Source organism: Caballeronia calidae (genome assembly GCF_900044055.2).
In the GTDB taxonomy this organism is placed as follows: Bacteria; Pseudomonadota; Gammaproteobacteria; order Burkholderiales; family Burkholderiaceae; genus Caballeronia; species Caballeronia calidae.
This window is the reverse complement of sequence record NZ_FCOX02000002.1, coordinates 170890-227779: the sequence shown is the minus strand read 5'-3', so window position 1 is coordinate 227779 and position 56890 is coordinate 170890. Positions and strand designations below refer to the sequence as shown.

The following is a 56890-nucleotide window of genomic DNA, read 5'->3' as shown; positions in this document are numbered from 1 at the left end:
TGCATTACTACGATCCGGCCTGATCATGCTGCCCGCTCTCGAAACATTGCGCGCCCAGCTCGCCGATGGACGTCTCGATGCCACCTCGCTTCTCGCGTCGTGCATCGAACGAATCGGCGATGACGCGGGCGAAGGCCGGCGCGTCTTTCCCTACGGCGTGAGTGCCGCGGCGAAGGCCCAGGCAGCGGCAAGCGATGCATTGCGTCTTCATGGCGTCGCCGGTCCGCTCGCGGGCATTCCGATCTCGGTGAAGGATCTCTTCGACGTGCAGGGCGAAATCACGCGCGCCGGCAGCCGGATTCTGCCGGAGCAGGTCGCCACGCGCGACGCGCTCGCGATAGGCCGATTGCGTGCGGCGGGCGCCGTGTTCGTCGGCCGCACCAACATGACGGAGTTCGCGTACTCGGGCCTCGGCATCAATCCGCATTACGGCACGCCCGCGAATCCGTTCGACAGACACGCGGCGCGCATTCCGGGCGGCTCGTCGTCGGGCGCGGCGGTGTCGGTGACGGATGGCATGGCCGCCGCGGCGATCGGATCGGATACCGGCGGCTCGTGCCGCATTCCCGCTGCGCTGTGCGGACTCGCCGGTTTCAAGCCGACTGCCGCGCGCGTTCCGCTGGAAGGTGCGTTGCCGTTGTCGTCGAGCTATGACTCGATCGGTTCGATCGCATCCAGCGTGGCGTGCTGCGCCGCGCTCGATTCGATCATGGCCGGCGACACCGAACCGGCTGCGGTCATGCCGCTGCCGTTGAGCGGGCTGCGCTTCGCCATGCCGAAGCACATCGTGCTCGACGACATGGATGCCCACGTCGCCGCGACGTTCGAGCGTGCAATCGCACGTTTGACGGCGGCGGGCGCGATCGTGCATGAAGTCTCGTTCGAGAGCTGGAAGCATCTCGCGACGCTCGGCCAGCATGGCGGCCTCGTTGCGGCTGAAGCGTGGGCGTGGCACGTCGGGATGATCAAACGTCATGCCGACGATTACGACCCGCGCGTGATTTCCCGCATCAGGCTCGGCAGCGAGCACAGCACCGCGGAGTATCTGCGCAATCGCGCGCTGCGCGGGCAGCTATGCCGGCAAGCCGACGACGAACTGCGGCCCTTCGATGCCATCGTCTGCCCGACGGTGCCGATCGTCGCGCCGCGCATCGCCGATCTCGACGATGAACCTGCGTACACGGCGACGAATCGCCTGCTGCTGCGCAATCCGTCGATCGCCAACATGCTCGATCTGTGCTCGGTCTCGATCCCGTGTCACGCGAACGGCGACGCACCCGTGGGACTGATGTTGATGGGCCGGCACATGAGCGATCGCCCGTTGCTCGCGATGGGCGCCGGCGTCGAAGCAGTCGTGCGTTCGCATTGACGCGGCGCACTTCCGAATACATATCAAGGAGACTTCCATGTTCAGGCAACTCGCGTGCACTGCGTTGTCCGCCGCCGTCTCGATGACGGCCAGCGCGGCCGATATCAGCGACGGCGTGGTGAAGATCGGCGTGCTCACCGACATGTCGTCGATCTTTTCGGATATCGGCGGGAAAGGCTCGGTCGTCGCGGCGCAGATGGCCGTCGACGATTTCGGCGGCAAGGTGCTCGGCGCACCCGTCAAGGTGATCAGCGCGGATCATCAGAACAAGACCGATGTCGCCGCGACCGTCGCGCGCGAATGGTTCGACAACCAGCAGGTCGATATGGTGCAGGACCTGTTGCCGTCTTCGGTGGCGCTCGCGGTGTCGAACGTGGCGAAGGAGAAGCATCGCATTGCCATTGCGAGCGGCGCGGGCACGACCAAGCTGAGCAACGAAGCGTGCTCGCCGTACACGATCCAGTACTCGTACGACACCTTTGCGCTGACGACGAGCCTCGTGAAGGCGATGGCGCGCGCCGGCGACAACTCGTGGTACTTCCTGACCGTCGACTATGCGCTCGGCGCGTCGCTGAAGAACGATTCGGCGACGGCATTGAACGCGGCGGGCGGCAAGGTGCTCGGCGAATCGAAGCATCCGATGCACGCGGCGGATCTGTCGTCGAATCTGCTGCAGGCGCAGGCGTCGCACGCGAAGGTCATCGGCCTCGCCAACGCGGGCGCGGACACCGTCAACGCGATCAAGACGGCGCGCGAGTTCGGCATCAACGCGCCGGGCAAGCAGAAGATCGCAGGCCTGCAAATGTTCATCAGCGATGTCCACAGTCTCGGCCTCAAGTCCGCTCAGGCAATGATGCTGACGACGCCGTTCTACTGGGACCGCGACGACGCGAGCCGCGCCTGGTCGCAGCGCTTCCATGCGAAGACCGGCCGCATGCCGACGTTCATCCAGGCGGGCGTGTATTCGTCGACGCTGCATTACCTGAAGGCCGTGCAGGCGAGCGGCACCGATGCATCCGACGCCGTGCTCGCGCAGATGCGCAAGACGCCCGTGAACGATTTCTTCGCGACCAACGGCGTGATTCGCGCCGATGGCCTCATGGTGCACGACATGTACATCGCCGAGGTCAAGAGCCCGGAGCAATCGAAGAAGCCCTGGGATTACTACACGATCAAGCAGACGATTTCCGCGCAGGACGCGTATGCGCCGCTCAGCGCGAGCCATTGCCCGCTCGTCGCGGGGAAAGTCGTCGCCGGGAAATAAAGGAGCCACACATGAAAGCCATCACATTCAACATCGAAGACCGCGACGGCAGCATCGAGCGCGACATTTCAATCGACACGCTCGTCATCGCGGGCTGGACCGGACGCGACACCGAAGCGATGGAGAAGCACATCCGCGAGCTCGAAGAGCTGGGCATCAAACGGCCCGCTTATACGCCGGTGTTTTATCGCGTCGCAGCGGATCGCCTCGGTCCCGCGCCGATGATGCAGGTCACGGGCGAGGAGAGCAGCGGCGAAGCGGAGTTCGTGCTGGTGAAGGACGGCGGCGAGGTGTATGTCGGCGTGGCATCGGATCACACGGACCGGCAGGTCGAAGCCTATGGCATCACCGTGTCGAAGCAGATGTGCGACAAGCCCTGCTCGAACACGCTCTGGCGCCTGAGCGACGTGGCCGGTCACTGGGATCAGTTGCTGTTGCGTTCGTACGCGACGATCGACGGCGAGCGCGTGCTCTATCAGGAAGGCAAGGTGACCGCGATGCGCTCGCCGCAGGACCTGCTCGATCAGTTCGCGCAACGCGGCGGCGAGTTCGTCGATGGCACCGCGATGCTGTGCGGCACGCTCGCGGCCATCGGCGGGATTCGTCCGGCGCAGCGCTTCGAGACCGTGCTCGAAGACCCCGTTCTCGGGCGCACGCTGCGGCACGCATATGAGATCGAGACGCTGCCGGTGGCCGGCTGACGCCTTGCATCACCCTATCAGGAGAGCTGCGATGACGCATGCAGACATGATTCTGGAGACAAAGGGTTTGACCAGGCAGTTCAACGGCTTCACGGCCGTCAACGGTATCGACTTGCGCGTGCGGCGAGGCACGATCCACGCGCTGATCGGCCCGAACGGCGCGGGCAAGACCACCTGCTTCAACCTGCTGACGAAGTTCCTGACGCCCAGTTCGGGACACATTTTCTTCGACGGCCGCGAGATCACGAAGGCGGCACCCGCGACGATCGCGCGAAGCGGCGTGATCCGCTCGTTCCAGATCTCGGCGGTGTTCCCACATCTGACGCCCGTCGAGAATGTGACGATCGCTTTGCAACGGCCGCTCGGCGTATCGTTCCGCTTCTGGAAAAGCAGCGCGATGCTCACGCGCCTGCGCGAGCGCGCGCTCGAACTGCTCGTTGAAGTCGGCCTCGCCGCATACGCCGATGTGAAGACCGTCGAGCTGTCATACGGTCACAAGCGCGCGCTCGAAATCGCGACGACGCTCGCGATGGACCCCGTGCTCATGCTGCTCGACGAGCCGACGCAGGGCATGGGACACGAGGACGTCGATCGCGTGACGGCGCTCATCCGTAAGGTATCGAGCGGACGAACGATCCTGATGGTCGAGCACAACATGAAGATGGTGTCGAGCATCGCGGACACCATCACCGTGCTTCAGCGCGGCGAGATTCTGGCGGAAGGCGATTACGCGTCCGTCTCCGCGAACCCGCAAGTGAAGGATGCGTACATGGGGACCGAGAATGAATCGCTCGCACATTGAAGACCTGCATGACGATGGCAACGTCGCCGCGGCATGCGAAGACGCGCTTCGCGTGAGCGGCCTCGAAGCGTGGTACGGCGAATCGCACATCCTGCACGGCGTGGACCTTCGCGCGGCGCGCGGCGAAGTGGTCACGCTGCTCGGGCGCAACGGCTCGGGCCGCAGCACGACGCTGAAGGCGATCATGGGACTCACCGATACGCGCAGCGGCTCGGTTCGCATCGATGGCCGGGAGACGATCGGCAGGCAGCCGCAGGACGTGGCGCGCCTCGGTGTCGGCTATTGCCCGGAGGAGCGCGGCATCTTTGCAGGGCTGTCGTGCGAGGAGAACCTGCTGCTGCCGCCGCGTCTGCCCGGCGCGAAGGGCACGCCGATGTCGCTCGAAGAAATCTACGCGATGTTCCCGAATCTGGCCGAGCGTCGCGCGAGCCAGGGCACGCGCCTGTCGGGCGGCGAGCAGCAGATGCTGGCCATCGCGCGCATTCTTCGCACCGGCGCAAACGTGCTTCTGCTCGATGAAATCTCCGAAGGGCTCGCGCCCGTGATCGTGCAGACACTCGCGCGCGTCATCAGGCTGCTCAAGGCGCGCGGCTTCACGATTCTGCTCGTCGAGCAGAACTTCCGCTTCGCCGCGCCGCTCGCCGATCGCTTCTATGTGATGGAGCACGGACGCATCGTCGATGCCTTCGAGTCGGCGCGTCTTGCGGAAAAAACGGCCACGCTGCAAGCGCTGCTCAATATCTGATCGGAGCGAACGTCATGGAAATCTTCGGTATGCCGCTGCAGGCGGTATCGGGTCAGCTCGTCCTCGGGCTGATGAACGGCTGCTTCTATGCCGTGCTGAGTCTGGGCCTGTCGCTCATCTTCGGCCTGTTGAACGTGATCAATTTCACGCACGGCGCGTTCTTCATGCTCGGCGCGCTGTTCGCGTGGATGGGCACGAACTACTTCGGCCTCGACTACTGGCTGATGCTCGTCATCGCGCCGCTGGCCGTGGGCGCGGTGGGCGTGATGGTCGAGCGTTCGATGCTGCGCCGGCTCTACAAGCTCGATCACCTATATGGACTGTTGCTCACGCTCGGCGTCACGCTGATCTTCGAAGGCACGTCGCGTTCCGTCTACGGCGTCTCGGGCATGTCGTATGCCGCGCCCGACAGCCTCGCGCGCGCCGTCGATCTCGGCTTCATGATGCTGCCGGCGTATCGCGCATGGGTCGTCGTCGCATCGCTCGGGGTTTGCGCAGTGGCGTGGTGGGCGATCGAGCGCACGCAACTCGGCGCGTTGCTGCGCGCGGCGACCGAGAATCCGCGGCTCGTCGCGGCGTTCGGCGTCGATGTGCCGCGCATGGTGTCGCTGAGCTACGGCTTCGGCGTCGCGATCGCGGCGTTCGCGGGCGTGCTCGCCGCGCCGGTCATGCAGGTGTCGCCGCTGATGGGGCAGAGCGTGATCATCACCGTGTTCGCGATCGTCGTGATCGGCGGAATGGGATCCATCGCCGGATCGGTGCTGACGAGCCTCGCGCTCGGCGTCCTCGAAAGCCTGACGAAGCTGTTCTATCCGGAAGCGTCCGCGACGGTCGTGTTCGCCGTCATGGCGCTGGTGCTGCTCGTGCGTCCCGCCGGGCTGTTCGGTCAATCGAAGTGAGGTGTCTCATGCATAACCGTTTCGCATTCTTCGCCGTATTGGCCGTGCTCGCCGCCGCGCCGTGGCTCGGCGCGTATCCGGTCTTTCTGATGAAGCTGATGTGCTTCGCGCTCTTCGCCACATCGCTGAACCTGTTGCTCGGCTATGTCGGCCTGCTGTCGTTCGGTCATGCGGCGTTCTTCGGCGTCGCGGCCTATGTCGCGGGCAGCGCGTTGCGCGATCACGGCCTGCCGCCCGAAGCCGCGTTGCTGCTCGGCGCGGGCGTCGGCGCGGCGCTCGGCTTCGTGATGGGATTGCTCGCGATCCGCCGCAAGGGCATCTACTTCGCGATGGTCACGCTCGCGCTCGCGCAGATGGTCTATTTCCTTTGCGTGCAGACGCCGTTCACCGGTGGCGAGGACGGCATGCAGGGCGTGCCGCGCGGGCGGCTGTTCGGCGCGCTCGCGCTCGACGACGACCTCACGCTCTATTACGTCGTGCTCGCAATCAGTGCGATGGCGTTCGCGTTCATCGGCCGCGTGCTCGATTCGCCGTTCGGCCGCATTCTCGGCGCGTTGAAAGAGAACGAGGCGCGCACGGTTTCGCTCGGCTACGACGTCGATCGCTTCAAGCTGCTGGCGTTCGTCATATCGGCTGCGTGCGCGGGTCTCGCGGGCGCGATGAAGACGCTCGTGCTCGGCTTCGCCACCCTCTCCGACGTGCACTGGACGATGTCGGGCACCGTCATCCTCATGACCTTGCTCGGCGGTCTCGGCACGCGGCTCGGGCCGGCGGTCGGCGCGGTGATCGTCGTCGGGCTGGAGACGAAGCTCGCCGCGTTCGGCACGTGGCTCGCGGAGCTCACGCATATCGCGTGGTTTCAGGGGCTGGGCGAATCCGTCAGCATCGTGACCGGCGTGATGTTCGTCGCTTGCGTGCTGCTGTTCCGGCGCGGCATCGTCGGGGAAATGGCGCAATGGCTCGGGCGTCGGGAGCGCACGCGGGTGCGCGTCGCCGGGCGCATGATGCGAAGCGATGCCGCGTGATTCCCGAGGGATGAGGGATAAACGCTATTCGTCCGGCGCACCTGCGAGGCGATAATCGGGAACTTCGACCGTTCCATGATCCAAGATGCGCGACCGAATCGACGATGAGATCACCTTCCGCAAGCTCGAAGTGCTGCTTGCGTTCATGGAGACCGGCAACCTCGCGAAGGCGGCCGAGGCGCTGAACGTGAGCACCGTCAGCGTGCATCGCGCGTTGCATTCCCTGGAGCAGGGCGTGCGATGCGCGCTGTTCCGCCATGAGGGCCGCAATCTCAAGTCGACGGAAGCGGCGCAGATCCTCGCCGATGTCGCGCAGGAAGTGATGACGCTGCTGTCCGACGGCATTCGTGCGACGCGCGAGGCCGCGGGCTATTCGTCAGACCGCCTGAGAATCGGCTCGCTCTACTCGCTGACGATCAAGACCGTGCCCGGCATCGTCGTCGATATCAAGGTGCGCAGGCCCGCGCTTCATGTCGAGCTGGTGCTCGGTCCGAATGTCGAACTGCTCGACAAGCTGAAGCGAAGCGAAATCGATGCCGCGCTGATGGCGATGCCCGACGCCGAGCCCGAGATCGAATCCATTCCCCTTTTCGAAGACGATATTTTTTTCGCCGCGCCCGCCGGTTCGCCCTATGCAAAGCAGGAAGCCGTCGATCTTCGGGATTGCCGCGACGAGACTTTCGTTTCGCTCGGTGAAGGCTTCGCGACATATCACGGCTTCGTCGAGGCGTTTCGCGTCGCGGACTTCACGCCGAACGTGACGATGCGAACCGGCGACATCTTCTCGCTGATGAATCTGGTGAGCGGTGGAGTCGGCTATACGCTTTTGCCCGGGCGTGTGCGCGGCGTTTTCGGCGACAAGGTGCAGTTCATTCCGCTCAAGCCGCAATACCTGATGCGCCAGACCATCGGCGTCAGTTTCCTGCGCGCGCGCGAGCGCGATCCGAACCTGCTCGCGCTGATGGCCGTCTGTCGTCTGCGCACGAGAAGCGCTGACTGACGCTTCATCGCTCGTCGCTTGCGCATGCCCTGTCGATGAGCGCGCCGAGATCGGGCAACGAGGTCTCGCTGCAGGACACCGCGATGCCTTCGGAAAAAATCGAACCGGCCAGCCGCGTGAGGACATTGGCGGGCGGCATCTCGATCGCGAGGCGCGCGCCCCGTTCCCATGCGAGTCTCATCGTGTCGTGCCAGCGCACCTGCCGCGCCATGTTGCCGGCGAGGTCGGCGGCAATGCGCGCGCCGTCGAAAAGCGGCCGCGCGGCGCTGCTGCTCAGATAAACGATGCGCGGCGCACGCACATCGACCCGAGCGAAAGCGTCGGCGAGCTCGGCTGCGGGCGCGTCGAGCAGGGCGCAATGCGAAGGCACCGCGACATCGAGACGCTCGCAGCGTTGCGCGCCGTGGTCCGTTGCAAGTGCCGCGAGACGATCCATCGACGCGTCGCTGCCCGCGACGACCATCTGTGTTTCCGCGTTGATGTTTGCGAGGAAGACGGGCTCGGCGCCGCTGTTCACTTGCGCGATCAGCCGTTCGAGCGCGCGCTGCGTCAGGCCGATTATCGCCGTCATGCCATAGCCTCGCGGATAGGCGCGTTCCATCAACTGGCCGCGCAAGGCCACGAGCCTGAGCGCATCGGGGAAGGCGAGCGCGCCCGCGATCACCGCGGCGGGATACGCGCCGATCGAAAGCCCCGACACCATGTCGGGCACATGGCCGTGCGCCTGCATCACGCGCGCCTGACCGACGCCCGCGATCAGCAGACAAAGCTGCACGGCGACGGTGGAGCGCAGCGATGCGGCATCGTCGATGGACCGGACGTCATGGCCCAGCGTGTCGCTGGCTTCTTCGAGCGTGCGGGCCATGTCGATGTGATCCGGCAGCGCGTGCAGCATGCCGGCGCGCTGCGAGCCCTGGCCGGGAAACGTGAATAGCACGCTCATGATGCGTGCTCCGCCCAGGGATCGGCTACGAGCAAGGGTCCGCGTCCCGTCTTCAGCAACACGCGGTCCGATCGGCCCGCCCATTCCGCGAGCGCGAAGCCGCCGTGACCGGTGTCCACCTGCATATCGATGCGTGCTGGCATGCGCTTGAGCATCGACAGGAGCGAGTGCGCTTCATCGCGCGGCAATGGCTGCGTGGTACGTAGCAGCAGATCGAGGTCGCTGTCCTCTCTCAACGTGTGCAAGCCGCTCGCGAGCGCAAACCCGACGCTGCCGATAACGCCCCACGCCAGCCGAAGCCGGTCGAGTTCGGGCGCGATGCGGGCGAGTGCGCGCACGCAGGGCAGGCTCGCGATCGCGGTATCGAAACGCCACGCGCGCGCCCGAGCGAGCGCTTCGGGCGTCACGCGACGCGCGATCCGCTCGCGCGCCACGAAGCCCGCGAACCGCTCGCTGCGCGTGCGCCCTCGAAGCCCCACGGGCACGATGTCATGCGCGCCGACCGCTTCGCGCCGCACCACGGCCGGCGCGACCGACAGCCACTCGGGCGAAGCCCACGCAGGCAACTCCGATTCCGTGCGGATATCATGCGGCGCGGCGATCCACAGAAGATCGTGCGGGCGAATCACTTCATCGTCGATCGACACAGCGGTTCTCCCTTGGCATCACGCGCCCATCAGCGCCTTCGTCGCGAAGAACAGCAGCGACGGCCCGAGCAGGCAGCCGACGCCCGTATGGAACGTCGCGATCAGCGCGCCGTAGGGAACGAGCCGCCGGTCGGTCGCGGCGAGCCCCGCGCTGACGCCGCTCACCGTGCCGGCCAAGCCGCCGAAGATCATCGCGGAGCGCGGCGTCTTCAGCCCCATGAAGCCCGCTGCGAGCGGCGTGCCGATCATCACGATGATCGCCTTGATGAGACCCGTCGCGATACTGAGCGCGATCACATCCGAGCTTGCACCGATCGCCGCGCCCGTCACCGGTCCCACGATATACGTCACGGCACCCGCACCGATGGTGGTCATGCTCACGGCGTCGGTGTAGCCGAACGCATGCGCGATGCTCGCGCCGACGATGAACGGCAGCACGGTCCCGAGCAGCAGCGACACCACGCCGATGAGCCCGGCCTTGCGCGCCTCGTTGGCCTGCACTTCGAAGGCGGTCGCGACGATGGCGAAGTCCCGCAGCATCGCGCCGCCCATCAGGCCGACGCCCGTGAAAAGCGGCAAGTCCGCGAGACCCTTTTGTCCTCCGGTGAACGCGCCGCCGAAATAGGCGAGCACGAGGCCGATCACGATGGCGATCGCCGAGCCGTGCACGCGCCCGAAGGTCAGCTTGCGCGAGATCAGCGACGACACCCACATGATGAGCCCCACCAGCGCGAACGCGGTGACGAGGCCGTTGTGCATCAGAACCTTGTCGATCATTTGGAACATGGCGGACTCCTGCTTCAGATTTCTTCGAGATGCGGCGCGTTCACGAACGATGTGCTGTCGTGACCGGTGCGGGACAGCACGGCGATGCAGCCCGCGCAGACAGCCGCGGCGCCCAATGCCGACAGCAGCGCGACAGGGCCGCCCTTGAGCGCGGCGACGACGTTCTGGTTTGCCGCCATCGCGACGACGACCGGGATGTACATCGCGCCCCAGAAGCCGACGCCCGCTTCGGTTTCCTTCGGCAGGAGGCCCTTTCCGTGCAGATAGAGCCGCAGGAAGATCAGAAGCAGCATCGCGATGCCGACACCGCCGACATTCGTCTTGACGCCGATCGCGACCCCGAGCAGGTCGCCGAGAAACAGTCCCGCCAGATGGCAGAACGCGAGCAGCGCGGTTCCATAGATGATCATTTCGTGTCTCCTGTATTTGTCTGATTGGCTTTCGATGACTCAGCGCCACTGTTCCCGCAGCTTGCGGCGAACCGTCGACGAGGCCGCGCGGTGCTCGCTGCGAAGGCGGCTTTCGAGGCCGCGTGACGGGTCGGCGCGAATGTCGTCGAAGGCGGCTTGCAGCGCCTTTTCGACCGTCGACTGGTCCGCGCCGGTGGGGGCGTCGGCGTTGATCACGGAGAGCAGCTTCCAGAGCAATCCGAGCGACGCGTAGTTGTCGATGTCGTAGGCCATCGGCGGCACGCGCGCCGTGAACGCCTCCAGCTCGGTCACCGAGCGCAGCGTGACGCGCGCGGCCGATTCCTTGCCCATCGCGTGGACCATCACCTTCGGATCGGCGAGCGCGATCAGCCGGTTCGCCTGATAGCCGTGCGCGAGAAACGCGCCGGACATCGCGCGTGCCACGATCAGCCCGATCACCGGATGGCCGGCGAGCCGCGCGCTCGCGTAGGCATCGGCGGCGGCGGCGAGCGCCTGATGAATGCCATATGCTTCCTCGCGGCGTCCGTAGGCCTGGCTCGCCACGTCGATGACCGCGACGATCGGGCGTTTCTCATCGCGCTGTGCATCGGCATCGACGGCTTCGCGCACCGCCCGCGCGATCTCCCACGCTTCCACGAGGCCCACTTCGCCGCTGCGTGCGCGCGGAAACGGGTTGTCCGGGTCCGGCACCACCGCGATGAACCGCGCGGGTTGATTGCCGATACGCGCATCGGCGACCCGCACCGAAGGCGGATAGCCTGCCTGCAACGGCGCGCTGCCGGTGAGTGCATCCAGCCAGACCGCGCCGCGCTTCGAAAGCTCTTGTGTGCTCATGACCCGAACCCCTTGCCGTAGATGGCGGCCACGTGTTCCGGCGTGGCCTGCACGCGCGGATCGATTTCGGAAAGCCGCGCGAGAAAGCCCGTGACGCGTTCGCTGCGGCATGCTTCGGGACGTCCGGCGCGGAACCGGTCGATGACGGCGGCGCGGATCGCATCGGCGTCGTCGGCGGTGTAGACATCGACCAGTCCCGTGCGATGTCTTTGCTCGCAGCCCGTGAAACTCCAGATCATCGGGCGGTCGCGCGAATCGAATTCCGCGATGCCCGCTTCCTGCTCGATCACAGTCGGTCCGTTGAGCCCGAGCCGCGCCTCGCGCGTGCCGATCAGATAGCTGCACAGACCGGCCGCGATCGACATCCCGCCATAGCAGCCGATCGGCCCGGCCGTGACGCCGATCACGGGCTGATAGCGCCGCAGATCGACGATGCCCGCGTGGATTTCCGCGATCGCCGCCAGCCCGAGATTCGCTTCCTGCAAGCGCACGCCGCCCGTCTCGAAGAGGATGACGGCGCGCGTCGGAATGCCGCTGCGGTTGTCCTCGGCGGCGAGTTCGAGGCTGCCCGCGATCTTCGCCGCCGACACCTCGCCCATGCTGCCGCCCTGAAACCCGCCATCGATGGCGAGCACGACGGCAGGCTGACCGTCGATGGTTCCCTTCGCGACGACCGTGCCGTCGTCGGCCTGCGTCACGATGCCTTGGCGCTTGAGCCACGGCGAGCTCACACGCTCGAACGGATCGAGCAGTTCACTGAAGGTGCCTTCGTCCAGCAGCTTTTTCGCGCGGCTGCGCGCATCGAGTTCGATGAAGCTCTGGCGTTCGAGCAGTTGTTGCGCATCCATATGTTTCACGCTCCGCCGGTCGATTTCAGTTGTTCGAAGACTTGCCCGATGCGCATCTGCACGACACCGGGCGTCGCGCCCGAATCGTTGATTTCGAGCCTGGCGGCGGGCAGCGAGCCGTCGCCGAGAATGCGTTCCAGCACCGACTGCCAGATATGTTCCTTGCCGTCGACGGATGTCGTGATGTTCACCACGGTGCGGTGCGCCGCGTTCGCTTCGAGCAGGACTTCGAGGTCTCCCGATGCGACCACGCCCGCCAGCGCGCGGCGTTGCGCGGGCTGGCCCGCCGGGAATTCGAGGACGATGGTTTCCATATGCGTTCCTATGCCTTCGTCGGATGACCGGCTTCGCTTCCGAGCCGGTCGAGAAAGAGGGCGGCGGCGAGCAGATCGGCCGCGCCGCCGGGCGATACGTGCCGTTCGACGAGCCGCCGGTCCAGCGCCTTGAGCCGGCGGCGGCCGTCGATGTGCGCCGCGCCGCCATGTGCCAGCACGAGCCGCGCGCCGTCCTGCATCTCGGCGAGTGCGCTGCGTCCGCCGCGCGCGAGCACGCAGGTGTCGTCGAGGCTCGCCATCACCGCGAGCAGCGCGTTCAGGCGCGCGGCGGTTTCGCTGTCGCCGCGTTCGCGTGAACGCGCGAGCTCCGGCAGGGCGATGTCCACGACATGCGGAAAGCCTGCCTGCGCCTGACCGCGCGCACCGCCGACGTCGTAGTCGCGGCATGCCTGCTCGCCCTTGTTGCCGGTGACGGCGGGCGCGTGACGATCCTGCAGACGGGCGATCGATCCGGCGCGCCGGGCGACTGCCGCCGGAGCGAGGTCCGACGGCTCGCGCGCCGCGGCGGTGACGAGCAGTCCGAGCGCCCAGATCGCGCCGCGATGCGTATTCGCGCCGCCGGTCGCATCGAGCATGCGCGCTTCGCCTTCGCGGCCGATTGCGCCGATGCGCTCGCGCAGCGCAAGCATCGGCCTCGTTTCGATGCCCGCGCGCGCCAGCTCGGCGAAGGTCGGCTGCAGCGCCAGCGCCGATACGCACATCAGTTTCCAGTCGAGATCGTGATGCGCGCCGCGGCTGCGGATATCGACGAGTCCGGGCTTCGGCGCGAGCGTCACTTCGTCGATCAGCGCTTCGACCACCTGCGCGCCGAGGCGGTCGGCGAGGTCCGGCGCCTGGCGTAAAGGCCGCGCCGCGTTCATGGCGAGGTTCTCGTGCATCACCAGCTCCTGAATCGCGCGGGCGGGTCGTACAGCCCGTCCGACCAGTCGACGAGATCCGCCACGCTCTTCGCCGCGAGCAGCGACCGGCTCGCTTCGCTGCGATGGATGCCGAGGTCTTCGGGCAACGCGACGAAGCCGTCGCGGCGCAGTTCGGCGAGCTTGTCCGCGCTGTTCGAAAGACCGACCGGCGTCACGCCCGCGACCGCCGCGATCATCTGCTTGCGATGCTCGAGCGAGCGCGCCTTGTAGAGATACGCGATGCCTTCCTCGGTCAGCACGTGTGTGACATCGTCGCCGTAGATCATCACGGGCGCGAGCGGCATGCCCGAATCGCGCCCGACTTCGACCGCATCGATCGATTCGACGATGCTCGGCTGGCCACCCGCCTGGAATGTCTCGACCATCTGCACGACGAGCTTGCGGCCGCGTTCGAGCGGGTTGTCCGTCTGCAGCAGATCGAGCCATGCGGGTGTCGCGTGGCGCCGGCCGTGCGGATCGTGGCCCATGTTCGGCGCACCGCCGAAACCCGTCAGCCGGCCGTGCGTGACCGTCGACGAGTTGCCGAGGCCGTCCATCTGCAGCGTCGAGCCGATGAACATATCGACCGCGTATTGCCCCGCGAGCTGGCACATCGCGCGGTTGGAGCGCATCGACCCGTCGCGCCCGGTGAAGAAGATATCGGGCCGCTGCGCGACATAGGCTTCCATGCCCAGTTCGCCGCCGAAGCAATGCACGCTGTCGACCCAGCCGGTTTCGATCGCGGGGATCAGCGTCGGATGCGGGTTGAGCGTCCAGTGGCGGCAGATCTTGCCCTTCAGGCCGAGCTTTTCGCCGTAGGTCGGCAGGATCAGTTCGATCGCCGCCGTGTTGAAGCCGATGCCGTGATTGAGCGACTGCACCTGATGCCGCTCGTAGATGCCGCGGATCGCCATCATCGCCATGAGAATCTGGATCGGCGTGATGAGGCGCGGGTCGCGCGTGAAGAGCGGCTCGATGAAGAACGGCTTGTCCGCCTGCACGACGAAGTCGATCCACGAACCCGGAATGTCGACGCGCGGCAGGTCCTTCGGATCGCCCACGATCTCGTTGACCTGCGCGATCACGATGCCGTCGCGAAACGCGGCGGCTTCGACGAGCGCGGGCGTGTCTTCGGTGCTTGCGCCCGTATAGAGATTGCCGTCGCGATCCGCCTTGAAGCCGGCGATCAGCACGACGTTGGGCGTCAGGTCGACATAGAGCCGCGCATACAGCTCGATGTAGGTATGAATCGCGCCGATCTCGAGGATGCCGTCCTGCAGGAACTGCGAGATGCGCAGGCTTTGCGCGCCCGCATAGGCGAAGTCGAGCTTTCTTGCGATGCCGCGCTCGAAGAGATCGAGATGCTCGGCCCGGCTCACGCTCGGAATGATGAGGTGCAGGTCGTGGATGACTTCCGGATCGACTTTCGCGAGCGAACGCGACAGAAAATCCGCCTGCTTCTGATTGTTGCCCTCGACGACGACACGATCGCCCGCCGCGATCAGGTTTTGCAGGACATCGACGATGCGCCCGGCGGGCAGCACGTTGCCGTCCGCGATCGATGCGACCCGCGCAAGCCGGCGATGTTTTTCCGCGCGGCGCGTGGCCCAACGGGAGTGGGTGGGACTTTGACTGGACATGTGTGCTCTCGCTCAGGACTTGAGGCGAGTCTAGAGAGCGGGAGAGGGGCGTTCAATGACACTCGGGATGCGTTCGTTATCCTCAGGCTAACGATCCTTTCCGCCTTGCCCTGCCTGCCGCGCGGGGCGGCGTGCTTCGGTTATCGAGGGTTTTCCCTTGCTTCGCAGGCAGATGTGGTTCGGGCCTTTCCGCCGCATATGGAATGCTCAATCGTGGAGTCGAACGACAGGGATTTCGCCGGCGCGGCGCCACTTTTTGGCGGCTTGCAAATTCGGGGAATTAAATCTAGCCTGCATCAGCAATCGGCTGATCTCTTCAACGCACTACCTTCCTCACCGGGAGCAGCGATGACGATGAAGCGTATCTGGGCGGGCCGTGTCATTTCGATCTCCGCAGCGGCCGCACTGGCGGGGGGCGGCATCGGTCCGGCGTCGGCTGCGCCGCCCGACGCGCTCGTCGCCGCCGCGAAGCAGGAAGGTCAGCTGACGACGATCGCCTTGCCGCACGACTGGTGCGGGTACGGTGCACTGATCGCCGCGTTCCAGAAGAAGTACGGCATCCGCGTCAACGAGCTCAACCCCGATGCGGGCTCGGGCGACGAGATCGAAGCGATCAAGGCGAACAAAGGCAACAAGGGACCGCAGGCGCCCGATGTCATCGATGTCGGCCTGTCGTTCGGGCCGTCCGCCAAGAAGGAAGGCTTGTTGCAGCCTTACAAGGTATCGACGTGGGATTCGATTCCGGCTGCTTCCAAGGATGCGGACGGCTACTGGTACGGCGACTACTACGGCGTGCTTGCGTTCGAAGTCAACGCGGACATGATCGACAAGCCGCCGGCCGATTGGGGCGATCTGCTCAAGCCGGAGTACCGCAACGCAGTCTCCCTCGCCGGCGATCCGCGCTCGGCCAATCAGGCCATTCAGGCCGTTTATGCGGCCGGCCTCTCGCAGACCAAGGGCGATGCAGGCAAAGCCGACCAGGCGGGCCTCAAGTTTTTCGCCGATCTGAACAAGAGCGGCAACTTCGTGCCGGTTATCGGCAAGGCCGCGTCGCTGGCGCAGGGCACGACGCCGATCATCGTGCGCTGGGATTACAACGCGCTCGCCGATCGGGACACGCTCAAGGGCAATCCGAAAGTGCAGGTGATCGTGCCGAAGACGGGCGTGGTGGCGGGCGTCTATGTTCAGGCGATCAGCGCCTACGCGCCTCATCCGAACGCCGCGAAGCTATGGATGGAATTCCTCTACTCCGATGAAGGGCAACTCGGCTGGCTGGCCGGTTACTGTCACCCGATGCGCTACAACGAACTCGTCGCGCAGAAAAAGGTGCCGCAGGCGCTGCTCGCGAAGCTGCCGCCCGCATCGGCATATGGCAACGCGGTCTTTCCGACGCTCGAGCAGCAGAACGCCACGAAAGACGCCGTGACCAAAGGTTGGGATCAGGTCGTCGGGGCGAACGTGAAGTAGCCGCGTCCGAACTGCCGAGATGAGCGCATCGCCGCAGCCGGGCGCATCCGGGCCGGACTTGCTGACGCCGGCCGCGCCCGCGCCGAAGTCCGGACCCGTGCGCGCGGGCAGCGGGGCCGGCTGGCTGACCTATGCGGGCGTCGCGCCGTTCTTCGGGTTCGCACTACTGTTTCTGTTGCTGCCCACCGCATTCCTGATGATCGGCGCGTTTCAGGACGCGCAGGGCCACTTCACGCTGGCCAATCTCCGCGAGCTGTTTCAGCCAGGCGTGCTCGATGCCTACTGGATCAGCGTGAAGGTGAGCGTCGCATCCGCCGCGGGCGGGACGCTCTTCGGCGCGCTGCTCGCCTGGGCCGCGGTGCATGGCCGGCTCCCCGCATGGATCAGGCCGACGCTCATGACCTTCTCGGGCGTCGCATCCAACTTCGCGGGCGTGCCGCTTGCCTTCGCGTTCATCTGCACATTGGGGCGCGTGGGTCTCGTGACGGTGCTGGCGCGCAAGTATCTCGGCTTCAATCTCTACTCCACCGGCTTCAGCATTCTAAGCTTCCTCGGGCTGACCATCACGTACCTGTATTTCCAGATTCCGTTGATGGTGCTCATCATCACGCCGGCGCTCGACGGTCTGAAACGCGAGTGGCGCGAAGCATGCGACTGTCTCGGCGGGACGGCGGCACAGTATTGGCGATATGTCGGCTTGCCGGTCTTGTGGCCGAGCCTGCTCGGCGCGGCCTTGCTGCTGTTCGCGAACGCGTTCGGCGCGGTCGCCACGGCTTACGCGCTGACCGGCAGTTCGCTCAATATCGTGCCGATTTTGCTGTACGCGCAGATTCGCGGCGACGTGCTGCATAACCAGAATCTCGGCTACGCGCTCGCGCTCGGCATGATCGTGGTCACGGGCCTGTCGAACGGCGGCTACATCTGGCTGCGCGCGCGAGCCGAAAGGGGCCGCCGATGAACACGCAATCGCGCGCGGGCGCCTGGATCGCGGTGATCGTCGGCGCGCTGTATTTCCTGATCCCGCTCGCCGCGACCTTCGAATTCAGTCTGCGGATGCGCCGCGATACATACAGCTTCGATGCCTACCGCGTCGTGCTCGGCGATCCCCATTTTCAGGCCTCGTTCGGCTATTCGGTGCTGATGGGCTTGCTCACCATCGTGATCGGCGTGCTGCTCGTCGTGCCGACCGCGTATTGGGTGCAATTGCGTCTGCCGAAGCTGCGGCCTGTCGTCGAGTTCATCACCTTGCTGCCGCTCGTGATCCCGGCCATCGTGATCGTCTTCGGCTATCTGCGCATCTACAACAGCAGTTCGATACTGCCGCTCACCAGCAACGAGCGCGCGACCGATCTGCTGCTCGTGTTCGGTTACGTCACGCTATCGCTGCCCTATATGTACCGTGCCGTCGATGCCGGAATGCGCGCCGTGGATGTCCGCTCGCTGACCGAGGCCGCCGAGTGTCTCGGCGCGGGCTGGACGACGATCCTGTTCCGCGTGATCTTTCCGAACGTGCGCTCGGGCATTCTGTCCGGCGCATTCCTGACGTTCGCCGTCGTGATCGGCGAATTCACGATCGCGAGCCTGCTGGATCGTCCGGCGTTCGGGCCGTACCTGCAACTGGTCGGCGCGAACCGCGCCTACGAGCCTTCGGCGCTGGCGATCATCGCGTTCATCATCACGTGGGCATCGATGGGATTGATCCAGGTGTTCGGCTCGGCGCGCGCCCTGGCCGGACATAAAACTTGAGCCGATGAGGCCGCGACCCATGGCATTCCTCGAGATCGACAATCTTCACAAGGCGTTCGGGACCAACGTCGCGCTGCATCGGTTCGACATGCAGATCGAGAAGGGCGAATTCATTACCTTTCTCGGGCCGTCGGGCTGCGGAAAGACCACGGTGCTGCGCATGATCGCCGGATTCGAAACGCCCACGCACGGCACGATCCGCCTCGACGGACGCGACGTCACGCATGTGCGCACGCGCGATCGCGCGGTCGGCATGGTGTTTCAGTCGTATGCGCTGTTTCCGAACATGACGGTGGCGCAGAACATCGGCTTCGCGCTGAAGGTCGCGAAGCGCTCGCAAAAGGAGATGGATGCGCGCGTCGCCGACATGCTCGAACTCATCAAGCTGCCGCATCTCGCCGCGCGCTATCCGTGGCAACTGTCCGGCGGGCAGCAACAGCGCGTGGCGCTGGCGCGGGCGCTCGCGAGCAAGCCTCAGGTGTTGCTCCTGGATGAACCGCTGTCCGCGCTCGACGCGAAAATCCGCGTCTCGTTGCGCGACGACATCCGGGCGCTGCAGCGTGAGCTCGGCATCACGTCGATCTTCGTCACGCACGATCAGGAAGAGGCGCTGTCGATCTCGGACCGCATCGTCGTGATGAACGACGGGCGCGTCGAGCAGATCGGCGCGCCGCTCGATATCTACAACTTTCCGCGCACACGCTTCGTCGCGTCGTTCGTGGGAACGCTCAACATTCTCGCGGGCCGTGTGATCGATCCTGCGACGGGGCGCATCGCGGTGGCAGGACAGGAGCTCGTGACGTCGAGGCCGCTTCCTCCCGACGATGCGGGCAAGGAGCGGCTGCTGGCGCTGCGGCCCGAGGCGATCCTGCTGGAGCCGCCAGCGCACGGCCGGAACTCGCTGGCGGCCACCGTGGAAGAGATCAGCTTTCTGGGCGCCGTGGTCCGCATTCGCGCGCGGGTCAGCGGCGCCGTGGTTTCCCTCGATCTCTTCAACGATCCCCACCGGATTCTGCCGGAGCGCGGCCAGCCGGTCGCGCTCGGCTTTTCGCACGACAACCTGCTCGTGCTCGATGAGAACGTGCGCTAGCGAGCCGAGCCAGGGAAAGGCACGAATGCCATGCTGCAATCGACGGGCGCGATCGACTGGTTAAGCGCCGCGCGGGTGACGCTCACATTGCCGCCGTTCGTGAACGGCAGCGAGGTGCCGCCTTCGCCGATCGAAACGAGCGCATCCGCGACCGTGAAGGAGAGCGGCGCGACATCCGCGACGACATTGTCGAGCGAGATCGTCAACGGATTGACGACCGCCGGATTCGGCCAGCCGGTCGTGCCCGCCGACCATCCCGAGCCTTGCAGCACCGGGCTCGCTGTGTTGAATCCCTGGAACGTGTAGCTCGATGCATTGACGATGCGCACGCCATCCAGCGCGATGTTCCTGAAGTTCGGATACAGGCCGTTGTTCTTCGTCGGGCTGTAGTACGGCGAAAAGATCAGCGCTTGCGGCTTGCCGTCCGGCGACGAGTCCGGCGTGCGAATGCACACGTTGGAATAGCGGATATTGGAAACGAGACCGCTGCGGCTCCAGTCCGACTTGATGCGCAGGCCGTTGTCCGCGCCGTCGATCACGAGATCGTAGACGTTGACATTGCTCACGCTCGGCAGGATGCCGTCCACCGGCGTGACGTCGGGGTTTGGCGCGCCGTTGTCGGTGCCCGCCGTCTCGCTGCCGATCGACATGCCGTGCCCCGAATAGAAATGGCTATGCGCGACGGTGATGTTGTACGTGCGGCCGTTGACCGTGCCGGTGCCGCCCTTGATCGCCATGTTATCGTCGCCGGTGCGGATATGCGTGTACGCGATCAGCATGTTGCTGGCGTCGCCCGTCAGCTTGCCCGGATTGCCCGCGTTGCTCGTGATCGGGCCGGAGCTTCCGGGATCGATGCCGTCGGTGTTCTTCGCCGTATCCGGGCTGTAAGCCATGCCGAGATAGTTCTTCATCGCCTCGTAGGCGGCGGTCGGCGTGTAGATCTTGACGCCCCACGCCGTGAAGCCTTCCACGCCGCTCGGCACGACGTGAAACTTCGGCGCATTCTGCAGCGTCACGCGATACAGCGTGAAGTTGCGGCCATTGCTGATCTGGATGAGGCGCGGATTGTTCTGCGCCTGATTCAGCACCTTGTTCGCCATCCAGCCGATATCCCACCAGCTCATCGTGCCGCTGCCGTCGGGACGCTTCATCAGATTCGGGTCGTTCGGCACGCTGCTGATGAGCGGGCTGCCGCCGCGCCCGTCGATGACGCCATCGCCCACGACCGCGCCATACGCGATCTTGCTCGCGTTGATGAGCGCGAGACAGCCGTTGTCGCTCGCGGTGATGATGCCGCAACTGGCGGTGCCCTTGACCTTGTCGTACTGACGCGGATCGCGCGACGCGAAGAGCGTGACGCCGCTGTCGATCCACAGCGTGACGCCGCTCGGCAGGTTCAGCGCCCCGGCGATGAACGCGTTCGCGCCGTTCGGGCCCGGCACGAGACGCACCGCCTTGTTCGTCGCGAGACCGGTGCTCGACGGGTTCTTGCATGAATCGAGCGCGGCCTGAATGCGCGCGGTGTCGGGCGCGGTATCGGCGGCGTCGGCGCTGTCGGGCAGCAGACCGTTCGATTGCGCCGTCAGCGAGGCGGGCAGCGTCGCGCAGAGTTGCGCGGCGAGCGGCAACGCCGGTTCGGGCGGCAGGGCGGGGTCGTAGGTCGTCGTGCCGACCTGGAAGCCCGTGGGCGTGACGGCGGACGCGGGCTGGTCGGGCGGCGTCGCGGGCGTGTCCGTAGAGGGCGACGATGCCCCGGACGCGGAATCGGCCGGCGCGGCGGACGTGCCCGATGCCGCCGACGGGCTCGATGCGGCGGAACTGCCGTCATCGCTATTCGCGACGTTGTTCACCGCGTCGGAAGTCTGAGCCGACGGCGTCGTTGCATCCGAGCCGCCGCAAGCGGAGAGCGCCAGCGTGAACGAAACGGCGGAGAGCCACGCCGCGCCCGAGCGGGCCAGCGTGGAAAGAGCGGAATGCTTGTTCAATTATTGGGCCTCTTGGGAGAGCGACCGAGTCGCGGGTGTCATATGACATCGGATGAATATTAGGCATCCGTATGAACCGCGCGATACTTGGTGCTCGCCCTTAAGCCAAATGGACGGCCGGCCCTGCGTCGAGTCGTGGCGGCTTTGCGTGTGCAACGGGCGGCAGACGCGCGCGCCCGGTTGTCTTCATCACGCGCGCGCGCGTTGCAGCCATTGTTCGAGACTGATGCTGCCGCGGCGCGCGTCACCTGTGGGCACGAGCGAATCTTCGTCGATCGTGCCGCCGAAGTACGTGGCCTTCGGATCGACGACGACCTCGCGCGCATCGCCCTGCGACTTCAGATATCGCGCGACGATCTCATGCAGCGGCGCGCGCTCCGGCCCCGCGATATCGACGATGCCGTTCAGCGGCGCGCCGAGCGCGACATCGGCGACGTTGGCCGCGACATCGTCGGCTGCGATCGGCTGGAACTGTCCCGTCGACAGATGCACCTTGCCGTCCTGCATGCCCGCATCCGCGATGCCGCCGAGAAACTCGAGGAACTGCGTCGCGCGCACGATGGAATACGGCACGCCCGATTCCGCGATCAGCTTTTCCTGCGCGACTTTCGCGAGGAAATAGCCGTTGTCCGGCATGCGGTCCGTGCCGACGACCGACAGCGCGACATGATGCTTCACGCCCGCCGCTGCTTCGGCCTTCACGAGATTGGTGGTCGACGCGCGGAAGAACGCCATGACATCGTCGGGCGCCCACGAAGGCGCGTTGCTCACGTCGATGACGACCTGCGCGCCGCGAAGCGCTTCATTCAGTCCCGCGCCCGTCACCGAATCGACGCCGTTGCGCGGCGACGCGGCGACGGCCTCGTGACCCTTCGCGCGCAGAATCGCGACCGTTTTCGCGCCGATCAGACCCGAACCACCGATGACGACGATCTTCATGATGCACCTCGCTAATCAAGTGAAAGTGAAGTCATTGTGTGACAATCATGGCTTAGAAGAAAGGGACAAGAATCGTCGATCCAACTAGTCCATGAGCTGCCTGATGCCCACAGCCGACCCTGCGTTGAACATTGAAATCGACCGGCTCGAGGCCGCGCCGATTTATCTGCAGATATGCGAGCGTTTCAAGTCGGCGATCGCGGCGGGCCATCTGAAGCCGGGTGATCGCGTGCCCGCATTGCGCGGACTCGCGACGCAACTGAATACTGCGCGCGGTACGGTCGAGATGGCCTATAACATTCTCGTCGATGAGGGTTATTTGCAGATGCGCGGCGCGGCGGGCACGTTCGTGTCGTCGTCGCTGCCGGGCGCGGCCACCCGGTTGGCGGCACGCAAGAGCCGCGAGCGCGCATCGGCGCCGCGCGTCACGCGAACGGAGCCCGCCACCGATGTCGGCAACGACGCCAAGCCGCTGCGCCCCGGCCTGCCCGCGCTCGATGCGTTCCCGCGCAAGCTTTGGAGCCGGCTCGTCGCCTATCGTGCGCGCAGCGGCGATCTCGCGACGCTCACGTACCCCGAGCCATCGGGATATCGCCCATTGCGCGAGCGCATCGCGACCTATCTCGGCCTGTCGCGCGGCGTCGAGTGCGACCCGGAACAGGTCTTCGTGACGAACGGCTATCGCGCGACGCTCGAACTCATCCTGCGCGGTCTCGCCAAGCCGGATGACTTCGCGTGGTTCGAAGAGCCGGGCTATCTGCTCGCGCGTAACTTTCTCGTCGATGCAGGCATGCGGCTCGTGCCCGTGCCCGTCGATCATGAGGGGCTCGACGTCGATGCCGGCATCGCGCTCGCGGGCGACGCGCGCTTCGCCATCGTGACGCCTGCGCATCAGAGTCCGCTCGGCGTGACGCTCTCGCTCGCGCGGCGCATGAAGCTGCTCGACTGGGCGAGCCGCGCGGGAAGCTGGATCGTCGAGGACGATTACGACAGCGAGTTCCGCTATGCGGGCCGTCCCTTGCCCGCGCTGAAGAGCCTCGATCGCGACGATCGCGTGATCTATTGCGGCACCTTCAGCAAGGTGCTGTTTCCGGGGTTACGGCTTTCATATGTGGTGTTGCCCGAGCGGGCCGTCGCGCGCTTTGCGCAACTCACGAAGAGCATGAACGCGGGATCGCCTTATCTCTATCAGGCGGCGGTGGCGGACTTCATCGCGCAAGGGCATTTCGCGCGGCATCTGAAGCGTATGCGCGCGTTGTACGCCGAGCGCCGCATGCTGCTCGCGAATGCGATTCTGAAGGCGTTCGGCGACAAAGTCAGCATCGAGTTGCCGACGGGCGGCATGCACCTCGTCGCGATCTTTCATGCGGGACGCGAAGGCCCCGTCGATGACATGGCGATGGCCGCCCGCGCGCGCGAAGCGGGTCTCGCGGTGATCGCGCTATCGGCGTGGTATCTGAGCGGGCGCACGAAGCATACGTTGCGCGGGATCGTCGTCGGCTTCGCGAATGTCGCCGATGCCGCCGAAGCCGCGCGTCTCGCACGCATGCTGCGGCGGGCGTACGACGGTTAGAGCGTGACGGTGTCGTCGTCGGATGCGAAGAGCGCGTGACGCGCGATCTCGTTGCGCGCAGCCTGCAACGCTTCGTTCACGGCTTCATCGCCGCGAACGAGTCCTTGAAGCAGCAGGAAGTGCATGCTTTTCAAGCCGATCGAGCCGAGCGCGTAACGCAGATACGGCGTGAGGAAATCAGGCTGACGCGCGTGCTCGCCGCAATGAAAGCCGCCCGATCCGACGATCACGAACGTCGGCCGGTCGCGCATCAGACCGACCTTGCCTTCGGGCGTCGACGCGAACGTGCGATGTATGCGCAGCACATAATCGATCCATAGCTTCAACCCGGCGGGCACGGTGAAGTTGTGCATCGGCGTGTTGATGATGAGCGCGTCTGTCGTTTCGATTTCCCGGATCAATTGCTCGGAGATGTCGAACTGGCTCGCATCCGGATGACGCGATGTGATCGCGCGTGCGTAATCCCGGGTGATGGGCGGCAGCGGCATCGCGGCGAGATCGCGCTCGACGATATCCACGCGCGCATTCTTGCGCAACGTATCGATCATTTCCAGTGCGAGCCGGTAGCCATGACTCGCTTCGCCGTGCGGGCTGGCGTTGATGAAGAGGACTTTCATCGCGCGGTTTCCTTGTTGTTTTCAATCAGCGGCTGAACGAAGTGCATGCCTTTCGCGAGCAGGCCGTTGCGATAGTAGAAGCGTTGCGCGAGCGCCATGTGCAGGCCGGTATCGAGCACGAAATGGGCGCAGCGCGAATGACGCGCGATCTCGCGGGCCTTGTCGAGCAGGCATGCGCCGATGCCGCCGCTTTGCAGCCGCGCCGTGACGACGAGATCGTCGACATAGACGAAACGTCCGTACAGCGTATTCGTTTGCGTGCGATAACCGGCGAGGCCGAGAATCGCGCCTTCGCTATCACATGCAGCGAGCAGGCGATAGCTTTCCTCGCGTTGGCGGCGCATTTGCTCGCGGAAGGCGGCCGCGTCCGTCAGATGCGGTCGCAGTTCCTTCATGATGTCGAAGGCGCGCGTCCAGTCGTCGGGCGTGTCGAGATGCCGAAAGGTAATCGATGTGTCCATGCGTGTTCTCCGTTGCATGACACGTACGATATCGGCGCGATGACACAGGCTGAAGGGCCAAGAAATGTCTTTTTGACTGGGCCAAGAGACCGGCGCCGTTCGCGGCTGCGGCGCTTGTGCGTGGACCGCGCGCGGCGGTTTCGTTTCAACTCGCCTCGGCCCGTTCGCAAATATGTTTTGGCGTCCAGTCGTCGGCAGGAGATCCACGAGGCATGGTTGCGTCCATCAGGATGAGCACGAGCCGGTGGCCTTGCTCCTCGCCCATGCCTGTCAGAAGCATGGCTCGCCGGGGGGAACGATTACCGGCGGCGCACCCGGACGGCCAATCTGTTTGCCGTGGGGATCATAGACGAATTGCTTATCTCAATGATTAGAAGATAGATGGCGATTTGCATGCCTAATGGAGTTTATGCGGACATCGAAGCCATCGCCCGGCAGGCAAAGAAATCGTTGTTGTGCCATGAAACTCACGCCTTTAACGCGCCTTCAGCGAAATACATCACAACGTGATACATTGAAAATGGCAGGCGACGGCGTCGTCGTCGGTTCGACGCAGGTGATCCGACAGGAGACTCTCCTTGCCAATCTGAAGGACAGTTTGCAGGAGTCGAGATGGCCACATATCGCAGAATCTTATTGTGCTATAACGCCACGCGGGAAGGGCGCTGCGCCTTGAGGCTCGGCGCCGAACTCGCGCTACAGCTTCGCGCCGAAACGCATTTGCTTGCGGTATTGGACGACGCTGCGTGGGCGCGCGGTCTCGACGCCATGCCTGCGGTGCCTTTCGATCTGGAGGAGGCGTCGGCGAAAGAGGTGCTACGTGAAGGCGTCGACAAGCTTGCGCGACTCGGTGTGTCGGCAGCCGGTCACTTTGCGATCGGTAACCCGATGAATCAAATCCCGCGGTTCGCCGAAGAGCTGAAGATCGATCTCATCGTGGTCGGGCATCATCGCAGCGGTCTTCTTGCACGATGGTGGACCGGCCAGGACGACGGCCGCTTGCTCGATCGTGTTTCGTGCAGCGTGCTCGTTGCGATGGATATGGAATCGGTGCAAGCCGCGCAATCGGGGACGTAGGAACGTCCAGATTCGACGCTCCGTACTGGCGGGAATGTGCGAGTTAGTAGTGCCTATAACCATGCGCCAACACGTTCATCGAGTCCGAATCGAGAATGGCTCGCGTTCCGTCGTGAAGCGCTAGAAGCTCACCGAAAGCGTTTGTAAAGGGAAGCGTCAACCACTCTTGATGTCGCATTGGCGTGCGTTTTGGACTGACCTGTTAAACGTACCGGTATTGATTGTAAGAACGACAGCGGCGTTCTCTTCATCAGAAAGTTATGGAACGCAGGCTTCGAAGCGGTCTGATTCCGGAGGCGAGCTGGCGAAGAAGCCGAAGAACACCGGCTCGGCGCCCTAATTCCGCGAACGCCGATGAAGCTTCGTGCTTCGAATGTCGTCATGCAAGCGTTGGCATCGCATTTGCGCCGCGCTCGAAAGATGAAACCCACCTCAGGGATGGCATGAGCTTCCATGGCGCAAGCGTTCAGTCAGTCGACGGTTTTTGCCATCAAGCTGTTCTCCATGACGGCGCTTGTCCTTGTGATCGCCGCCATCACTGCTGCGCGCTGGTACGCCGAGCCCGACGCCAAAGTCCATGAGCCTGTCGAGCAGCCGATCCCTTTCAGCCACAAGCATCATGTCGGCGATGACGGCATCGACTGCCGTTATTGCCATACGTCGGTCGAGAAGTCCGCGTTCGCCGGCATGCCGTCGACGCAGATCTGCCTGACCTGCCATTCGCAGCTGTTCACCGATTCGCCGGTGCTCGCGCCGCTGCACGCAAGCATGGACAGCAACACGCCCATTCGCTGGAACCGCGTGCACGATCTGCCGGACTTCGTCTATTTCGATCACAGCATCCATGTCAACAAGGGCGTCGCGTGTATCGAGTGTCACGGCCGGATCGATGAAATGCCGCTGACCGCGCGCGTGGCATCGCTCGATATGCAGTGGTGCCTCCAGTGTCATCGCACTGCGCCGCAACACATCCGGCCCCTCGCCGATGTGTTCTCGATGACGAATACCCCGCCGTTGTCGCAGCAGGAGATCGGGCAGTTGAACCGGCTCTTTCATCTGCAGGGCACGAGACGGCTGACGGATTGCTCAACTTGTCATCGATAGAACCATGCGCCATCGTCCTTTCATCCCGGTCGTACCGGCCAACGACGAGCTAACGAGCGCCGAACGCCGCACGTTCCTCAAGATCATGGCTGCATCGCTCGCGTTGGCCGGCGCCGGCTGTAGCGGGCCGCCGCAGGAGGTCATCGTCCCCTACGTGCGGATGCCGGAAGAGATGGTGCCCGGCAAGCCGCTGTATTACGCGACGGCTTTCATCCACCACGGTTATGCGCAAGGCGTGCTGGTCGAAAGCGAAATGGGGCGGCCCACGAAAGTGGAAGGCAACCCCGAACATCCCGCGAGCCTCGGTGCGACGGGCATATTCGCGCAGGCCTCGGTGCTGCAACTCTGGGATCCGGACCGTTCGCAGACGGCGCAGCGCGGCGATGTGTTATCGACGTGGGAGGCCTTCAAGGCGGCCCTGGCGCCGCAACGCGCACAGTGGAATGCTAACGACGGCGCCGGCCTTCGCATCCTGACCGGGACCACGACATCGCCGACGCTCGCCGACCAGATTGCCGGCTTGCTGGCGCGCTATCCGAAAGCGCGCTGGCACTGCCATGATCCGCTGCACGACGATGCCGGCTTCGAAGCGGCCCGGCTGGCATTCGGACAGCCTGCCGATATGCTGTATCGCTTCGATCGCGCTGCCATCATAGTGAGCGTCGATGCGGACCCCTTCGTGGACTCGCCCGGAGGCATACGCCACGCGCGCGACTTCCTGCACAACCGCCGCAGTGAAGCGCCGCAGTTCGACAAGCGTCTCTATGCGCTCGAAGCGAGCCCGCAATTGTCTGGCGCACTGGCGGACAACCGCATCGCGATGCCGCCGCACGAGATCGAAAGAACGATATGGCGCATCGCGTCCCGGCTGGGTATGAATAGCGGCGGGCTATCCGAGATTCCGTCCGCTTCCGACGCGCGCGCCGCGAAATGGGAAGAGGTGCTGACACGTCGGCTGGCTGCGCATCGCGGACAGTCGATCATCGTGGCCGGCGGCAGCATGTCGCCGCGCACGCGTGCGCTCGTGCATCGGATGAACGTTCATCTCGGCAACGTCGGCGAAACGATCGTGCCCATCGCACCCGTCGAAGCGCAGCCTGAGAACCACGCCGAATCGCTTGCGATGCTCGTCGACGACATTCACTCCGGCGCGGTGACTTCGCTGATCATGCTGGACGCCAATCCGGTCTACGATGCGCCGCCGGATATCGGCTTTGAGCGCGCCTTGAGCAAGCTGCCGTTTTCGGTGCATCTCGGCCTTTACCGCGACGAAACGGCGCGCGTTACCCAGTGGCACGTGCCGGCGACGCATGCGTTCGAGCAATGGAGCGATGGCCGCGCGTTCGACGGCACGGCGTCCATCGTGCAGCCCATCATTGCGCCGCTTTATCACGGCCATTCGGCGCATGAGTTGCTGGCCCTTCTGATCGACGGCAACGAGAAAGCAGGGTACGCGCTGGTTCGTGACTACTGGCAGCGCAAACAGCAAGGCGGGAATTTCGAGGAATTCTGGCAGCAGACGCTCCGGCAAGGACTCATCGCGGGCAGCGCCAGTTCGCCGCTCGCGTTGAGCGGTCTTCCCGATCTGCCGCCACCGCCGGATTTCAATGGTCCGGCGCTGCGTGCACTGTTCGTCGCCGATTCGTCGGTTGGAGGCGGCGAGTTCGCCAACAACGGCTGGTTGCAGGAGCTGCCGCGTCCGTTCAGCACGATGACCTGGGACAACGCGGCCTTGCTCGGCGAACGCACCGCGCAGGCTTTGGGCGTGCAAACCGGCGACGTGCTTCGTTTGTCGCTGGAACATGCGCCGGAACGCGTGGTCGAGGCGCCGGCATGGGTGTGGCGCGCTCACGCGGAAGGCGCAATCACGCTGCCGCTCGGCTACGGCAGATGGGCAGCCGGTCATGTCGGCAACGGCGTGGGCTTCGATGCATACCGTCTCAGAGTCTTGCGAGGCTCGCACGCGTTGAAGGCGGAAAAGACCGGCCGCCAGATTGCATTTGCCACCACGCAAAACCATCAGCAGATGGAAGGGCGCGAGATCGTGCAGATGGCGAAGCTCGATGAATTCCACCGTAACCCGCACTTCGCCAATGACGAGCCGCGCAAGCGCACGCCCGAGATGTCGATCTATCCGGAGTGGCAATACAAGGACTACAAGTGGGGCATGGCGATCGACCTGAATGCCTGCATCGGCTGTCGCGCGTGCACCATCGCCTGTCAGGCCGAGAACAACATCCCCGTGGTCGGGAAGGAAGAAGTCGCGCGCGGGCGGGAGATGCACTGGATTCGCGTCGATCGTTACGACGTCGGACCGGCTTCCAGTCCGCGCAGCGCCTTTCAGCCCGTACCCTGCATGCATTGTGAAACCGCGCCTTGCGAAGAAGTGTGTCCGGTGGGCGCGGCCGTGCACGACAGCGAGGGCCTCAACGTGCAGGTCTATAACCGCTGCGTGGGTACGCGCTTTTGCTCGAACAACTGCCCCTACAAGGTCCGGCGCTTCAACTTCCTGCAATACGCGAATACGGCTATCGACCGCCCCAGACCCGCCTACAACCCCGAGGTGACGGTGAGGCGCAGAGGTGTGATGGAGAAGTGCACCTACTGCCTGCAACGCATCACGCGCGGGCGCATCGAGGCCGAAAAGCTCGGGCGGCGCTTGCAGGACGGCGAGGTGGTGACCGCGTGCCAGGCCGTATGCCCGACCGAAGCCATCTCGTTCGGCGATCTCAACGATCCGGCGAGCAAGGTCAATCGGGCCAAGGCGTCGCCGCTGGACTACGCGCTGCTGGCCGAACTGAATACGCGGCCACGGACCACGTATGCGGCGCTCATTCTCAATCCCGATGACGAACTGGAGCAGGCATGAACCCGGCCCAGGAACAGCCGCCCGTTTCTAAGGATAGCGACGTCCTGCGCGCCGGTTGGGGCTATGCGAGCGTCAGCGACAAGATCGCGAACCTCGTCCTCGAGCGCCCCGTCCGCTGGCCGTGGATGACCGCATTCCTCGTGACATTCGCCGGCACGTTGATGCTGCTTGGCGCGATTACGTGGCTCTTCGTCAAGGGCGTCGGCATCTGGGGCGTCAACATTCCCGTTGCGTGGGGCTTCGCAATCGGCAACTTCGTCTGGTGGATCGGCATCGGTCATGCCGGCACCTTTATTTCGGCGTTCCTCTTGCTGTTGCGTCAAAAGTGGCGCACGTCGATCAATCGCTTCGCGGAGGCCATGACGCTGTTCGCGGCCAGTATCGCGGGGCTTTTTCCCATCCTGCATCTGGGGCGGCCCTGGTTCTTTTACTGGCTCATTCCTTATCCCAGCGTCATGAACGTATGGCCGCAATGGCGCAGCCCTTTGGTGTGGGATATCTTCGCGATCAGCACGTATCTGATCGTGTCGCTGCTCTTCTGGTATGTCGGCCTGATTCCCGACCTGGGTACGCTGCGCGACCGGTCGTGCGCTGCCGGCAGGCGCTTCGCGACCTTTGCCTACGGCCTGCTCGCGCTCGGCTGGCGCGGCGAGGCGCGGCATTGGGCGCGCTACGAAAGTGCCTATCTGTTGCTGGCGGGACTCGCCACGCCGCTCGTGATTTCGGTGCATTCGGTGGTCTCGCTGGACTTCGCGATAGGCAACACACCGGGCTATCACTCCACTATTTTTCCGCCTTACTTCGTGGCCGGCGCGTTGTTCTCCGGCTTTGCGATGGTCCTCACACTCGCCATTCCGCTGCGCTACTTTTTCGGCCTGGAGGATTTCATCACGCAACGGCATCTGGCGAACGCGGCGAAGGTGATGCTGGCGACCAGCCTGATCGTCGTCTATGGATACGCGGCGGAGATCCTCACGGCCTTTTACGGCGCGGATGTGTTCGAGCAATACATGACCGTCAATCGCTGGCTGGGTCCTTATGCGCCGGTTTACTGGTCGATGATGTTCTGCAATGTCGCCGTGCCGCAGCTTTTGTGGTTTCGCCGTGTGCGCCATAGCGTGCTGACGTTGTTTGCGATCAGCCTCGTCGTCAATGTCGGCATGTGGATGGAAAGATTTCTTATCGTGGTCTCCAGTCTGCATCGCGACTTCATGCCGTCCGCCTGGGGACTCTTCATCCCCACGGTCTGGGACTGGGTGACACTGCTCGGGTCGATCGCTTTCTTCGCTTGGCTGTTTCTGCTGTTCATCCGCTTTCTGCCGGTCATTTCGATCGCAGAGATGCGCGAACTCGTCCATGAAAGCGCGGAGGGCGAAGCATGAGCGACGATATCTACGGTCTGCTCGCGGAATTCCGCACCAGTGAAGCGTTGCTCGAAGCGGCAAAGCGCGCGCGAGATAGCGGCTTTCGCTATGTGGAAGCCTATTCGCCCTACGCGGTGGAAGGGATCGCCGAAGCGGTGGGTTTCAGACGCGACAGGGTGCCGCTCATCACGCTCGTCGGCGGCGTCGTGGGCGCAGTGGGCGGCTATTTCCTGCAATGGTATTCGGCGGTGATCGACTATCCGATCAACGTCGGCGGACGGCCTTTGCATAGCTGGCCATCGTTCATCGTGCCGACATTTGAGCTGACCATCCTGGGCGCCGCGATCGCTGCGGTGATCGGCATGCTGGCCGCGAACGGATTGCCGCGCCTGACTCATCCGATTTTCAATGCACCTCATTTCGAACAGGCCACGCGCAACCGGTTTTTCCTGTGCGTGACGGCGCGCGACCCGCATTTCGATATCGAGCGCAGCAGGCGCTTTCTCGAAGGATTGCAACCGATGTCCGTCGTCGAGGTGCCGCGATGAAGCAGGTGGCGGAGATCCTGTTGTCCTGCTGCGTGGCGGCGTTGCTGAGCGGATGCGAGAAGGCGAAGCAGGACATGTACGATCAGCCCAAATACAAGCCGCTTTCGCGTAGCGAGCTGTTCGCGGACGGCAATTCATCGCGCCCGCTTCCGCAAGGCAGCGTGCCCTATTCGAAGGGACCGTTCGCCGGGACATCGAGCGGGCGCGAGGGCACCGATGAAGTGACCAGAGACATCGCCGCCGGGACTGCGCAAACCAATCCCTATCCGGTGACGATGCAACTTCTGCTACGCGGAAGACAACGGTACGAGATTTATTGCATGCCGTGCCACAGCGCGGTTGGCGACGGTGACGGCTTCATCGCTCGACGGGGTTTTCCCCATCCGCCTTCGTATCACGACGATCGCCTGCGCCAGGCGCCCGACCGGCACTTCTTCGACGTGGTCACCAACGGCTATGGCGTCATGTATCCGTACGCCGACAGAGTCGATGCGCCCGACCGATGGGCCATCGTCGCTTATATCCGCGCGCTGCAGTTGAGCCAGCACGCCGACGTCTCGAAGTTGCCCGCCGATGTGCTCGAGCATCTGAAAGCCGCGAATACGGGAGGCGCGCAATGAACCGCTATCTCCCGCTGGCTGCGCTTGCCGTCCTGGTTGCTGCCTGCATCGCGGCCTGGTCGTTCGCTCCCCAGGCGCTGCTGGGCGCTTATCTTGCAACCTGGTGGTTCTGCTGCGGGTTGGTGATGGGTGGCCTCGCGAACGTCTGGGTCCATAACCTGACCGGCGGGCGATGGGGCGAAGCGATTCGCCAACCCTTGCTCGAACTGTCGCGCGTCATGTGGATTCTGGCCTTGCTTTTCCTGCCGGTGCTGATCGGCATGCACGAACTGTATCCATGGGCGCCGCGAGCATCCACAGGCGTCGAGCGCTGGGCGGGCGAGCTGCCGGCCAGGAGTGCGTGGTTCAAGAGCATGTGGCTCATGCCATGGTTCTTCGTCGCGCGCAGTGTCTTCTATCTCGCGGTGTGGACGGTGCTCGCATCGCTATCGAGGCAACCGGCGTGGCGGCGATCCGCACGGTTCTCGGCGGCAGCGCTGATCGTCTACGGCTTGACGATAAGCCTTGCCGCACTGGACTGGGTGATGTCGCTGATGCCGGTCTGGTATTCGAGCGTGTTCGGCATGCTGGTCGGCGTGAGCCAGGCGCTCGCCGGCATGGCGCTCGCGGCGCTGCTCGCGACACGCACGCGTCCTTTGCCGCAGCCCATCATCTTTCGCGACCTCGGCAACCTGCTGCTGATGTACGTGATGACATGGGCCTATCTCGCGTTCACGCAGTTCCTCATCATCTGGGCCGAAAATCTGCCGCATGAAATCGCGTGGTACATCCCGCGCATGCAGCACGGCTGGCTCTACGTCGCATGGCTTCTGGCGCTGTTTCATTTTTTTGCGCCGCTGCTGATCCCGCTTTTTCGCAATGCCAAGGAAGCGCCCGCGCTGCTCGGGTGGCTGGCGGCCGGGTTGCTTGCCGCTCATCAGCTCGATGTCTGGTGGACGATCTTTCCCTCGCTTCCGGTTGGATGGTTGCAGTGGCTATGGACCGTGCCGCTCACGATCAGCGCTTTCCTCGTGGCTGCTTATGTGGCGATGAAGAAGCGCGGCGGCATCGCCTCGACCACCGCAGCAGGAGTCGGCCATGTCTGAGCGCCAGCCGGAAACCTCGCCTGCGCCGAATCACGTGAACGTTCGCGGCGTGGTGTGGGGCGGCGCTTCCATTGCGATCGGCATCGTGCTCGTGGTGTTGGCGGCATGGCTCCTCTGGCAGTGGTGGGGCGCTCCGTCCGGCGCGCAGCCCTATGGCGGGCCGGATGCCGGGAAGGTGCCACGAGTGGCGCCGCCCACATTGCAAAGCGCACCGCGGCAGGATCGCGCGCAGTATGAGGCGGAAAAGCGCAAGTTGCTCGAATCGTGGGAATGGATCGATCGGAAAGGCGGCATCGCGCGTATTCCCATCGAAGAGGCGATGCGCATCACGAGCCAAGGGCAAAGCCAAAGCGGTAAATCGGCCGATGTGCGCAAGGAGTCTCCATGACACGTCTGCACGGATCGCGGCGTAGTGCGAGCGGGACCAGCGGCATCGCGCGGGGGAGCGTGCGCCGATGGACGCTGCTCCTGGTCTTCGCCTGCGTCATCGGCCTCATGCATCATCCGGTGCGCGCGCAGGCGCTCGCGGTTCGTCCGCCGGAGCAGACGCGATACGTGCAACGGCTCGATGCGAAACTGCCTTTATCCAGCACATTTATCGACGACAACGGAAAGCCCGCGCATCTCGGCGCATATTTCGGCGACCGGCCGGTGGTGTTGGTGCTGGGCTATTTCCATTGCCCCAACCTGTGCAGCACGCTGATGGACGGCGTGCTCCAGAGTCTTGCCGCCGTGGGCCTGCCGCCACATGCCTACCGGGTGCTGGGCGTAAGCATCGATCCGTCGGAGACGCCCAGGCTCGCCGCCAGCAAGAAGGCCTCTTATGCGCCCCTGCTTGGCAACACGGGCGCCGAGCTGACCCTGCTGACCGGAACGAAGCCGGACATCGACGCACTCGCGCGCAGCGTCGGGTTCGAATACGTCTACGACCGGCAATTGCAGCAGTACATGCATCCGGCAGGCTTCATCGTGGCCACGCAAGACGGCCGCATCTCTCATTACTTCATGGGTGTGCGTTTCGATCCGCGCGATCTGCGGCTCGCGCTGATCGATGCTTCGTCGGGACACATCGGCTCGCCGGTCGACCAGTTGCTGTTGCTGTGCTCGCATTACGACCCGGTGACGGGCCGTTACAGCGCGCAGATTATCGCGGGCGTGCGCGCGGCATGTCTGATGGTGCTGGCGGCGCTTCTCGTCTTGCTGTGGCGCGCGACGAAAAGGAGCGCGACATGAATGCTTCCTTTCACTTCTTTCCGCACAGCGCGACGACGGCAAGCGGCCGCTACGATGCGCTCTTCATCGCGCAGCTCATTGTGTTGGCCGCGGTTGCGCTCGCCGTGGCGCTGTTGATCGTGATCTTTTCGATTCGCTACCGCGCGGGATCGACGGCCGATCGCAGTCATGCGCCGACGTCCGCCCGCGCGGTCGAAATCGCCTGGACCGTGACGCCGCTCGTGCTCTTTATCGGCACGTTCGCATGGGCCGCCTACGACTTCACGCAACTCTATCGCGTGCCGCCCGATGCGATGCCGGTGTTCGTGGTCGCAAAGCAGTGGATGTGGAAGCTGGAGCACGCGAACGGCAAGCGGGAAATCGACGAATTGCATGTGCCGGTGAACAGGCCGGTGCGCATCGTGATGACTTCACAGGACGTCATTCATAGCTTTTACGTGCCCGATTTCCGGATCAAGCAGGACGTCGTGCCGGGCCGATACACGACGATCTGGTTCACCGCGACCGAAACAGGCGAATTCCATCTCCATTGCGCCGAATATTGCGGCACTGACCACGCGGCCATGGGCGGGCGCATCGTCGTGATGCAGCCGGGCGATTTTGCCGCGTGGCTCGCGAGCGGCAATCATCAGCCGGGCATGGCCGCGCGCGGCTTCGAGCTATACCGGCGCTATGGTTGCAGCGGATGCCATGAGGCGCAATCCTCGGTTCACGCGCCCGATCTGCACGGATTGCTGGGGCGTGAAGTTCATCTCGCCGATGGCCGGTCGCTCATTGCCGACGAAGTCTATATCCGCGACTCCATGCTGCTGCCGCGCAAGGACGTCGTGGCCGGATACGAGCCCATCATGCCGTCGTTCGCCGGTCAGATCAGCGAGGACGACATATTGGCCATCATCGAATACATCCGTTCCACCGGAGGCGATCATGCACGCGCGAGTCAGTGAAGCCGAAGCGCCGGACTATCTCGACGAGTGGACGCTGAAGTCGTGGCTCACCACGCACGATCACAAGCGCATTGGCTGGCTTTACATGGTGTCGATCACGGCGTTCTTTTTCGTGGGCGGCGCGGCCGCGGCCCTCATGCGGCTGAATCTCATGACGCCGCAAGGCCAACTGGTTTCGGCCGACACGTATAACCGGCTGTTCACCGCACATGGCGTGATCATGGTGTGGATGTTCCTGATCCCGTCGATTCCTTCGGCGCTCGGCAACTTTCTGATGCCGATGATGATAGGCGCGCGCGATCTCGCCTTTCCGCGCCTGAACCTCCTGAGCTGGTACATCTTCGTGGTGGGCGGCCTCTTCACGATGGGCGCGCTCTACGCGGGCGGCGTGGATACCGGATGGACCTTTTACACGCCGTTCTCGACGATGTTCTCGAACAGCAACGTGATCATCGCGGTGGTCGGCGTATTCATCGTCGGCTTTTCCTCCATCCTGACGGGCCTCAATTTCATCGTCACCGTGCATACGATGCGCGCGCCGGGCATGACGTGGTTCCGCTTGCCGCTCTTCGTCTGGGCCAACTACGCCACCTCGATCATCCTCGTGCTGGCCACGCCGGTGCTGGCGATGACGCTCGCGTTGCTGGCGGCGGAACGCCTGCTGCACATCGGCATCTTCGATCCGGCGCTCGGCGGCGATCCGCTGCTCTTCCAGCACCTCTTCTGGTTCTACTCGCATCCGGCGGTTTACATCATGGTGCTGCCCGCGATGGGCGTGGCGAGTGAAATCATTCCGTGCTTCGCGCGCAAGCGCGTCTTCGGCTATCGCTTCATGGCGTACGCGATTCTCGGCATCGCATCGATCGGCTTTCTGGTCTGGGGCCATCACATGTTCGTCTCGGGTCAGTCGATGTACGCGAGCATGGTGTTCTCGCTGCTGTCCTTTCTGGTTGCGATTCCATCGGCCATCAAGGTCTTCAACTGGACCGCGACGCTCTACAAGGGCCGCATTACCTTTTCCGCACCCATGCTCTACGCGCTCGGCTTCGTCGGGCTTTTCACCATCGGCGGGCTCGCGGGGTTGACGCTGGCCTCGCTGGCGTTGGACGTTCATCTGACGGACACGTATTACGTCATCGCCCATTTTCACTACATCATGGTGGGCGGCACCGTGATGGCTTATCTGGGCGGCATCCACTTCTGGTGGCCGAAGATGACGGGGCGCATGTACCCGGAAATGCTGGGCCGCGTGGCCGCGCTGATCATTTTCTTCGGCTTCAATCTGACATTCTTTCCGCAGTACCTGCTCGGCTTCGAAGGCATGCCGCGTCGCTATCATGCGTATCCGCCGGAGTTTCAGGTGCTCAATGTCTTGTCGTCGGCGGGTGCATCGATTCTCGCGGTCGGCTATCTGATGCCCTTCGGCTATCTGATATGGTCGCTCTTCTATGGCAAGCCTGCGGGACCGAACCCCTGGCGTGCCACCGGCCTCGAATGGCAAACGGCTTCGCCGCCGCCCAAGCATAACTTCGAGCATCCGCCCGTCGTGCAGCGCGATCCATATCTCTACGATCCGGAAACCGGAGACGAGGCGCCGCAATGAGCCGTCATGCCGAACAGTTCGATAACGCCGCGCAGCAGGAAGAAGCGTCCACGCTGGGCATGTGGACCTTCATTGCGACGGAGCTGATGTTCTTCGGCCCGCTTTTTTTCGGCTACCTCTACGGACGCACGCATTTTCCCGAAGGCTTTGCCGCCGCGAGCCGTCACACCGATGTCATGCTCGGCACGATCAACACGGCCGTGCTATTGACGAGCAGCATGACGATGGCGATCGCCGTGCAGGCACGAAAGATCGATGCAATGCGGCTCGCGGCGCGCATGCTGTTTTTCACGGCCGCGCTCGGCGGCGTATTCCTTGCCATCAAGGGCATCGAGTATTGGAAGGAGTGGCAAGAGCACCTCGTGCCCGGCGCGGGCTTCGCATTTCCCGAGCCGAGCCATGCCGATGCCGCGCAGTTGTTCTATTTCCTCTATTTCGGCATGACCGGCCTTCATGCACTGCATCTGATCATCGGCATTGTCATGGTCGTTCTCTTCGCGCTCGAACTTTCCCGTCGTGAGCGCTTGTTTGCGAAAGCCGAGCGTATCGAAGTGGCCGGTCTTTACTGGCATTTCGTCGACATCGTATGGATCTTTCTTTATCCCTTGTTGTATCTCGTAGGAAGGAGTGGCGGATGAACTTACATGAGGTACGCCGCTACGCGGACGAACTCAAGGTATGGGCCGCACTGTTGGCGCTGCTGCTGCTGACGTTCGGCAGTTCGTATCTGAAGCTGGGCGCGTGGAATAGCGCGATCAACCTTCTCATTGGGGTCGCGAAAGCGTTGCTCGTGGCGATCTTTTTCATGAATTTGCGCAGGGCCTCGCCGATGGTCCGCATCGCCGCGATCACGGCTTTGCTGACACTGAGTCTGCTGTTCGGCCTGAGCGGTACGGATTACATGACGCGGACGATTCACGTGGCGCCGTGGCAGCCACCCGCGGTGCCGCAAGACGCGGGGTCGGCCGGGTCATGACAATGCCGGCTGATGGGCTAAGATACTGCGCCCCGCATCATCAACTCATAACATGGAGTGCTTTTCGTGATCCAGCCGAGCAATGTATTCAAGGATAACCTGGCGCAACTGCCCGCCATCGACGGCATCGAGCGCATCGATCTTATCGACGGCAAAGGCGAAGTGGTCGCCAGCATCGAGAACAAGCCGGGCAAGCAAGGTTCGCTCGCGGTCTATAACTATCTGAAGCAGGCGTTCGGCACGCTGGACGCCAACGCAGCGGAACACGCGCTCGCCGTGTTCGCCGAACATACCGCCGATGCGCGCAATCGTCCGGGCGCGCATCCGAATGTGGATCGCCTGCTCTCGATCGTCGATGGCGGCGAGGCGCTGCGCATCGACGTGATTCAGGCAAGCTGAGCAGCCGCCCAAATGAAACGAGCCCGCTGCGTCATCGACGCAACGGGCTCGTCTCAGTTCAGGCTCATCAAATGCGCAGTTCGACGCGCTTGATGTCCTTCACGATCACGAGATAGCTGAAGACCGTGATCAACGCATTGATCCCGACGAACGCCAGCGCGCCGTTGAACGAGCCCGACTGCGCGACGAGATAGCCGATCACGATCGGCGTCACGATGCCCGCCACGTTGCCGAACATGTTGAAGATCGAGCCGGAAAGGCCGATGGCTTCCTTCGGCGACGTATCCGCGACCACGGCCCAGCCCAATGCGCCGATGCCCTTGCCGAAGAACGCGAGCGACATCAGCGCGACGACGACCCAGTCCGTATCGACATAATTGCAGCCGATGATGCACGACGACAGCAGCATGCCGCCGACGATCGGCACCTTGCGCGCGACGGTCAGCGACTTGCCGCGGCGGATGAGGCCATCGGAGATCACGCCGCCGAGCACGCCGCCCGTGAAGCCGCAGATCGCCGGCAGGGACGCGACGAATCCCGCCTGCAGAATCGTCATGTGACGCGCCTGCACGAGATAGATCGGGAACCACGTGAGGAAGAAGTACGTGAGCACGTTGATGCAGTACTGCGCGAGATACACGCCGAGCAGCATGCGATTGGTGAGCAGTTGCTTCACCACCGGCCAGCCCACGCGATTGCCAGAAGCACGCGATGCGCCGCCCGCGCGCTGATGACCATGCACGAGACCGCCGCCTTCCTCGATGTACTCGAGTTCCTGTTTGTTCACGCGCGGATGGTCCACCGGATTCTTCATCACGGAGAGCCACGTGAGCGCGAGCAGCAGACCGGCGACGCCCATGACGATATACACGTGATGCCAGCCGAATGCGTGCGTGAGCCAGGCCATCAACGGCGTGAAGACGACAGCCGCGAAATACTGCGCGGAGTTGAAGATCGCCGATGCGGTGCCGCGCTCCTTCGTCGGGAACCAGCTCGCGACGACTTTCGCATTGGCCGGGAACGCGGGCGCTTCCGCCGCGCCCATCGCGAAACGCAGCACGAAGAGGGCGGTCACGGCGGTGGCCGCGCTGCCGAGCAGGCCGATCGAGCTCTGCAGCAGCGTGAAGAGCGACCACAGGAAGATGCTCGCCGCATACACGCGCCGCGCGCCGAAGCGGTCGAGCAGCCAGCCCGCGGGCACTTGCGAGAGCACATACGCCCAGCTGAAGGCCGAGAAGATGTAACCCATGCGGATCGCATCGAAGCCGAATTCGGCGCGCATCGCGGAGCCGGTCACGGACAAGGTCGCGCGGTCCGCGTAGTTGAACGTCGTGATCACGAAGATCAGCAACAGAATGAGATAACGCACCTTGGTGCGCTTCATGACGTCCGCGGGATTCGCGGTGCGGCTCATGGACATGGACTTCCCCTTTCACTCGAACGTGCTGATGCACGCAGGGCCACTCGGTTCGTCCTCGAGCGGCCCTCGTGTGCGAAGCGACGCACCACGCCTTGCGGCGTCACGCGTTCCCCCGCTTCGCTTGTCTCCTGCGACCGGAGCTGGCGCTTCAGCGCCTCGCTCCGGTGCTACGCAACTTCATTGCGTGTCGTATTGCTTACTGCGCGCCGAGCTTCTTGATCAGCACGTCGAGCTGCTCGAGCTCTTCTTCGGTCAGATCGGTCAGCGGCGCGCGCACCGGACCCGCGTCGTGGCCGACGAGCTTCGCGCCTGCCTTGACGATCGACACCGCATAGCCCGCCTTGCGATTGCGGATCTTCAGGTACGGCAGGAAGAATTCGTCGATCAGCTTGCCGACGGTCGCGTGGTCGTCCGCGGCGATCGCGCGGTAGAACTCCATCGCGGTCTTCGGGATGAAGTTGAACACCGCCGACGAGTACACCGGCACGCCCAGCGCCTTGTATGCGGCGGCGTAGACTTCGGCCGTCGGCAGGCCGCCGAGGTACGAGAAGCGGTCGCCGAGACGGCGGCGGATCGTCACCATGTTCTCGATTTCACCGACGCCGTCCTTGAAGCCGATCAGGTTCGGGCACGTGTCCGCGAGTTGCTCCAGCATGTCTGCGTTGAGCTTCGAGTTGGCGCGGTTGTAGATGATGACGCCCATGTTCGGCACGGCGCGGCAGACTTCTTCGGCGTGCGCGCGGATGCCTTCCTGCGACGCTTCCGTCAGATAGTGCGGCATCAGCAGAATGCCTTGCGCGCCTTGCTTCTCGGCTTCCTGCGCGAACGCGATGGCCGTGCGGGTCGGGCCGCCCGCGCCCGCGAGAATCGGCACCTTGCCGCGGCACACTTCGGTGGCCGTCTTCACGATCTGCGAATATTCGGGTTGCGTCAGCGAGAAGAACTCGCCCGTGCCGCCCGCGACGAACAGCGCCGAAGCACCATACGGAGCCAGCCATTCGAGGCGCTGCGCGTAGGTGTCCGCGCGGAAGTTGCCTTGTTTGTCGAAGTCCGTGATGGGGAAGGAGAGCAGGCCTTCAGAAACGATTTGCTTCAGTTCTTGCGGTGTCGTCATGGTGTGGATCTCGTTGGTCAGCGACCGGCGGTTGCCGAGCTTATAAGTCATCGTACAACATAGACAGTCGTCGTACAATCGATTTAAGCCAGTAAGATCAATCGACTCGGGTAAATACTTACCAATTGTGACTGTCTATGTTGTAGGATGACATAACTCCAAGCCGCAGCCGCGCGGTGTTCGCTCAAGGATTCGTCAGAATGAATCAGTCCCCTCTCTATATTCGCGTCCATCCGGACGACAACGTCGCGATCGTGGTGAACGACGGCGGTCTCGGCGAAGGCGCCACGTTCGCCGATGGCCTCGTGCTGCGCGAGCGCGTGCCGCAAGGTCACAAGGTCGCGCTGAAGGATCTCGCGGAAGGCGACGCGGTGATCCGCTACAACGTGGTGATCGGCTATGCGACCAGAGCGCTGCCGAAGGGAAGCTGGATCAACGAGCACGTCACGCGCATGCCGACGCCGCCCGAACTGCACGACCTGCCCATCGCGACGATCAAGGCGCCGGACGAATCGCCGCTCGAAGGCTTCACGTTCGAGGGCTATCGCAATGCGGACGGCTCGGTCGGCACGCGCAACATCCTCGCGATCACGACCACCGTGCAATGCGTCGCGGATGTCGTGCAGCACGCGGTCACGCGCATCAAGGCGGAATTGCTGCCGCAATACCCGAATGTCGACGATGTCGTGAGCCTCGGCCACACCTACGGCTGCGGCGTCGCCATCGACGCGCCCGACGCGATGGTGCCCATCCGCACCGTGCGCAACATCGCGCTGAATCCGAACTTCGGCGGCGAAGTGATGATGGTGTCCCTCGGCTGCGAGAAGCTGCAGCCGGAACGCCTGATGCCGCCGGGCACCATTCCGATCGCGTCGGCGTCGGCGGAAACGGAAGACGTCGCGGATATCGGCGACAACACGCACGACGACAACGGCGGCACGGTCGTGCTGCAGGACGAATCGCACGTCGGCTTCGCGTCGATGATCGAGTCGATCATGCGCATGGCGGAAACTCATTTGAAGCGCCTGAACAATCGCCGGCGCGAGACGTGCTCCGCGGCCGATCTCGTCGTCGGCGTGCAGTGCGGCGGCAGCGATGCGTTTTCGGGCCTGACGGCGAATCCGGCTGTCGGCTTCGCGACGGATCTGCTGGTGCGCGCGGGCGCGACGGTGATGTTCTCGGAAGTCACGGAAGTGCGCGATGGCGTCGCGCAACTGACGGCGCGCGCGGCGAACGGCGAAGTGGCGCAGGCCATCATCCGCGAGATGCAGTGGTACGACGATTACCTGAAGCGCGGCGGCGCGGACCGCAGCGCGAACACGACGCCGGGCAACAAGAAGGGCGGGCTGTCGAACATCGTCGAGAAGGCGATGGGCTCCATCGTCAAGTCGGGAAGCTCGGCCATTTCCGGCGTGCTGTCGCCGGGCGAGAAGGTGAAGCAGAAGGGTCTGATCTACGCGGCGACGCCCGCGAGCGATTTCATCTGCGGCACGCTGCAGCTCGCGGCGGGCATCAACCTGCATGTGTTCACGACGGGGCGCGGCACGCCGTACAGCCTCGCGGAAGTGCCGGTGCTCAAGGTCGCGACGCGCTCGGATCTCGCGCGCCGCTGGCACGATCTGATGGACGTGAACGCGGGCACCATCGCGACGGGCGAAGCGACCATCGCGGATGTGGGCTGGGAGCTGTTCCGCCTGATGCTCGATGTCGCGAGCGGGAAGCAGCAGACGAAGGCCGAGGCGCTGAAACTGCACAACGCGCTCGTGCTGTTCAATCCGGCGCCGGTGACCTGATGCGAACCGTGCGGGTCGCAGGAACGAATGCCCCGCTTCGAGCGGGGCATTTTTTTGGTGCGATGGAGTCGAATCAACTCGCCCTCCCGAGTGCCAGCCGATGCCCTCCCGCGCCACATCGCCCCGACGTCCGCCCATGCCCCGCACCATCTGGGCGCTCGGCCTCGTCAGTCTGTTCATGGACCTGTCGTCCGAACTGATTCATGCGCTGCTGCCGATCTACCTCGTGACCACGATGGGCATGAGCGTCACCGCGCTCGGCGCGCTCGAAGGCGCGGCCGAAGCGACATCGATGATCGTGAAGGTCTTTTCCGGCTCGCTGAGCGACTGGCTCGGCCGGCGCAAGGGCCTGCTGCTCTTCGGCTACGGCCTCGCCGCGTTGACGAAGCCGCTGTTCCCTCTCGCCGAAACGCCCGCGGTCGTCGCGGCGGCGCGCCTGCTGGACCGCTTCGGCAAGGGCATCCGTGGCGCGCCGCGCGATGCGCTGGTCGCGGATGTCGCGCCGCCCGAGATCCGTGGCGCCTGCTTCGGCCTGCGCCAGTCGATGGACACCATCGGCGCGTTTGCCGGCCCGCTGCTCGCCATCGTGCTGATGCTCGCGTTCTCCGATCACATCCGCACCGTGCTGTGGTTCGCCGCCATTCCGGCGTTCATCGCGGTGGGCATCATTCTCGTCGGCGTTCGCGAACCCGACTCCGCGCCCGCGCAACGCGCGTTCCGTGCGCCGCTGCACTGGAAGTCGATGCGCGAGTTTTCCGGGCGCTACTGGTATGTCGTCGGCATCGGCGCGACCTTTACGCTCGCGCGCTTCAGCGAGGCGTTCCTCGTGCTGCGCGCGCAGCAGACCGGCCTCGATATCGCCTGGATTCCCGGCGTGATGGTCGTGATGAGCCTAGCCTATGCGCTCAGCGCGTATCCGGCCGGCGTGTTGTCGGATCGCTGGGACCGCCGCGCGCTGCTCGCCTGCGGCCTCGTTCTGCTGATCGCCGCCGATGTGCTGCTCGGTTCCCGCGACTCGATGATCGCGCTGTTCGCGGGCGTCGCCGTGTGGGGGCTGCACATGGGCTTCACGCAGGGCATTCTCGCGGCGATGGTCGCGGAATCGGCGCCGCCCGCGCTGCGCGGCACCGCGTTCGGCGTGTTCAATCTCGCGAGCGGCGTCTGCATGGTGCTGTCGAGCGTGATCGCGGGCTGGATCTGGGACCGCCACGGCGCGTCGATGACATTCTTCGCGGGCGCCGCGATCGCCGTCATACCGCTCATCATGTGCACGATGACGCCGCGCACGCAGCCTTGAGCGCGCGCCGCTGATACGCTACGGCTTTCTCCACGCACGAAGAGGGACAACTGTGTTGAAGATCGATCCGGACCGCTTGCTGAACGACCTCGGACATCTGCGCACGTTCGGCGCGACAGGGCCGGGCGTCGTGCGTCTTTCGCTGTCGCCGGTCGATATGGACGCGCGCCGCTGGCTCGCGGGGCGCCTGAACGACGCCGGCCTGAGCACCACGATCGACGGCGTCGGCACGGTGTTCGGCCGCTCGCGCAACGCCGGCCCCGCGCTTCTGATCGGCTCGCACACGGACACGCAGCCGACCGGCGGCTGGCTCGACGGCGCGCTCGGCGTCATCTACGGCCTGGAGATCGCACGCGCGCTCGCCGAATGCGAGGAGACGCGTCATTTCGCGGTGGACGTCGCATCGTGGATCGACGAAGAGGGCACGTTCTCGGGCTTTCTCGGCAGCCGCAGCTTCGTCGGCGAACGGGTCGATGAGGCTATCGGGAGCGCGCGCAATCGCGAAGGCGTGCTGCTCAGCGATGCACTAAAGCAGGCGGGACTCGCCGAAGCGCCGCGCGTGCGCCTCGAAAAGGCGCGGCACAAGGCGTACATGGAGCCGCACATCGAGCAGGGCGGGCGTCTGGAGGCGCATGGCAAGTCGATCGGCGTGGTGACGACGATCGTCGGCATACGCGAACTCAAGCTGCGCTTCATCGGGCAGCGCAACCACGCGGGCACGACGCCGATGTCGATTCGCCGCGACGCGGGTGCGGCGCTCGTCGCGTTCATCGCGCGCATGGACGAAGCCTTCCGCCAGCTCGCGGATGCGGATACGGTGTGGACCGTCGGACGCATCGACCTCGATCCGGGCTCGTTCAGCGTGGTGCCGGGCGCGGCGGACATGTACCTGCAATTCCGCGACGCCAGCGCCGGGCGTTTGCGCGCGATGGAGACCGCGCTCGCGGCGCTCATCCGCGACTTCAACGCCGAAGGAAAAGTGAGCGTCGCGATGACCGACAGCGAGCCGCCCGAAGAACCGGTGATGATGGACGCCGCATTGCAGGCGCATATCGCCGGCGCCGCCGAAGCGCTCGCGCCGGGACAATGGGAGCGCATGCCGAGCGGCGCGTCACATGATGCGCAGGTCATCGCGCATCATGTGCCGGCGTGCATGCTGTTCGTGCCGAGCATCGGCGGAGTCAGTCACGACTTCATCGAAGACACGGCCGACGCGCATATCGTACTGGGCTGCGAAGTGGCGGCGCAGGCGGCCGCCGACATCCTCCGGCACCTGGCCGGCCAGTCTCCGCGATAAGCCATCCTCGACTACGCGGTCCGGCGCATGGCCGGACCGTTCCCGGGACGCGTTTTACGCGGCGTCGTAGCAGTCGACGGCGTTCTGCACGTGCTCGTGCATCGTCATGGGGATGTCCGCGGGCATCCACTTCGGCCCATACAGCGCGACGGTGATGACGACCTCAATGGTCATCGATGCCGGACCCGAGGTCCGGCATCGAATATCAGAAGGGCGCGTCGCCGATGATGCCCGCGCGCTCCATCTTGCGATGGCACGGCGGATAGTCCATCACCGCATAGTGCTGCGTGCTGCGGTTGTCCCAGATCGCCATGCTGTTCTTCGACCAGCGCCAGCGCACCTGATACTCGGGGATATACGCCTGGCTGATCAGATAGGCGAGCAACTGGCCCGCGCCCGGATTCGCATCCTGGCCGAAGCGCACGCGCTCGGGCGTGTGATAGTTGGTGAAGTGCGTCGTGAACGCGCTGACGAACAGCACCTTCTCGCCGGTCTCGGGATGCGTGCGCACGACCGGATGCTCGGCATCGGGAAACTGCGCCTTGAGCGCGAGACGCTTCTCGATGGGCATGGCCGCGCCGAAGCTCGCCTCGATGCTGTGCCGCGCGCGCAGATCCGCGATCTGCTCCTTCACGTTCGCGGGCAGTCTTTCATACGCGAGCGCCATGTTGGCCCACATCGTGTCGCCGCCGACCGGCGGGCATTCCAGGCAGCGCAGCACGGCGCCGAACTGGGGCGCTTCGCGCCACGTGGCATCCGCGTGCCATGCGTTTTCGTAGCGATCGTTCGGCTGATCCGGATTCTTGTAGATGCGCACGAGGCCGGGATGGTCCGGATCGCTGCCCGCGACCGGATGATCCTCCAGCTCGCCGAAGCGGCGCGCGAACGCGACATGCTCGGCGCGCGTGATTTCCTGGTCGCGCAAGAAGAGCACGCGGTGCGCGAGCAGCGCGGCGCGGATCTCGGCGAAGAGCGAATCGTCGTGAATGGCGTCCGCGAGATGGACGTCCTTGAGTTCAGCGCCGATGGCGCACGTGAGTTGTTCAATACGCATGATGTCTCCTCAGACGACGAACACGGACGAACCCGTGGTCTTGCGCGCTTCGAGATCGCGGTGCGCGTCCTGTGCGTCGGCGAGCGCGTAGCGCTGATTGATTTCGATGCGAATGCGCCCGTTCGCGACGTGATCGAACAATTCGGCGGCGAGCGCGTTCTTTTCGGCCGGATCGGCGATGTAATCCGCGAGCGCCGGGCGCGTCAGATACAGCGAGCCTTTGATCGCGAGCAGTTGCGGATCGAAGGGCGGAATCGGACCCGATGCCGTGCCGACGCAGACCATCAGGCCGCGGCGCGCGAGCGAATCGAGCGATGCGTTGAAGGTGGTCTTGCCGACGCTGTCGAACACCGCATTCACGCCTTTGCCATCGGTCAGCTCACGCACGCGCGCGGCGACGTCTTCCCGGCTGTAGTCGATCACATGCGCCACACCGTGCTCACGCGCGACGCGCGCTTTCTCTTCGCTCGACACCGTGCCGATCACCGTCACGCCGAGCAGCTTCGCCCATTGCGACACGATCAGTCCGACGCCGCCCGCCGCTGCGTGCAAGAGCAGCGTGTCGCCCCGCTCGAAGCGGCGGATGCGCGTCATCAGATAGGCGGCGGTGAGGCCGCGCATCGTCATCGCGGCGGCGCGCGTGCAGTCGATCGCATCGGGCAGCTTGATGAGCGGCGCGGCCGAGATGATGCGCTCCGTGCTGTACGCGCCGAGCGTGTTGACGAATCCAGTGTAGGTCACGCGATCGCCTTCCTTCAGGTGCGTGACGTTCGCGCCGACCTTCTCGACGACGCCCGCGGCCTCGACGCCCATGCCCGCGGGCAGCGGCACCGGATACAGGCCGGAGCGGAAGTAGGTGTCCGCGAAATTGAGTCCGACCGCCTCGTGGCGCAGACGGACCTCCGTCGGGCCGGGCTCGCCGACGCTGACTTCTTCCCAGCGCAGGACTTCGGGGCCGCCGGTTTCGTGAAAGCGGATTGCATGTGCCATTGTCTTCATCTCCTGATATTCGTTACCGGTAGTGTCAGCGCGCCTTGTCGGCGAGTGCGGTCCAGTCGGCGTCGCGCAAATAGCGGCGCGCTGCCGGCAGCACGGCGCCTTCGATTCGTCCCATGCGTTCCCACGCGAAGCGCGCGCACGCATGCAGGGCATCTTCGATGACCACGTCGCTCATGGGCGATTCCGCGATGCCCGCGAGCAGTGCCGCTTCGCGTTCGGCGAGGCGGGCGAGTTCATCGAGCTCGGCATCGAGCGCGGAGGTTCGCTCGCGCAATGCCGTCGTCAGTGCCGTCTCTTCGCGATGTTCTTCGCAAAGTCCTTCAATCGTTCGCGGATCGAACCGCTTCATGTGCAGCGCGGCGAGCGCGTCGTCGTAGGTATCCGATTGCCTGCGATGCGCGGCGAGCAGCGCGCCGACCACCTTGGCCACCGCCGGGCGCGCGTCGCTCGGGCAGACCAGAACGGCGACGCCCGGAACCGGCGGCACGGCGCTGCCCTGCGCGATGCAGACGAGGTCGTAGTCACGCGATGCCTCGCGGCCCATATCGCCGAGCGTCGACCCGCCGGGCACGGCCAGCACCGACGCCGCCACGCCCTGGGCGCGCGCCGCGGCCTGAGCGCGGGCGAGCAGCGCTTCGGCATGCCGATGCTGCGCTGCGTCGCCGCCTTTTCCGCCGTTCCGGCAGGCGAACGTGATGCGCGCGCCGAGCGAACGCGCGAGCTCGGCCGTATGGCCAATCGCCTCGACGCACGCGTCGCTGCGCTCGACGGGCACGAGCAGGTGTCGGTACATGATGATCCTTCCGCTTGCAGTTGCACGATTGAATGCATCGTAGTGCGGGGGGCGGGCTCGCGCCCCTCTCGCGTCGGGAGGGGCTTGACGCCAGTGCGCCAAACGAACCATCCTTGTGCGAATTACAAGAAAATTCCGATGCCCAACGACGCCCCCTCCACCGAACTCGTATTGAAGACGATGGCCCCGCGCGCGCCATCCGGCCTGCTCGCGCGCGCGCGCCTCACCGCCGAAAGCGCCGCCGGCGCGGGGCGCCAGATCGTGCTGGTTCAGGCCGGCGCGGGCTACGGCAAGACCTCGCTGCTCGCGCAATGGCGGCGCGAATTTCTGGCGCGCGGCGCGGCCGTGGCGTGGCTGCTCGCCGACGACCGCGACGACGCCGAACGCTTTCTGCGCGCGCTCGTCCACGCGATCCGCACCGGCTGCGCGCGGCCCGCGTTCGGCCGGGTGATCGCCGAAAGCCCGGGCGCGGCCACCGGCGCGTTCGATCTCGCGACCGCGTGGCTCGCCGAACTGGCGCAGCTTTCGCTCGATGTCGTGCTGATCGTCGACGAAGCGGACAGGCTGCCGCCTTCCGGCGCGCAACTGCTCGACTACGTGATGCACAACGCGCCGCAGAATCTGCGCATCGTCGCCGCGGGGCGGCAGGGTCTCGACAAGCCCGCGGCGGAATTGCTCGCCTACGGGCAGGCCGAGCTGGTCGGTCCGGAGGCGCTGCGCTTTCGCGTCGATGAGACCATCGCGCTCGTCACGCAGCGCTTCGGCGCGCGCGTGGACGCCGACGCCAGCGCGCGCCTCTTCGAAATCACCGATGGCTGGCCGCTCGGCCTGCAGCTCGCGCTGACCGCGATGGCGCGCGCACACGATCCGCGCGCGGCGCTCGACAATCTCGCGGCGGGGCCGCGCGGCCTGCGCGAACCGCTCGTCGCGGCGCTGCTCAAGGAACTCTCGCGCGAGGACGAGCGTTTTCTCACGCGCATCAGCGTGGCGGACGTGCTGCATCCCGACCTGTGCGCCGCCCTCACGGACGACGACGACGCCCCGCAGCACCTCGCGCACCTCACGCGCGATACGCCGGTGTTCGTCACCGCCGAAGAAAGCGAATGGTGCCGTCTGCATCCGCTCGTGCGCGACGTGCTGCAGACGCGCTTCGCCGCGCTCCCGGAGCCCGAGCGCGCGGAACTGCATCGGCGCGCGGCGCGCTGGCTCGCGGGTCGCGGCATGCTCGAACAGGCGGCGCGCCACGCGCACGACGCGGGCGATCGCGAGCATGCGTACGAACTCGCGGAACAATCGCTGCACGATGCCGTGAAGCAGGGCCAGCTCGGCACCGTGCTCGACTGGCTGGAGCGCCTGCCGGAGCCGGAGCTGGAGAAGCGTCCGCGGCTGCGTCTGGCCGTCGCGTGGGCGCTCGCGCTCGGCGAACGTCATCAGGAGGCTGAGGTGCAGGTGGAGCGCGTGCTCGCATCGCCGGGCGCCGACGATGCCCTGCGCTACGAATGCGCGCTGATCACGAGCGCGGCCGCCTGGTACGCCGACGATCCCGACCGCTTCCTCGCGCTTTTCGAGCCGTGGGCGCAGAAGCCGCCTCCGAAGGACTCGTGGCTCGCGCAGGCGCACGCGAACCGCCTCGTCGCCCGCGCGATGCTCCTCGGCGAGCCCGCGCAGGCGAGGCGTCTGCAGCAGTCGGTGACGCGCGCGCAGATCGGCAAGGGCCTCGGCTATCTCGCGCGCTGGGGCGATCACATGGTCGGTCTCACGTGGATGCGCGAAGGGCAGGTGAAACTTGCCGAAAGCGTGCTTCTGCCCGCGCTCGCGAGCGCCGAAGAGGACCTCGGGCGGCGTCATCCGCTGACGTGCATGTTCGCGGCGACGTGCGCGTCGATCGCGTATGAGGACGATCGCATCGACGAAGCCGGCGCGCTGCTCGCCAACCGCCTCGACGTGCTCGAGCGCGCGGCGCTGCCCGAGACCGTCGTGCTCGCGTATCGCACGGCGGCGCGCATCGCGGCCTTGCGCGGCGACGAGCATCGCGCGCTCGATCTGCTCGAAATGCTTCACGCGATGGGCGTCGCGCGCAATCTGCCGCGTCTGTGCCTGATAAGCCTCGTCGAGCAGGTGCGCGCGCACGCGGGCCGCTACCGCGCGCAGACCTGCGACGCGCTCGTCGAGCGCATCGATGCGATCGTCGATGAGCACATCGGCGCGCGCGGCCCGATCTGGCGTCAGTCGGCGCAGACGATCCAGGCGATGGCGCGCGGCAGCGCCGCGCTCGCGCGACAGGACTGGCAGGCCGCGATCGAGCCGTTCGAGCGCGCGGAACAGATCGCCACGACGACGAAGTTCGGCCGCCAGCGCATCGAGCTGATGGCCTTGCGCGCGCTCGCGCTCGAACGCACGAGCGGCGAGGGGCGCACGCTGTTCGTCGAAGCGCTGAACCTCGCCCGCGCGTATCGGCTCGGGCGCGTGCTGATCGACGCGCATCCCGCGCTCGCCGACTGGGCCCGGCGCGTGAGCGAGGAAGGAGAGACGGAGCCCGGCGAGCGCCCGATCGTGCCGCCGCATGTCGTGCGCGTGCCGCCGCGCTCGGGCGAGGGCGGGCCGCGCGCGTTGCCGAGCGTGATTCTCACGCCGAAGGAGCGCGAGATTCTCGAACTGCTCGCGCGCAATCTGACCAACAAGGAAATTGCGCTCGCGGCGGCGGTCGGCGAGGGCACGGTCAAGTGGCATCTGAAGAATCTGTTCGGCAAGCTCGACGCGAGCTCGCGCAAGCACGCGGTGCGGCGCGCCATCGCGCTCGGTCTGCTCGAAGGCGTGCAGTAGGTTCCGCTCAGACGAACGGCGTCTGATCGTCGCGCGCGGCGTCGACGTACGCGTCGACCGCGCTGCCTATGGTCGGATGGAAGCACGCGTCGGGGAAAATCGACATCAGTTCGAAGCGCCTGAGCTTGTCGCGCACGGGGTCTTTCATCTCGGCGAAATGCAGCTCGACGCCGCGCTCCTTCAACACGCGATGCAGCTCGCGCAGCATGTCGGCGGAGGTGACATCCACGCTCGTCACCGGCTCCGCCGTCACCACGACGCGCTTCGCCGGCGTGGGCGCTTCCGCCACCGCTTCCATCACGCGTTGCTGGAACAGCTCCGCGTTCGCGAAGAAGAGCGGCGCGTCCCAGCGAAACAGCAGCAGCCCCGGAATCTGCGCGGCATGCGGGTAGCGCTTCATGTCGTGATAACCGCGCAGCCCTTCCACGCGTCCGAGCACGGCGAAGTGCGGGCGCCATCCGTCCCACAGGAATTCGATGACCGCGATCACCACGGCGATGCAGATGCCGGGAATCGCGCCGAACACGGCCACGCCGACGAAACAGGAGATCGACAGCCAGAACTCCCACTGCTGGATGCGGTAGATGCGCTTCAGGTCCGCGAACTCGAACAGGCCGATCGCAGCGGCGATCACGACGGCGGCGAGCGCGCTGTTCGGCAGATGTCGCAGCAGGTTCGGCCCCGCGAGCAGGACGGCCGCGACGGCCAGCGCGCCGACGATGCCCGTCACCTGCGTTCGCGCGCCCGCCGCTTCGGCCACCGGCGTGCGCGACGAGCTGCTGCTGATCGGAAAGCCTTGAAACAGGCCGGTCGCGAGATTGGCCACGCCGAGCCCGATCATCTCCTGATTCGGATCGACGCGCGTGTTGGCGCGCGCGGCGAAGGTGCGCGACAGCACGCTGGTATCGGCGAAGGAGATGAGCGCGACCGCGCAGCCGCCGAGCACGATGCGGACGAAATCGGCATCGCTCAGCCACGGCAACGAGAACGCGGGCAGCCCTTGCGGAATCGGCCCGAGCACTTTCACGCCCATGCGATCGAGCTGAAACAGGTACACGCACAGCGTCGCGAACACGACGGCGATCAGGATGCCCGGCACCTTGTCGAAGCGCTTGAGCAAAAGAATGAGCACGAGACTGCCGGCGCCGACGGCAAAGCTATACCAGTTCGCCTGGCCCGCGGCGAGCGCCTTGCCGAGACTGAGCAGATCGCGAATCGGGCCGTGATCGTCGATGGATATGGCAAAGAGCTTCGGCAACTGGCTGATCAGCACCGTCAGCGCGATGCCGTTCATATAGCCGTACCGGATGGGCTTCGACAGCAGTTCCGTGACGAAGCCGAGCTTCAGCACGCCGAAGAAGACGCACACCAGCCCCGAGACGACCGCCATCATGCCCGCCACGGCCATCGCGCGCGATGGATCGCCCGATGCGCTCAGCACGACGACGGCGAGCACGGGCGCGGCGAGCGCCGAATCGGGGCCGAGCACGAGAATCCGGCTCGGGCCGAAGATCGCATAGGCGATGAGCGGGACGATCGTCGCGTACAGGCCGCATACGCCGGGCACGCCGGACGCCTCCGCATAGGCGACGCCGACCGGCACGAGCATCGTCGTCAGCACGAGACCGGCGACGATGTCGTTCCGAAGCCAGCCCACGCGGTATTCCCTGAGCATCGCGACGCCGGGCAGATAACGCAGCCAGCCGTGCGCGATGCCGTCGGCGCGCTGTGCTGATCGAACGGATTGATCGGATGACATGAGCGATCCATGCGGCGTGTGCACTGATTCTGTTGTACATGGAATCGGGTCGCGGTCCAAGTGCCCGGGCGCACACATCGCGATCGTGTTGAGCGATGAGAATAATGAAGCGCTTAAGACGCATCGATGCAATATTCGATCGCGCGTGCTGCTTGTAATCCCCCGCGCCTAACATATTCTTGCTCAGTGTGATGAGCCGAACGGGGGACGACCATGAGCGATGTTCCTGCAGCCGAAGCAGTCGCGAACGCCAAAGCAGCCGCGAGCGATGTGCCCGGTTATGCGTTTCAGCACGATGTCGTGAGGAATCTGATCTGCCGTCAGGCGCGTTATCCCGACATCGCCACGCCGCAGGACTGGTACATGGCGCTCGCCTTCAGCGTGAGGGATCGCATGCTCGCGCGCTGGGCCGCGTCGACGAAAACCTATGCGGCGAAGGACGTGAAGGTCGCCTGCTATCTTTCCGCGGAGTTTCTGATCGGGCCGCAGCTCGGCAATAACCTCCTGAATCTCGGCATGGAGGCGGAAGCGCACGACGCGATGCGCGCGCTCGGCCAGCATCTCGACGATCTGCTCGCGCTCGAAGAAGAACCGGGCCTCGGCAATGGCGGCCTGGGACGTCTCGCCGCGTGCTATCTGGATTCGCTGGCGACGCTGGAAATACCCGCGATCGGCTATGGCATCCGCTATGAGTTCGGCATCTTCGATCAGGAGATCCGCGACGGCTGGCAGGCGGAAAGCACGGACAAGTGGCTGCAGAAGGGCAATCCGTGGGAGATCGTGCGCCCGGACGTCAGCTATTACGTCTCGTTCGGCGGACGCACGGAAAGCACGACGGATGCGGAAGGCCGGCTGCGCGTGCGCTGGATTCCGGCGCGACAGGTGAAAGGCGTGGCGTGCGACATGCCGATGCAGGGTTATCGCGTCGATACGTGCAACATCCTGCGTTTGTGGAAGAGCGAGGCCGTCGAGTCCTTCGACTTCCAGGACTTCAACGCAGGCGAATATTACGAGGCGGTGGAGGAGAAGGTCGTTTCGGAGACGCTTTCGAAAGTGCTCTATCCGAACGACGAACCCGAGGCCGGCAAGCGTCTGCGTCTCGCGCAGCAATACTTCTTCGTCTCGTGCTCGTTGCAGGACATGCTGCGTCTGATGGATGCGAAGGGCACGCCGATCGAGCGCTTCGCGGACCTTTTCGCCGCACAGCTCAACGATACGCATCCGTCCGTCGCGGTGGCCGAGCTGATGCGCCTCCTGATCGACGAGCGCCTGCTTTCATGGGATGCCGCATGGGACATCACGCAGCGCACGCTGGCTTACACGAATCACACGTTGTTGCCCGAGGCGCTCGAAACATGGGGCTTGCCGCTCTTTCAAAGCCTGCTGCCGCGTCCGCTCGAAATCATTTACGAAATCAATCGACGTTTTCTCGATGAAGTGCGCCGCCAATATCCGGGCGATGAAGCGCGCGTGAAGCGCATGTCGCTCATCGACGAAACCGGCGACAGGAAAGTGCGCATGGCGAATCTCGCGACCGTCGGCAGTCATGCGGTCAACGGCGTGGCCGCGCTGCATTCCGACCTGCTGAAGCAGACGGTGCTGCGCGATTTCGCCGAGATGTATCCCGGGCATTTCACGAATGTGACGAACGGCGTCACGCCGCGCCGCTTTCTGATGCTGAGCAATCCCGGCCTCGCGCGCCTGCTCGACCAGACGATCGGCGACGACTGGACCCGCGATCTCGCACGGCTCGACGCACTCGTCGCTCACGCCGACGATCCCGCCTTTCACGACGCATGGCGCGCGATACGGCGCGGCAACAAGACGGCGCTCGCGGCGCGCATCAGGAACACGACGGGCATCGACGTCGATCCCGACGCGCTCTTCGATATCCAGGTGAAGCGCATCCACGAATACAAGCGCCAGCATTTGAACGCGCTCTACATCATCAGTCTTTATCGGCGTCTGTGCCGCAATCCGGATCTCGGCACCGCGCCGCGCTGCTTCATCTTCGGCGGAAAGGCCGCGCCAGGTTATGCGATGGCGAAGCTCATCATCCGGCTCATCAACGGCATCGCGGAAGTCGTGAACAACGATGCGGCGATCAAAGGCCGGATGAAAGTCGTGTTCTATCCGGACTTCAATGTGAAGAACGGCCACTGGGTCTATCCCGCCGCCGATCTCTCCGAGCAGATTTCGACCGCGGGCAAGGAAGCGTCCGGCACGGGCAACATGAAGTTCATGATCAACGGCGCGCTGACCATCGGCACGCTGGATGGCGCGAACGTCGAGATTCGGGAAGAAGCGGGCGCGGAGAACTTCTTTCTCTTCGGCCTCACCGCGCAGCAGGTGGATGAATTGAAACGCGCGGGATATCGCCCGGCGGAGTACGCGCAAGGAAGCGACGATCTGCGCGATGCGCTCGATCAGATCGCGCAAGGCCGCTTCTCGCGCGGCGATAAGGACATGTTCCGCCCGCTGCTCGATAACCTGCTGCAACACGATCCTTTCCTCGTGCTCGCCGATTTCGCGGATTACGTCGCGTGTCAGGACCGTGTGAGCGAAGCATGGCGCGACACGCGGCAATGGACGCGCATGTCGATCATGAATACGGCGCGCTCGGGCAAGTTCTCGTCGGACCGCGCGATCAGCGAGTATTGCGAGCGCATCTGGAAGACGCGTCCCGTGAGGATCGACCTTGCTCAGCCCTGAAGCGCACGTCCAGCGCAGCTACGGCACGAAGCCCGGCTCGCGCTTTCCGCTCGGCGCGACGGTCGTGCCGGGCGGCGTCAATTTCTGCGCGTTCTGCCGGCACGCGACGCGCGTGGAGCTGCTGCTCTACGACGGTCCCGACAGCACGGAGCCCTTTCAGGTCATTACGCTCGCCGCCGACGAGCACCGCACGTTTTTCTTCTGGCACGTGCTCGTCGAGGATATTCCGCTGCGCTGCTGCTATACGTGGCGCGTGTACGGCCCGCTCGGTGTGCCGCAGATGAGCGACGAAGCCGCGAGCCGCAAGGAACTGCTCGATCCGCACGCGCGCGCCGTGAGCGACCGCTTCTACGACCGCCGGCAGGCCACCGCGCCCGATGCGGCGGAACATGCGTCGCTCAGGGGCATCGTCACCGAGCCGCTCGATCCGCGCGACGACGATATCGACATCCGCACGCTCGACGACGCGATCATCTACGAGCTGCACGTCGGTGGCTTCACGCGGCATCCGTCGAGCGGCGTGCGTCATCCGGGCACGTTCGCGGGTCTCATCGAGAAAATACCTTATTTGAAGGCGCTCGGTGTCACCCATGTCGAACTGCTGCCGGTGATGGCCTTCGACGAGCAGGACATTCCCGCCGTCGCCGCCGAGCGCGGCCTCCGCAATTACTGGGGCTACAGCACGCATAGCTTCTACAGTCCGCATCCGCGCTATTGCGTGGAACCGACGCGCGCGCCGCAGGAGTTCCGCGATTTCGTCGATGCCTTGCACGCGGCGGGGATTCGCGTGCTGCTCGATGTCGTGTTCAATCACACATCGGAAGCGGGCAACAACGGGCCGGTGATCCACTTCAAGGTCTTCGCCAACGAGGCCTTTTATCAGATCGACAAGAACGACGCGCGGCATTATCGCGACTTCACGGGCTGCGGCAATACCGTCAACTGCAATCATCCGCTC

At 64.8% G+C, this 56890-nt stretch carries 53 protein-coding genes (2 of these 53 running past the window's edge); 34 read left to right on the top strand and 19 right to left on the bottom strand.

Annotation, left to right across the window (positions count from 1 at the left end):
- The 9 genes from AWB78_RS03250 to AWB78_RS03210 all read left to right on the top strand — a co-directional run.
- Positions 1-23, top strand: the final stretch of a protein-coding gene (locus tag AWB78_RS03250; protein WP_062602187.1) for a cupin domain-containing protein. It extends 364 nt beyond the left edge of the window; the window shows 23 of its 387 coding nt (coding positions 365-387); its start codon lies off the left edge, out of view; it ends in the stop codon at positions 21-23.
- A gap of 2 nt (positions 24-25) precedes the next feature.
- Positions 26-1369 carry an amidase gene (locus tag AWB78_RS03245; RefSeq protein ID WP_062602186.1) on the top strand — a complete coding sequence of 448 codons (1344 nt, stop codon included), beginning with the start codon at positions 26-28 and terminating at the stop codon, positions 1367-1369.
- Between the two features lie 37 nt (positions 1370-1406).
- Positions 1407-2633: an ABC transporter substrate-binding protein gene (locus AWB78_RS03240; RefSeq protein ID WP_096031733.1), complete on the top strand. Its 1227-nt coding sequence runs from the start codon at positions 1407-1409 to the stop codon at positions 2631-2633.
- 11 nt (positions 2634-2644) lie between these two features.
- Entirely contained in the window at positions 2645-3334 is a 690-nt protein-coding gene (locus tag AWB78_RS03235; RefSeq protein ID WP_062602181.1) for a DUF2848 domain-containing protein, read from the top strand.
- Between the two features lie 31 nt (positions 3335-3365).
- The gene (locus AWB78_RS03230; protein ID WP_062602179.1) at positions 3366-4136 is read left to right on the top strand and encodes an ABC transporter ATP-binding protein; all 771 of its coding nucleotides are present in this window, start codon (positions 3366-3368) and stop codon (positions 4134-4136) included.
- Positions 4117-4881 carry an ABC transporter ATP-binding protein gene (locus tag AWB78_RS03225; protein ID WP_062602178.1) on the top strand — a complete coding sequence of 255 codons (765 nt, stop codon included), beginning with the start codon at positions 4117-4119 and terminating at the stop codon, positions 4879-4881. Before AWB78_RS03230 ends, AWB78_RS03225 begins: the two co-directional genes overlap by 20 nt.
- Before the next feature lie 14 nt (positions 4882-4895).
- The gene (locus AWB78_RS03220) at positions 4896-5780 is read left to right on the top strand and encodes a branched-chain amino acid ABC transporter permease (protein ID WP_062602174.1); all 885 of its coding nucleotides are present in this window, start codon (positions 4896-4898) and stop codon (positions 5778-5780) included.
- An 8-nt stretch (positions 5781-5788) separates the two neighbouring features.
- On the top strand, positions 5789-6805 hold the full coding sequence (locus AWB78_RS03215; protein ID WP_062602172.1) for a branched-chain amino acid ABC transporter permease: 1017 nt from the start codon (positions 5789-5791) through the stop codon (positions 6803-6805).
- Positions 6806-6890: 85 nt separating this feature from the next.
- Positions 6891-7805: a LysR family transcriptional regulator gene (locus tag AWB78_RS03210; RefSeq protein WP_062602170.1), complete on the top strand. Its 915-nt coding sequence runs from the start codon at positions 6891-6893 to the stop codon at positions 7803-7805.
- A gap of 4 nt (positions 7806-7809) precedes the next feature.
- Here AWB78_RS03210 and mdcH read toward each other — a convergent pair whose 3' ends face one another.
- The 9 genes from mdcH to mdcA are packed head-to-tail and all read right to left on the bottom strand — an operon-like array spanning position 7810 to position 15168.
- Entirely contained in the window at positions 7810-8748 is a 939-nt protein-coding gene (mdcH, locus tag AWB78_RS03205; protein ID WP_062602168.1) for a malonate decarboxylase subunit epsilon, read from the bottom strand.
- Positions 8745-9395 carry a malonate decarboxylase holo-ACP synthase gene (locus tag AWB78_RS03200; protein WP_062602165.1) on the bottom strand — a complete coding sequence of 217 codons (651 nt, stop codon included), beginning with the start codon at positions 9393-9395 and terminating at the stop codon, positions 8745-8747. The genes mdcH and AWB78_RS03200 overlap by 4 nt, the downstream gene beginning before the upstream one ends.
- Positions 9396-9413: 18 nt before the next feature.
- On the bottom strand, positions 9414-10181 hold the full coding sequence (gene madM, locus AWB78_RS03195) for a malonate transporter subunit MadM (RefSeq protein WP_062602164.1): 768 nt from the start codon (positions 10179-10181) through the stop codon (positions 9414-9416).
- A 14-nt stretch (positions 10182-10195) separates the two neighbouring features.
- A complete protein-coding gene (gene madL, locus AWB78_RS03190; protein WP_062602162.1) occupies positions 10196-10591 on the bottom strand; it encodes a malonate transporter subunit MadL in 396 nt (131 codons plus the stop codon).
- Between the two features lie 39 nt (positions 10592-10630).
- Complete coding sequence (gene mdcE / locus AWB78_RS03185; RefSeq protein ID WP_062602160.1) at positions 10631-11446, bottom strand: biotin-independent malonate decarboxylase subunit gamma; 816 nt, start codon at positions 11444-11446, stop codon at positions 10631-10633.
- Entirely contained in the window at positions 11443-12294 is an 852-nt protein-coding gene (locus tag AWB78_RS03180; protein WP_062602159.1) for a biotin-independent malonate decarboxylase subunit beta, read from the bottom strand. The genes mdcE and AWB78_RS03180 overlap by 4 nt, the downstream gene beginning before the upstream one ends.
- 5 nt (positions 12295-12299) lie before the next feature.
- Positions 12300-12608, bottom strand: a complete 309-nt coding sequence (locus AWB78_RS03175) for a malonate decarboxylase subunit delta (RefSeq protein ID WP_062602157.1) — start codon at positions 12606-12608, stop codon at positions 12300-12302.
- Between the two features lie 8 nt (positions 12609-12616).
- Positions 12617-13507: a triphosphoribosyl-dephospho-CoA synthase gene (locus AWB78_RS03170; protein ID WP_062602155.1), complete on the bottom strand. Its 891-nt coding sequence runs from the start codon at positions 13505-13507 to the stop codon at positions 12617-12619.
- A complete protein-coding gene (mdcA, locus tag AWB78_RS03165; RefSeq protein ID WP_062602154.1) occupies positions 13507-15168 on the bottom strand; it encodes a malonate decarboxylase subunit alpha in 1662 nt (553 codons plus the stop codon). The genes AWB78_RS03170 and mdcA overlap by 1 nt, the downstream gene beginning before the upstream one ends.
- 348 nt (positions 15169-15516) lie before the next feature.
- On the opposite strand from mdcA, the gene AWB78_RS03160 reads away from it, so the two are divergent.
- Genes AWB78_RS03160 through AWB78_RS03145 form a run of 4 tightly spaced genes read left to right on the top strand, consistent with a single transcriptional unit; the run spans position 15517 to position 19471 of the window.
- Positions 15517-16635 (top strand): ABC transporter substrate-binding protein, encoded by a 1119-nt coding sequence (locus AWB78_RS03160; RefSeq protein WP_062602152.1) that lies wholly within the window; start codon positions 15517-15519, stop codon positions 16633-16635.
- 19 nt (positions 16636-16654) lie between these two features.
- Positions 16655-17593 (top strand): ABC transporter permease, encoded by a 939-nt coding sequence (locus AWB78_RS03155; RefSeq protein WP_062602151.1) that lies wholly within the window; start codon positions 16655-16657, stop codon positions 17591-17593.
- The gene (locus tag AWB78_RS03150) at positions 17590-18381 is read left to right on the top strand and encodes an ABC transporter permease (protein ID WP_062602149.1); all 792 of its coding nucleotides are present in this window, start codon (positions 17590-17592) and stop codon (positions 18379-18381) included. The genes AWB78_RS03155 and AWB78_RS03150 overlap by 4 nt, the downstream gene beginning before the upstream one ends.
- A gap of 19 nt (positions 18382-18400) precedes the next feature.
- Positions 18401-19471 (top strand): ABC transporter ATP-binding protein, encoded by a 1071-nt coding sequence (locus AWB78_RS03145; protein WP_062602147.1) that lies wholly within the window; start codon positions 18401-18403, stop codon positions 19469-19471.
- Here the strand turns inward: AWB78_RS03145 and AWB78_RS03140 are convergent.
- Positions 19468-21456: a glycoside hydrolase family 28 protein gene (locus AWB78_RS03140; RefSeq protein WP_062602145.1), complete on the bottom strand. Its 1989-nt coding sequence runs from the start codon at positions 21454-21456 to the stop codon at positions 19468-19470. The two genes, AWB78_RS03145 and AWB78_RS03140, sit on opposite strands and share 4 nt — an antisense overlap.
- A 189-nt stretch (positions 21457-21645) precedes the next feature.
- Complete coding sequence (locus tag AWB78_RS03135) at positions 21646-22395, bottom strand: SDR family oxidoreductase (RefSeq protein ID WP_062602143.1); 750 nt, start codon at positions 22393-22395, stop codon at positions 21646-21648.
- Between the two features lie 103 nt (positions 22396-22498).
- Here AWB78_RS03135 and pdxR point away from each other — a divergent pair, with 103 nt between their 5' ends.
- Entirely contained in the window at positions 22499-23968 is a 1470-nt protein-coding gene (gene pdxR / locus AWB78_RS03130) for a MocR-like pyridoxine biosynthesis transcription factor PdxR (protein WP_062602420.1), read from the top strand.
- Here pdxR and AWB78_RS03125 read toward each other — a convergent pair.
- Together AWB78_RS03125 and AWB78_RS03120 are read right to left on the bottom strand one after the other, a co-directional pair.
- Positions 23965-24585, bottom strand: a complete 621-nt coding sequence (locus AWB78_RS03125; protein ID WP_062602141.1) for an FMN-dependent NADH-azoreductase — start codon at positions 24583-24585, stop codon at positions 23965-23967. The genes pdxR and AWB78_RS03125 overlap by 4 nt on opposite strands.
- A complete protein-coding gene (locus AWB78_RS03120) occupies positions 24582-25046 on the bottom strand; it encodes a GNAT family N-acetyltransferase (protein ID WP_062602139.1) in 465 nt (154 codons plus the stop codon). Before AWB78_RS03120 ends, AWB78_RS03125 begins: the two co-directional genes overlap by 4 nt.
- A 612-nt stretch (positions 25047-25658) precedes the next feature.
- Here AWB78_RS03120 and AWB78_RS03115 point away from each other — a divergent pair.
- The 14 genes from AWB78_RS03115 to AWB78_RS03050 all read left to right on the top strand — a co-directional run bounded on the left by AWB78_RS03115 (position 25659) and on the right by AWB78_RS03050 (position 38871).
- Entirely contained in the window at positions 25659-26123 is a 465-nt protein-coding gene (locus AWB78_RS03115; protein ID WP_062602137.1) for a universal stress protein, read from the top strand.
- 453 nt (positions 26124-26576) lie between these two features.
- On the top strand, positions 26577-27227 hold the full coding sequence (locus tag AWB78_RS03110) for a cytochrome c3 family protein (protein ID WP_062602135.1): 651 nt from the start codon (positions 26577-26579) through the stop codon (positions 27225-27227).
- A 4-nt stretch (positions 27228-27231) separates the two neighbouring features.
- Positions 27232-30096 carry a 4Fe-4S dicluster domain-containing protein gene (locus tag AWB78_RS03105; protein ID WP_062602133.1) on the top strand — a complete coding sequence of 955 codons (2865 nt, stop codon included), beginning with the start codon at positions 27232-27234 and terminating at the stop codon, positions 30094-30096.
- A complete protein-coding gene (gene nrfD / locus AWB78_RS03100; protein ID WP_062602131.1) occupies positions 30093-31478 on the top strand; it encodes an NrfD/PsrC family molybdoenzyme membrane anchor subunit in 1386 nt (461 codons plus the stop codon). Before AWB78_RS03105 ends, nrfD begins: the two co-directional genes overlap by 4 nt.
- Positions 31475-32008 carry a DUF3341 domain-containing protein gene (locus AWB78_RS03095; RefSeq protein WP_062602129.1) on the top strand — a complete coding sequence of 178 codons (534 nt, stop codon included), beginning with the start codon at positions 31475-31477 and terminating at the stop codon, positions 32006-32008. Before nrfD ends, AWB78_RS03095 begins: the two co-directional genes overlap by 4 nt.
- Positions 32005-32628 carry a c-type cytochrome gene (locus AWB78_RS03090; RefSeq protein WP_062602126.1) on the top strand — a complete coding sequence of 208 codons (624 nt, stop codon included), beginning with the start codon at positions 32005-32007 and terminating at the stop codon, positions 32626-32628. The genes AWB78_RS03095 and AWB78_RS03090 overlap by 4 nt, the downstream gene beginning before the upstream one ends.
- Complete coding sequence (locus tag AWB78_RS03085; RefSeq protein ID WP_062602124.1) at positions 32625-33713, top strand: hypothetical protein; 1089 nt, start codon at positions 32625-32627, stop codon at positions 33711-33713. The genes AWB78_RS03090 and AWB78_RS03085 overlap by 4 nt, the downstream gene beginning before the upstream one ends.
- Positions 33706-34101 (top strand): hypothetical protein, encoded by a 396-nt coding sequence (locus AWB78_RS03080; protein WP_062602122.1) that lies wholly within the window; start codon positions 33706-33708, stop codon positions 34099-34101. Before AWB78_RS03085 ends, AWB78_RS03080 begins: the two co-directional genes overlap by 8 nt.
- Positions 34098-34946, top strand: coding sequence for an SCO family protein (locus tag AWB78_RS03075; RefSeq protein ID WP_062602119.1), 849 nt, complete (start codon positions 34098-34100; stop codon positions 34944-34946). The genes AWB78_RS03080 and AWB78_RS03075 overlap by 4 nt, the downstream gene beginning before the upstream one ends.
- Positions 34943-35893, top strand: coding sequence for a cytochrome c oxidase subunit II (gene coxB / locus AWB78_RS03070; RefSeq protein ID WP_062602418.1), 951 nt, complete (start codon positions 34943-34945; stop codon positions 35891-35893). The genes AWB78_RS03075 and coxB overlap by 4 nt, the downstream gene beginning before the upstream one ends.
- The gene (gene ctaD / locus AWB78_RS03065; RefSeq protein WP_062602116.1) at positions 35874-37496 is read left to right on the top strand and encodes a cytochrome c oxidase subunit I; all 1623 of its coding nucleotides are present in this window, start codon (positions 35874-35876) and stop codon (positions 37494-37496) included. The genes coxB and ctaD overlap by 20 nt, the downstream gene beginning before the upstream one ends.
- Positions 37493-38134 carry a cytochrome c oxidase subunit 3 gene (locus tag AWB78_RS03060; RefSeq protein WP_062602113.1) on the top strand — a complete coding sequence of 214 codons (642 nt, stop codon included), beginning with the start codon at positions 37493-37495 and terminating at the stop codon, positions 38132-38134. The genes ctaD and AWB78_RS03060 overlap by 4 nt, the downstream gene beginning before the upstream one ends.
- Positions 38131-38472, top strand: a complete 342-nt coding sequence (locus AWB78_RS03055; protein ID WP_062602111.1) for a cytochrome C oxidase subunit IV family protein — start codon at positions 38131-38133, stop codon at positions 38470-38472. The genes AWB78_RS03060 and AWB78_RS03055 overlap by 4 nt, the downstream gene beginning before the upstream one ends.
- A gap of 66 nt (positions 38473-38538) precedes the next feature.
- A complete protein-coding gene (locus tag AWB78_RS03050; protein ID WP_062602108.1) occupies positions 38539-38871 on the top strand; it encodes a DUF2322 family protein in 333 nt (110 codons plus the stop codon).
- A gap of 67 nt (positions 38872-38938) precedes the next feature.
- Here AWB78_RS03050 and AWB78_RS03045 read toward each other — a convergent pair whose 3' ends face one another.
- Both AWB78_RS03045 and kdgD read right to left on the bottom strand, forming a co-directional pair.
- Positions 38939-40291 (bottom strand): MFS transporter, encoded by a 1353-nt coding sequence (locus tag AWB78_RS03045; protein ID WP_062602106.1) that lies wholly within the window; start codon positions 40289-40291, stop codon positions 38939-38941.
- 196 nt (positions 40292-40487) lie between these two features.
- Positions 40488-41405, bottom strand: a complete 918-nt coding sequence (kdgD, locus tag AWB78_RS03040; RefSeq protein ID WP_062602416.1) for a 5-dehydro-4-deoxyglucarate dehydratase — start codon at positions 41403-41405, stop codon at positions 40488-40490.
- A 200-nt stretch (positions 41406-41605) separates the two neighbouring features.
- Here kdgD and garD point away from each other — a divergent pair, with 200 nt between their 5' ends.
- From garD to AWB78_RS03025, 3 genes are all read left to right on the top strand, one after another.
- A complete protein-coding gene (gene garD / locus AWB78_RS03035; RefSeq protein ID WP_062602104.1) occupies positions 41606-43198 on the top strand; it encodes a galactarate dehydratase in 1593 nt (530 codons plus the stop codon).
- A gap of 100 nt (positions 43199-43298) precedes the next feature.
- On the top strand, positions 43299-44495 hold the full coding sequence (locus tag AWB78_RS03030; protein WP_062602103.1) for an MFS transporter: 1197 nt from the start codon (positions 43299-43301) through the stop codon (positions 44493-44495).
- Between the two features lie 52 nt (positions 44496-44547).
- On the top strand, positions 44548-45792 hold the full coding sequence (locus AWB78_RS03025) for a Zn-dependent hydrolase (RefSeq protein WP_062602101.1): 1245 nt from the start codon (positions 44548-44550) through the stop codon (positions 45790-45792).
- Between the two features lie 205 nt (positions 45793-45997).
- On the opposite strand, the gene AWB78_RS03020 is transcribed toward AWB78_RS03025, so the two are convergent.
- The 3 genes from AWB78_RS03020 to AWB78_RS03010 are packed head-to-tail and all read right to left on the bottom strand — an operon-like array spanning position 45998 to position 48638.
- Entirely contained in the window at positions 45998-46846 is an 849-nt protein-coding gene (locus AWB78_RS03020) for a TauD/TfdA dioxygenase family protein (RefSeq protein WP_062602098.1), read from the bottom strand.
- A gap of 9 nt (positions 46847-46855) precedes the next feature.
- Positions 46856-47836 carry a quinone oxidoreductase family protein gene (locus AWB78_RS03015; protein WP_062602096.1) on the bottom strand — a complete coding sequence of 327 codons (981 nt, stop codon included), beginning with the start codon at positions 47834-47836 and terminating at the stop codon, positions 46856-46858.
- 34 nt (positions 47837-47870) lie between these two features.
- Positions 47871-48638 carry a hypothetical protein gene (locus AWB78_RS03010; protein ID WP_062602094.1) on the bottom strand — a complete coding sequence of 256 codons (768 nt, stop codon included), beginning with the start codon at positions 48636-48638 and terminating at the stop codon, positions 47871-47873.
- A gap of 138 nt (positions 48639-48776) precedes the next feature.
- Here AWB78_RS03010 and AWB78_RS03005 point away from each other — a divergent pair, with 138 nt between their 5' ends.
- Positions 48777-51461 (top strand): winged helix-turn-helix domain-containing protein, encoded by a 2685-nt coding sequence (locus tag AWB78_RS03005; protein ID WP_062602092.1) that lies wholly within the window; start codon positions 48777-48779, stop codon positions 51459-51461.
- A 7-nt stretch (positions 51462-51468) separates the two neighbouring features.
- Here the strand turns inward: AWB78_RS03005 and AWB78_RS03000 are convergent, their stop codons facing one another.
- On the bottom strand, positions 51469-53220 hold the full coding sequence (locus AWB78_RS03000; protein WP_062602090.1) for a SulP family inorganic anion transporter: 1752 nt from the start codon (positions 53218-53220) through the stop codon (positions 51469-51471).
- 213 nt (positions 53221-53433) lie between these two features.
- Between AWB78_RS03000 and AWB78_RS02995 the strand changes: the two genes are divergently transcribed.
- Together AWB78_RS02995 and glgX are read left to right on the top strand one after the other, a co-directional pair.
- Complete coding sequence (locus AWB78_RS02995; protein ID WP_062602088.1) at positions 53434-55932, top strand: glycogen/starch/alpha-glucan phosphorylase; 2499 nt, start codon at positions 53434-53436, stop codon at positions 55930-55932.
- Positions 55919-56890 carry the 5' end (the start) of a glycogen debranching protein GlgX gene (glgX, locus tag AWB78_RS02990; protein ID WP_062602086.1) on the top strand. 1122 nt of this gene lie beyond the right edge of the window, so 972 of the gene's 2094 nt are visible here — the first part of the coding sequence; it begins with the start codon at positions 55919-55921; its stop codon lies beyond the right edge, outside the window. Before AWB78_RS02995 ends, glgX begins: the two co-directional genes overlap by 14 nt.

Bases quoted from the DNA above. Each gene is read 5' to 3' on its own strand.
- AWB78_RS03245 (WP_062602186.1), top strand. From the start codon at position 26: ATGCTGCCCGCTCTCGAAACATTGCGCGCCCAGCTCGCCGATGGACGT.
- AWB78_RS03240 (WP_096031733.1), top strand. From the start codon at position 1,407: ATGTTCAGGCAACTCGCGTGCACTGCGTTGTCCGCCGCCGTCTCGATG.
- AWB78_RS03235 (WP_062602181.1), top strand. From the start codon at position 2,645: ATGAAAGCCATCACATTCAACATCGAAGACCGCGACGGCAGCATCGAG.
- AWB78_RS03230 (WP_062602179.1), top strand. From the start codon at position 3,366: ATGACGCATGCAGACATGATTCTGGAGACAAAGGGTTTGACCAGGCAG.
- AWB78_RS03225 (WP_062602178.1), top strand. From the start codon at position 4,117: ATGAATCGCTCGCACATTGAAGACCTGCATGACGATGGCAACGTCGCC.
- AWB78_RS03220 (WP_062602174.1), top strand. From the start codon at position 4,896: ATGGAAATCTTCGGTATGCCGCTGCAGGCGGTATCGGGTCAGCTCGTC.
- AWB78_RS03215 (WP_062602172.1), top strand. From the start codon at position 5,789: ATGCATAACCGTTTCGCATTCTTCGCCGTATTGGCCGTGCTCGCCGCC.
- AWB78_RS03210 (WP_062602170.1), top strand. From the start codon at position 6,891: ATGCGCGACCGAATCGACGATGAGATCACCTTCCGCAAGCTCGAAGTG.
- mdcH (WP_062602168.1), bottom strand. From the start codon at position 8,748: ATGAGCGTGCTATTCACGTTTCCCGGCCAGGGCTCGCAGCGCGCCGGC.
- madM (WP_062602164.1), bottom strand. From the start codon at position 10,181: ATGTTCCAAATGATCGACAAGGTTCTGATGCACAACGGCCTCGTCACC.
- madL (WP_062602162.1), bottom strand. From the start codon at position 10,591: ATGATCATCTATGGAACCGCGCTGCTCGCGTTCTGCCATCTGGCGGGA.
- mdcE (WP_062602160.1), bottom strand. From the start codon at position 11,446: ATGAGCACACAAGAGCTTTCGAAGCGCGGCGCGGTCTGGCTGGATGCA.
- AWB78_RS03180 (WP_062602159.1), bottom strand. From the start codon at position 12,294: ATGGATGCGCAACAACTGCTCGAACGCCAGAGCTTCATCGAACTCGAT.
- AWB78_RS03175 (WP_062602157.1), bottom strand. From the start codon at position 12,608: ATGGAAACCATCGTCCTCGAATTCCCGGCGGGCCAGCCCGCGCAACGC.
- AWB78_RS03170 (WP_062602155.1), bottom strand. From the start codon at position 13,507: ATGCACGAGAACCTCGCCATGAACGCGGCGCGGCCTTTACGCCAGGCG.
- mdcA (WP_062602154.1), bottom strand. From the start codon at position 15,168: ATGTCCAGTCAAAGTCCCACCCACTCCCGTTGGGCCACGCGCCGCGCG.
- AWB78_RS03160 (WP_062602152.1), top strand. From the start codon at position 15,517: ATGACGATGAAGCGTATCTGGGCGGGCCGTGTCATTTCGATCTCCGCA.
- AWB78_RS03155 (WP_062602151.1), top strand. From the start codon at position 16,655: ATGAGCGCATCGCCGCAGCCGGGCGCATCCGGGCCGGACTTGCTGACG.
- AWB78_RS03150 (WP_062602149.1), top strand. From the start codon at position 17,590: ATGAACACGCAATCGCGCGCGGGCGCCTGGATCGCGGTGATCGTCGGC.
- AWB78_RS03145 (WP_062602147.1), top strand. From the start codon at position 18,401: ATGGCATTCCTCGAGATCGACAATCTTCACAAGGCGTTCGGGACCAAC.
- AWB78_RS03135 (WP_062602143.1), bottom strand. From the start codon at position 22,395: ATGAAGATCGTCGTCATCGGTGGTTCGGGTCTGATCGGCGCGAAAACG.
- pdxR (WP_062602420.1), top strand. From the start codon at position 22,499: ATGCCCACAGCCGACCCTGCGTTGAACATTGAAATCGACCGGCTCGAG.
- AWB78_RS03125 (WP_062602141.1), bottom strand. From the start codon at position 24,585: ATGAAAGTCCTCTTCATCAACGCCAGCCCGCACGGCGAAGCGAGTCAT.
- AWB78_RS03120 (WP_062602139.1), bottom strand. From the start codon at position 25,046: ATGGACACATCGATTACCTTTCGGCATCTCGACACGCCCGACGACTGG.
- AWB78_RS03115 (WP_062602137.1), top strand. From the start codon at position 25,659: ATGGCCACATATCGCAGAATCTTATTGTGCTATAACGCCACGCGGGAA.
- AWB78_RS03110 (WP_062602135.1), top strand. From the start codon at position 26,577: ATGGCGCAAGCGTTCAGTCAGTCGACGGTTTTTGCCATCAAGCTGTTC.
- AWB78_RS03105 (WP_062602133.1), top strand. From the start codon at position 27,232: ATGCGCCATCGTCCTTTCATCCCGGTCGTACCGGCCAACGACGAGCTA.
- nrfD (WP_062602131.1), top strand. From the start codon at position 30,093: ATGAACCCGGCCCAGGAACAGCCGCCCGTTTCTAAGGATAGCGACGTC.
- AWB78_RS03095 (WP_062602129.1), top strand. From the start codon at position 31,475: ATGAGCGACGATATCTACGGTCTGCTCGCGGAATTCCGCACCAGTGAA.
- AWB78_RS03090 (WP_062602126.1), top strand. From the start codon at position 32,005: ATGAAGCAGGTGGCGGAGATCCTGTTGTCCTGCTGCGTGGCGGCGTTG.
- AWB78_RS03085 (WP_062602124.1), top strand. From the start codon at position 32,625: ATGAACCGCTATCTCCCGCTGGCTGCGCTTGCCGTCCTGGTTGCTGCC.
- AWB78_RS03080 (WP_062602122.1), top strand. From the start codon at position 33,706: ATGTCTGAGCGCCAGCCGGAAACCTCGCCTGCGCCGAATCACGTGAAC.
- AWB78_RS03075 (WP_062602119.1), top strand. From the start codon at position 34,098: ATGACACGTCTGCACGGATCGCGGCGTAGTGCGAGCGGGACCAGCGGC.
- coxB (WP_062602418.1), top strand. From the start codon at position 34,943: ATGAATGCTTCCTTTCACTTCTTTCCGCACAGCGCGACGACGGCAAGC.
- ctaD (WP_062602116.1), top strand. From the start codon at position 35,874: ATGCACGCGCGAGTCAGTGAAGCCGAAGCGCCGGACTATCTCGACGAG.
- AWB78_RS03060 (WP_062602113.1), top strand. From the start codon at position 37,493: ATGAGCCGTCATGCCGAACAGTTCGATAACGCCGCGCAGCAGGAAGAA.
- AWB78_RS03055 (WP_062602111.1), top strand. From the start codon at position 38,131: ATGAACTTACATGAGGTACGCCGCTACGCGGACGAACTCAAGGTATGG.
- AWB78_RS03045 (WP_062602106.1), bottom strand. From the start codon at position 40,291: ATGTCCATGAGCCGCACCGCGAATCCCGCGGACGTCATGAAGCGCACC.
- kdgD (WP_062602416.1), bottom strand. From the start codon at position 41,405: ATGACGACACCGCAAGAACTGAAGCAAATCGTTTCTGAAGGCCTGCTC.
- garD (WP_062602104.1), top strand. From the start codon at position 41,606: ATGAATCAGTCCCCTCTCTATATTCGCGTCCATCCGGACGACAACGTC.
- AWB78_RS03030 (WP_062602103.1), top strand. From the start codon at position 43,299: ATGCCCTCCCGCGCCACATCGCCCCGACGTCCGCCCATGCCCCGCACC.
- AWB78_RS03020 (WP_062602098.1), bottom strand. From the start codon at position 46,846: ATGCGTATTGAACAACTCACGTGCGCCATCGGCGCTGAACTCAAGGAC.
- AWB78_RS03015 (WP_062602096.1), bottom strand. From the start codon at position 47,836: ATGGCACATGCAATCCGCTTTCACGAAACCGGCGGCCCCGAAGTCCTG.
- AWB78_RS03010 (WP_062602094.1), bottom strand. From the start codon at position 48,638: ATGTACCGACACCTGCTCGTGCCCGTCGAGCGCAGCGACGCGTGCGTC.
- AWB78_RS03005 (WP_062602092.1), top strand. From the start codon at position 48,777: ATGCCCAACGACGCCCCCTCCACCGAACTCGTATTGAAGACGATGGCC.
- AWB78_RS03000 (WP_062602090.1), bottom strand. From the start codon at position 53,220: ATGTCATCCGATCAATCCGTTCGATCAGCACAGCGCGCCGACGGCATC.
- AWB78_RS02995 (WP_062602088.1), top strand. From the start codon at position 53,434: ATGAGCGATGTTCCTGCAGCCGAAGCAGTCGCGAACGCCAAAGCAGCC.